Source organism: Nocardioides sp. NPDC057772 (assembly GCF_042798075.1).
Taxonomy (GTDB): domain Bacteria; phylum Actinomycetota; class Actinomycetes; order Propionibacteriales; family Nocardioidaceae; genus Nocardioides.
This window is the reverse complement of the sequence record NZ_JBHVKN010000017.1, coordinates 1-44,956: the sequence shown is the minus strand read 5'-3', so window position 1 is coordinate 44,956 and position 44,956 is coordinate 1. Positions and strand designations below refer to the sequence as shown.

At 68.6% G+C, this 44,956-nt stretch carries 44 protein-coding genes and 1 tRNA gene; 32 read left to right on the top strand and 13 right to left on the bottom strand.

Translation table 11 applies throughout. The annotated features are described in order from the left end of the window. The first annotated feature begins 5 nt into the window (after positions 1–5). The 3 genes from ACFVJS_RS05520 to ACFVJS_RS05510 are packed head-to-tail and all read left to right on the top strand — an operon-like array spanning position 6 to position 1,823. Positions 6–422 (top strand): signal peptidase II, encoded by a 417-nt coding sequence (locus ACFVJS_RS05520; protein WP_378877931.1) that lies wholly within the window; start codon positions 6–8, stop codon positions 420–422. Then, on the top strand, positions 419–1,360 hold the full coding sequence (locus ACFVJS_RS05515) for an RluA family pseudouridine synthase (protein WP_378877930.1): 942 nt from the start codon (positions 419–421) through the stop codon (positions 1,358–1,360). Before ACFVJS_RS05520 ends, ACFVJS_RS05515 begins: the two co-directional genes overlap by 4 nt. Further along, on the top strand, positions 1,347–1,823 hold the full coding sequence (locus tag ACFVJS_RS05510) for a GNAT family N-acetyltransferase (protein WP_378877929.1): 477 nt from the start codon (positions 1,347–1,349) through the stop codon (positions 1,821–1,823). The genes ACFVJS_RS05515 and ACFVJS_RS05510 overlap by 14 nt, the downstream gene beginning before the upstream one ends. A gap of 7 nt (positions 1,824–1,830) precedes the next feature. Here the strand turns inward: ACFVJS_RS05510 and mmuM are convergent, their stop codons facing one another. Next, positions 1,831–2,694, bottom strand: a complete 864-nt coding sequence (gene mmuM / locus ACFVJS_RS05505) for a homocysteine S-methyltransferase (protein ID WP_378877928.1) — start codon at positions 2,692–2,694, stop codon at positions 1,831–1,833. A 141-nt stretch (positions 2,695–2,835) separates the two neighbouring features. Between mmuM and dnaE the strand changes: the two genes are divergently transcribed. Further along, positions 2,836–6,420 (top strand): DNA polymerase III subunit alpha, encoded by a 3,585-nt coding sequence (gene dnaE, locus ACFVJS_RS05500; RefSeq protein WP_378877927.1) that lies wholly within the window; start codon positions 2,836–2,838, stop codon positions 6,418–6,420. After that, positions 6,405–7,019 carry a hypothetical protein gene (locus tag ACFVJS_RS05495; RefSeq protein WP_378877926.1) on the top strand — a complete coding sequence of 205 codons (615 nt, stop codon included), beginning with the start codon at positions 6,405–6,407 and terminating at the stop codon, positions 7,017–7,019. The genes dnaE and ACFVJS_RS05495 overlap by 16 nt, the downstream gene beginning before the upstream one ends. 46 nt (positions 7,020–7,065) lie before the next feature. On the opposite strand, the gene ybaK is transcribed toward ACFVJS_RS05495, so the two are convergent. From ybaK to ACFVJS_RS05480, 3 genes are all read right to left on the bottom strand, one after another. Beyond that, positions 7,066–7,566: a Cys-tRNA(Pro) deacylase gene (gene ybaK / locus ACFVJS_RS05490; protein ID WP_378877925.1), complete on the bottom strand. Its 501-nt coding sequence runs from the start codon at positions 7,564–7,566 to the stop codon at positions 7,066–7,068. Then, on the bottom strand, positions 7,566–8,228 hold the full coding sequence (locus ACFVJS_RS05485) for an LON peptidase substrate-binding domain-containing protein (protein ID WP_378877924.1): 663 nt from the start codon (positions 8,226–8,228) through the stop codon (positions 7,566–7,568). Before ACFVJS_RS05485 ends, ybaK begins: the two co-directional genes overlap by 1 nt. Positions 8,229–8,400: 172 nt before the next feature. After that, the gene (locus ACFVJS_RS05480; RefSeq protein WP_378877923.1) at positions 8,401–9,156 is read right to left on the bottom strand and encodes a hypothetical protein; all 756 of its coding nucleotides are present in this window, start codon (positions 9,154–9,156) and stop codon (positions 8,401–8,403) included. A 125-nt stretch (positions 9,157–9,281) separates the two neighbouring features. On the opposite strand from ACFVJS_RS05480, the gene hisD reads away from it, so the two are divergent. From hisD to hisF, 8 genes are all read left to right on the top strand, one after another. After that, positions 9,282–10,595 (top strand): histidinol dehydrogenase, encoded by a 1,314-nt coding sequence (gene hisD / locus ACFVJS_RS05475; RefSeq protein WP_378877922.1) that lies wholly within the window; start codon positions 9,282–9,284, stop codon positions 10,593–10,595. Beyond that, positions 10,592–11,689, top strand: coding sequence for a histidinol-phosphate transaminase (locus ACFVJS_RS05470; RefSeq protein ID WP_378877921.1), 1,098 nt, complete (start codon positions 10,592–10,594; stop codon positions 11,687–11,689). The genes hisD and ACFVJS_RS05470 overlap by 4 nt, the downstream gene beginning before the upstream one ends. Next, on the top strand, positions 11,686–12,300 hold the full coding sequence (hisB, locus tag ACFVJS_RS05465) for an imidazoleglycerol-phosphate dehydratase HisB (protein ID WP_378877920.1): 615 nt from the start codon (positions 11,686–11,688) through the stop codon (positions 12,298–12,300). The genes ACFVJS_RS05470 and hisB overlap by 4 nt, the downstream gene beginning before the upstream one ends. Next, positions 12,297–12,941: an imidazole glycerol phosphate synthase subunit HisH gene (gene hisH / locus ACFVJS_RS05460; RefSeq protein ID WP_378877919.1), complete on the top strand. Its 645-nt coding sequence runs from the start codon at positions 12,297–12,299 to the stop codon at positions 12,939–12,941. Before hisB ends, hisH begins: the two co-directional genes overlap by 4 nt. Position 12,942: 1 nt before the next feature. Further along, positions 12,943–13,275 (top strand): hypothetical protein, encoded by a 333-nt coding sequence (locus ACFVJS_RS05455; RefSeq protein WP_378877918.1) that lies wholly within the window; start codon positions 12,943–12,945, stop codon positions 13,273–13,275. Positions 13,276–13,431: 156 nt separating this feature from the next. After that, positions 13,432–14,151, top strand: a complete 720-nt coding sequence (locus ACFVJS_RS05450; RefSeq protein ID WP_378877917.1) for a VOC family protein — start codon at positions 13,432–13,434, stop codon at positions 14,149–14,151. A gap of 67 nt (positions 14,152–14,218) precedes the next feature. After that, positions 14,219–14,968, top strand: coding sequence for a bifunctional 1-(5-phosphoribosyl)-5-((5-phosphoribosylamino)methylideneamino)imidazole-4-carboxamide isomerase/phosphoribosylanthranilate isomerase PriA (priA, locus tag ACFVJS_RS05445; protein WP_378877916.1), 750 nt, complete (start codon positions 14,219–14,221; stop codon positions 14,966–14,968). Further along, positions 14,965–15,726, top strand: a complete 762-nt coding sequence (gene hisF, locus ACFVJS_RS05440; protein ID WP_328531517.1) for an imidazole glycerol phosphate synthase subunit HisF — start codon at positions 14,965–14,967, stop codon at positions 15,724–15,726. Before priA ends, hisF begins: the two co-directional genes overlap by 4 nt. Before the next feature lie 61 nt (positions 15,727–15,787). Here hisF and ACFVJS_RS05435 read toward each other — a convergent pair whose 3' ends face one another. Next, the gene (locus tag ACFVJS_RS05435) at positions 15,788–17,209 is read right to left on the bottom strand and encodes a YncE family protein (protein ID WP_378877915.1); all 1,422 of its coding nucleotides are present in this window, start codon (positions 17,207–17,209) and stop codon (positions 15,788–15,790) included. A 332-nt stretch (positions 17,210–17,541) separates the two neighbouring features. On the opposite strand from ACFVJS_RS05435, the gene ACFVJS_RS05430 reads away from it, so the two are divergent. From ACFVJS_RS05430 to ACFVJS_RS05420, 3 genes are all read left to right on the top strand, one after another. Next, the gene (locus tag ACFVJS_RS05430) at positions 17,542–18,045 is read left to right on the top strand and encodes a Uma2 family endonuclease (RefSeq protein WP_378877914.1); all 504 of its coding nucleotides are present in this window, start codon (positions 17,542–17,544) and stop codon (positions 18,043–18,045) included. A gap of 182 nt (positions 18,046–18,227) precedes the next feature. After that, positions 18,228–20,012 (top strand): ABC transporter ATP-binding protein, encoded by a 1,785-nt coding sequence (locus tag ACFVJS_RS05425; protein ID WP_378877913.1) that lies wholly within the window; start codon positions 18,228–18,230, stop codon positions 20,010–20,012. Then, positions 20,009–21,826, top strand: a complete 1,818-nt coding sequence (locus ACFVJS_RS05420) for an ABC transporter ATP-binding protein (protein WP_378877912.1) — start codon at positions 20,009–20,011, stop codon at positions 21,824–21,826. Before ACFVJS_RS05425 ends, ACFVJS_RS05420 begins: the two co-directional genes overlap by 4 nt. 21 nt (positions 21,827–21,847) lie before the next feature. Here ACFVJS_RS05420 and ACFVJS_RS05415 read toward each other — a convergent pair whose 3' ends face one another. The 5 genes from ACFVJS_RS05415 to ACFVJS_RS05395 all read right to left on the bottom strand — a co-directional run bounded on the left by ACFVJS_RS05415 (position 21,848) and on the right by ACFVJS_RS05395 (position 25,344). Continuing rightward, complete coding sequence (locus ACFVJS_RS05415; protein WP_378877911.1) at positions 21,848–22,369, bottom strand: hypothetical protein; 522 nt, start codon at positions 22,367–22,369, stop codon at positions 21,848–21,850. Continuing rightward, a complete protein-coding gene (locus ACFVJS_RS05410) occupies positions 22,369–24,021 on the bottom strand; it encodes a putative T7SS-secreted protein (protein WP_378877910.1) in 1,653 nt (550 codons plus the stop codon). Before ACFVJS_RS05410 ends, ACFVJS_RS05415 begins: the two co-directional genes overlap by 1 nt. A gap of 11 nt (positions 24,022–24,032) precedes the next feature. Next, on the bottom strand, positions 24,033–24,473 hold the full coding sequence (locus ACFVJS_RS05405) for a hypothetical protein (RefSeq protein WP_378877909.1): 441 nt from the start codon (positions 24,471–24,473) through the stop codon (positions 24,033–24,035). Between the two features lie 194 nt (positions 24,474–24,667). After that, positions 24,668–25,075 carry a DUF2752 domain-containing protein gene (locus ACFVJS_RS05400; protein WP_378877908.1) on the bottom strand — a complete coding sequence of 136 codons (408 nt, stop codon included), beginning with the start codon at positions 25,073–25,075 and terminating at the stop codon, positions 24,668–24,670. A gap of 17 nt (positions 25,076–25,092) precedes the next feature. Next, entirely contained in the window at positions 25,093–25,344 is a 252-nt protein-coding gene (locus tag ACFVJS_RS05395) for a CD225/dispanin family protein (RefSeq protein WP_165109054.1), read from the bottom strand. 193 nt (positions 25,345–25,537) lie between these two features. Here ACFVJS_RS05395 and hisI point away from each other — a divergent pair, with 193 nt between their 5' ends. The 3 genes from hisI to ACFVJS_RS05380 are packed head-to-tail and all read left to right on the top strand — an operon-like array spanning position 25,538 to position 26,665. After that, positions 25,538–25,876 carry a phosphoribosyl-AMP cyclohydrolase gene (hisI, locus tag ACFVJS_RS05390; protein WP_378877907.1) on the top strand — a complete coding sequence of 113 codons (339 nt, stop codon included), beginning with the start codon at positions 25,538–25,540 and terminating at the stop codon, positions 25,874–25,876. Further along, the gene (locus tag ACFVJS_RS05385; RefSeq protein ID WP_378877906.1) at positions 25,873–26,421 is read left to right on the top strand and encodes a Trp biosynthesis-associated membrane protein; all 549 of its coding nucleotides are present in this window, start codon (positions 25,873–25,875) and stop codon (positions 26,419–26,421) included. Before hisI ends, ACFVJS_RS05385 begins: the two co-directional genes overlap by 4 nt. Positions 26,422–26,464: 43 nt before the next feature. Next, positions 26,465–26,665 carry an HGxxPAAW family protein gene (locus tag ACFVJS_RS05380; RefSeq protein ID WP_008362966.1) on the top strand — a complete coding sequence of 67 codons (201 nt, stop codon included), beginning with the start codon at positions 26,465–26,467 and terminating at the stop codon, positions 26,663–26,665. A gap of 59 nt (positions 26,666–26,724) precedes the next feature. On the opposite strand, the gene ACFVJS_RS05375 is transcribed toward ACFVJS_RS05380, so the two are convergent. Next, on the bottom strand, positions 26,725–27,072 hold the full coding sequence (locus ACFVJS_RS05375; RefSeq protein ID WP_378877905.1) for a DUF4190 domain-containing protein: 348 nt from the start codon (positions 27,070–27,072) through the stop codon (positions 26,725–26,727). A 146-nt stretch (positions 27,073–27,218) separates the two neighbouring features. Here ACFVJS_RS05375 and trpC point away from each other — a divergent pair, with 146 nt between their 5' ends. From trpC to pyk, 8 genes are all read left to right on the top strand, one after another. Further along, positions 27,219–28,001, top strand: coding sequence for an indole-3-glycerol phosphate synthase TrpC (gene trpC, locus ACFVJS_RS05370; protein ID WP_378877904.1), 783 nt, complete (start codon positions 27,219–27,221; stop codon positions 27,999–28,001). Positions 28,002–28,033: 32 nt separating this feature from the next. Next, positions 28,034–29,323: a tryptophan synthase subunit beta gene (gene trpB, locus ACFVJS_RS05365; RefSeq protein ID WP_378877903.1), complete on the top strand. Its 1,290-nt coding sequence runs from the start codon at positions 28,034–28,036 to the stop codon at positions 29,321–29,323. After that, positions 29,320–30,117, top strand: a complete 798-nt coding sequence (gene trpA, locus ACFVJS_RS05360) for a tryptophan synthase subunit alpha (protein WP_378877902.1) — start codon at positions 29,320–29,322, stop codon at positions 30,115–30,117. Before trpB ends, trpA begins: the two co-directional genes overlap by 4 nt. Next, the gene (locus ACFVJS_RS05355) at positions 30,114–30,731 is read left to right on the top strand and encodes an SCO family protein (RefSeq protein WP_378877901.1); all 618 of its coding nucleotides are present in this window, start codon (positions 30,114–30,116) and stop codon (positions 30,729–30,731) included. Before trpA ends, ACFVJS_RS05355 begins: the two co-directional genes overlap by 4 nt. 8 nt (positions 30,732–30,739) lie before the next feature. Beyond that, positions 30,740–31,639 carry a prolipoprotein diacylglyceryl transferase gene (gene lgt / locus ACFVJS_RS05350; protein WP_378877900.1) on the top strand — a complete coding sequence of 300 codons (900 nt, stop codon included), beginning with the start codon at positions 30,740–30,742 and terminating at the stop codon, positions 31,637–31,639. A 280-nt stretch (positions 31,640–31,919) separates the two neighbouring features. Continuing rightward, positions 31,920–36,476, top strand: a complete 4,557-nt coding sequence (gene gltB / locus ACFVJS_RS05345; protein ID WP_378877899.1) for a glutamate synthase large subunit — start codon at positions 31,920–31,922, stop codon at positions 36,474–36,476. Further along, positions 36,469–37,935 carry a glutamate synthase subunit beta gene (locus tag ACFVJS_RS05340; RefSeq protein ID WP_378877898.1) on the top strand — a complete coding sequence of 489 codons (1,467 nt, stop codon included), beginning with the start codon at positions 36,469–36,471 and terminating at the stop codon, positions 37,933–37,935. Before gltB ends, ACFVJS_RS05340 begins: the two co-directional genes overlap by 8 nt. 248 nt (positions 37,936–38,183) lie before the next feature. Beyond that, the gene (gene pyk, locus ACFVJS_RS05335) at positions 38,184–39,653 is read left to right on the top strand and encodes a pyruvate kinase (protein WP_378877897.1); all 1,470 of its coding nucleotides are present in this window, start codon (positions 38,184–38,186) and stop codon (positions 39,651–39,653) included. Here the strand turns inward: pyk and ACFVJS_RS05330 are convergent. After that, positions 39,650–40,369, bottom strand: coding sequence for a transcriptional regulator (locus ACFVJS_RS05330; protein WP_378877896.1), 720 nt, complete (start codon positions 40,367–40,369; stop codon positions 39,650–39,652). The two genes, pyk and ACFVJS_RS05330, sit on opposite strands and share 4 nt — an antisense overlap. A 93-nt stretch (positions 40,370–40,462) precedes the next feature. Further along, positions 40,463–40,548 (bottom strand) — tRNA-Leu (locus ACFVJS_RS05325). 72 nt (positions 40,549–40,620) lie between these two features. Between ACFVJS_RS05325 and ACFVJS_RS05320 the strand changes: the two genes are divergently transcribed. From ACFVJS_RS05320 to ACFVJS_RS05300, 5 genes are all read left to right on the top strand, one after another. After that, positions 40,621–41,250 (top strand): ANTAR domain-containing response regulator, encoded by a 630-nt coding sequence (locus ACFVJS_RS05320; RefSeq protein WP_378877895.1) that lies wholly within the window; start codon positions 40,621–40,623, stop codon positions 41,248–41,250. Positions 41,251–41,417: 167 nt separating this feature from the next. Continuing rightward, the gene (locus ACFVJS_RS05315; RefSeq protein WP_378877894.1) at positions 41,418–42,758 is read left to right on the top strand and encodes a hypothetical protein; all 1,341 of its coding nucleotides are present in this window, start codon (positions 41,418–41,420) and stop codon (positions 42,756–42,758) included. A gap of 8 nt (positions 42,759–42,766) precedes the next feature. Next, positions 42,767–43,759 carry a branched-chain amino acid ABC transporter permease gene (locus ACFVJS_RS05310; RefSeq protein ID WP_378877893.1) on the top strand — a complete coding sequence of 331 codons (993 nt, stop codon included), beginning with the start codon at positions 42,767–42,769 and terminating at the stop codon, positions 43,757–43,759. A 1-nt stretch (position 43,760) separates the two neighbouring features. Then, the gene (locus tag ACFVJS_RS05305) at positions 43,761–44,696 is read left to right on the top strand and encodes an ABC transporter ATP-binding protein (RefSeq protein WP_378877892.1); all 936 of its coding nucleotides are present in this window, start codon (positions 43,761–43,763) and stop codon (positions 44,694–44,696) included. After that, positions 44,693–44,956 (top strand): ATP-binding cassette domain-containing protein (locus tag ACFVJS_RS05300; RefSeq protein WP_378877891.1); only part of this gene is annotated, 264 nt, incomplete at its 3' end. The genes ACFVJS_RS05305 and ACFVJS_RS05300, both read left to right, overlap by 4 nt.

The window sequence follows — 44,956 nt, the reverse complement described above, 5'->3', positions numbered from 1 at the left end:
GCTAGGTGCTGCAGCTCAACATCATCCGCAACCCGGGAGCGGCGTTCTCGACGGGGACCGGCTACACCTGGGTCTTCACGACGCTCTCGATCGCGGCCACGATCGGCGTGCTCTGGTTCGCGCGCCGGGTGCGGCACCGCGGCTGGGCGTTCGCGCTCGGCATCCTCATCGCGGGTGTCAGCGGCAACCTGGTCGACCGGCTGCTGCGCGAGCCCGGGTTCTACGTCGGGCACGTCGTCGACTTCTTGCAGCTGCCCAACTGGCCGATCTTCAACGTCGCCGACATGTGCATCAACGTCGCGGCGGTGCTGATCGTGATCCTCTCGTTCAAGGGGATCGGGCTCGACGGTTCCATCGACGGCGGCGCCGATGACGAGGCCGAGGAGAAGTCCGCGGACGCCTCCGAGGGCGAGGCGAAGTGAACTTCGGCCACGCCGACCAGCGCACGTTGCTCGTCCCCGACGGTCTGGAGGGGGAGCGCGTCGATGCCGCCATGGCGCGGCTGTTCGGCCTCTCCCGCACCCGGGCCGCTGAGCTGATCGCCGAGGGGCTGGTGACCCTGGACGGCTCGGTCGTGGCCAAGAGCGACCGGGTCAGCGCCGGGTCGATGCTCGATGCCACGATCCCGTCCCAGGCCGACCCGCTCGAGATCAAGCCCGAGATCGTCGAGGGCATCAAGATCATCTACGACGACGACGCCTTCGTGGTGATCGACAAGCCCGTCGGCGTGGCCGTGCACCCCTCGCCGGGCTGGCAAGGGCAGACCGTCGTCGGCCACCTCGCCGCGGCGGGGTTCCGGATCTCCACCTCGGGGGCCAAGGAGCGCGAGGGCATCGTCCAGCGCCTCGACGTCGGCACCTCTGGCGTGATGGTGATCGCCAAGTCCGAGCACGCCTACTCCGTCCTCAAGAACGCCTTCCGGCAGCGTACGGTCGACAAGACCTACCACGCGCTGGTCCAGGGTCACCCGGACCCGCTCGAGGGGACGATCGACGCCCCGATCGGGCGGAACCCGAAGTACGACTACAAGTTCGCGGTCCGGGCCGACGGGCGCCACTCGGTGACCCACTACGAGACGCTCGAGGCACACCGCTTCGCCTCGTTGCTGAAGATCCACCTCGAGACCGGTCGCACCCACCAGATCCGCGTCCACATGTCGGCGCTGAAGCATCCATGCGTCGGCGACCTGACCTATGGCGCCGACCCCGCCCTGGCGCGGCGTGTCGGGATCGAGCGGCAGTGGCTGCACGCGGTGCAGCTCGGCTTCGAGCACCCGGAGACCGGTGAGTACGTCACCTTCGAGTCGACCTACCCCGACGACCTCCAGCACGCGCTTGCCTGGATCCGTGAACAGCACTGAATCCGCGACTCCCACTGAGGCGGTGCTCCGCCCCGCGCAGCGGGAGGACATCGCCGAGATCGTCGACACCTACGTCGAGGCCCGTGCCGCTGCGCCGATGCCTCCACCCATCTATCCGGTCGCGGACATCCGGGAGTGGCTCGCGGTCAAGGTGCTGGCGCCCCAGAAGGGGTCGCAGGTCTGGGTCGCAGAGGTCGCCGGCGAGGTCTCCGCGTTCGTCGCGTTCACCCCGACCTGGCTCGACGACCTCTTCGTCCATCCCCGTGCCCAGGGCACCGGCCTCGGCACCATGCTGCTCGAGCTGGTGAAGTCGCTGACCCCCGACGGCTTCGGCCTGTGGGTCTTCGAGATGAACACCCCCGCGCGGGCCTTCTACGCCCGCCACGGTCTGCGCGAGGTCGAGCGCACCGACGGCTCCGCCAACCAGGAGAAGACCCCCGACGTACGGATGTCCTGGCCCTGACCTGGGACTATGCGTCCTGCAGGTGGGACATCTCGGAGGCGATGAGAGCGATCTCGGCGGGGCCGACGCGGCAGCAGCCGCCGATGTAGGTAGCCCCGGCGCGGGCCCAGGACAGCGCCTCGCCCGGGCGGAAGTGGGGGGTGCCTGACCAGGCGCCGTCGGCGTAGGTCTCGCCGGTGTTGGGGTAGACGACCGCTGGCTCGCCGGTGGCGGTGGCCAGCTGGACGGCGGCGGGGACGTCGGCCGGGTCGCAGCAGTTGACGCCGACGGCGACCACGGAGCGGATCCCGGCGGCGAGCGCCAGGGCGTCGGCCAGCGGCTGGCCGGCCCGTGTCTGGGCGCCGGCGCAGGAGTAGGAGAACCAGACCGGAAGGCCGATGTCGTCGAGGAGGTCGACGAGCACCTCGGCCTCCTCGATGTCGGGGATCGTCTCGACCGCGATGAGATCGGGGTCCTCGATCTCGAGCAGGGCCAGCCGGGGTGCGTGGAAGTCGCGCAGCGTCTTGGCAGAGACGCCGTAGCGGCCGCGGTACTCCGAGCCGTCGGCCAGGTAGGCGCCATAGGGTCCGACCGAGGCGGCGACCAGGCGGCCGGGAACCTCGGCGGCCACCTCGCGCGCGACCCGGACGCTGCGGCGCAGCAGCTCGGTGGCGTACGTCTCGGTCATCCCGGCCTCGACGAAACCGGGCACGCTGGCCTGGTAGCTGGCGGTGGTCGCGACGTCGGCCCCGGCGGCGTAGTAGGCGCGGTGGACGGCGGCGATCTCCGCGGGCGACTCGTCCAGCAGCCGGGCCGTCCACAGGGCGCCGGACACGTCGTGACCGCGTGCTTCCAGCGCGTTGGACAGGCCGCCGTCGAGGATCGTCACCACAACCCCGATGCTACGGCCTGCCGCTGTGAAAACTGTCGGTGGCGCCAGATACTCTGTAGTCCTTCCCCCAGGTCGTCCGTTGTTGAGCACGGGCTCCTGCGCCCGCTCCATCCGTACGACCTCGAGGAGGGCTCCACGCCAATGGCGGCCGGCTCCAAGGACTCATTCGTCCACCTGCACGTCCACACCGAATACTCGATGCTGGACGGTGCCTCGCTCCTCGACGGTCTCTTCAAGCGGACCAGCGAGCTCGAGATGCCGGCGATCGCGATGACCGACCACGGCAACATGCACGGGGCCTACGACTTCTGGAAGAAGGCGAAGGCCCACGACGTCAAGCCGATCATCGGCATCGAGGCCTACATCACCCCCAACACCCCGCGCTCGGAGCGCAAGCGGGTGCGGTGGGGCAAGGGTGACGCTGCCCAGGAGGGCGGCGACGACGTCTCGGGTGGTGGCGCCTACACCCACATGACGATGTGGGCGGAGAACACCGAGGGGATGCACAACCTCTTCCGGCTCTCGAGCCGGTCCAGCCTCGAGGGCTATTACTTCAAGCCCCGGATGGACAAGGAGATCCTCGCCGAGCACTCCAAGGGGATCATCGTCTCCACCGGCTGCCCCTCGGGCGCGATCCAGACGCGACTGCGGCTGGGCCAGTGGGAGGAGGCGCTCAAGGAGGCCGGGGAGCTGCAGGACATCTTCGGGAAGGACAACGTCTTCCTGGAGCTGATGGATCACGGCATCTCCATCGAGAAGCGGGTGCGCGACGACCTGCTCAAGCTCGGCAAGACCATGGGCATCCGCCCGGTCGCCACCAACGACTCCCACTACAACAACCCCGAGGACGCCGCCGCCCACGAGGCGCTGCTGTGCGTCCAGTCGGGCAGCCGGATGACCGAGCCGCCCTACTCCAAGGGCGGCAAGCGGTTCGCGTTCGAGGGCAGCGGCTACTACATCAAGTCGGCCGCCGAGATGCGCGAGCTGTGGGGGCAGCAGGACCTGATCGAGGCTTGCGACAACACCCTGCTGATCGCCGAGCGCTGCGACGTCGAGTTCACCGAGTCGACCGGTGGCTACATGGCGCGCGCCGACATCCCCGAGGGCGAGACCGAGGAGTCCTGGCTGCGCAAGGAGACCTGGCGCGGGATCGAGCTCCGCTACCCGGGCGAGAAGCTGACCCAGGAGGTCAAGGACCGCGTCGAGTTCGAGATCGACGTCATCTTGCAGAAGGGCTACCCGGGCTACTTCCTCGTGGTCGCCGACTTCATCCAGTGGTCGAAGAACAACGGCATCCGGATCGGTCCGGGCCGTGGTTCCGGTGCGGGGTCGATCGTGGCGTACGCGTTGAAGATCACCGACCTCGACCCGCTCGAGCACGGCCTGTTCTTCGAGCGGTTCCTCAACCCCGAGCGACCCTCGATGCCCGACTTCGACATCGACTTCGACGACCACCGCCGCGGCGAGACGATCAAGTACGTCACCGAGAAGTACGGAGCGGAGAAGGTCGCCCAGATCGCCACCTTCGGAAGGATCAAGGCGAAGCAGGCGATCAAGGACGCCGCCCGCATCCTCGACCACGGCTTCGCGATCGGCGACCGGATCACCAAGGCGCTGCCGCCTGACGTGATGGGCAAGGGAGTGCCGCTCAAGGAGCTGTTCAACCCCGACCACAAGCGCTACGGCGAGGGTGGCGACTTCCGCGCCCTGCACGACTCCGACCCCGACGTCCGCAAGATCTACGAGACCGCCCTCGGTCTCGAGGGGCAGATCCGGCAGACGGGCATCCACGCCGCCGGCGTGATCATGGCCTCGGAGCCGATCATCGACATCGTCCCGCTGATGGAGCCCAAGCAGGACGGCCAGGTCGTCACCCAGTTCGAATATCCGACCTGTGAGGCGCTCGGCCTGGTCAAGATGGACTTCCTGGGCCTCTCCAACCTGCACACCCTCGAGGACGCGCTCGCCAACATCCGCGCCAACCGTGACATCGACCTGGTGCTCGAGGACGTCCCCTTCGACGACAAGCCGACCTACGAGCTGATGCAGCGCGGCGACACGCTCGGCGTCTTCCAGCTCGATGGTGGCGGCATGCGCGCCCTGCTGCGGTCGATGCTTCCCGACCGCTTCGCCGACATCACCGCGGTCTCCGCGCTCTACCGGCCCGGCCCGATGGGTGCCGACTCCCACAACAAGTACGCCCACCGCAAGAACGGTCGCGAGCCGATCGTGCCGATCCACCCCGAGCTCGAGGAGCCGCTCGCGGAGGTGCTGGGGGAGACCTACGGCCTGATCGTCTACCAGGAGCAGGTGATGTCGATCGCGCAGGTCCTGGCGGGGTTCTCGCTGGGACAGGCGGACAACCTCCGCCGCGCGATGGGTAAGAAGAAGAAGGCCGAGCTCGACAAGCAGTACGCCGGGTTCCAGGCCGGCATGATCGAGCGCGGTTACTCCCAGGATGCGATCGACACCATCTGGGAGATCCTGCTGCCGTTCTCCGACTACGCGTTCAACAAGTCGCACTCGGCGGCCTACGGTGTGGTCACCTACTGGACCGCCTACCTGAAGGCCAACTACCCGACCGAATACATGGCCGCGCTGTTGACCTCGGTCAAGAACGACAAGGACAAGATGGCGATCTACCTCAACGAGTGTCGCCGGATGAAGATCGCGGTGCTGCCGCCCGACGTCAACGAGTCCTCCCACGACTTCACCGCGGTCGGTAACGACATCCGTTTCGGTATGACCGCGGTCCGCAACGTCGGCGCCCAGGTGGTCGACGGGATCGTCGAGGCACGAGAGTCGAAGGGGCGGTTCACCGACTTCAACGACTTCCTCTCCAAGGTGCCCGACCGAGCATGCAACAAGCGCGTGATCGAGTCGCTGATCAAGGCGGGCGCCTTCGACGACATGAAGCACCGACGCCGGGCGCTGGTGGCGATCCACGAGACTGCGGTGGACCAGTACGTGGACATCAAGCGCAACGAGGCGATCGGCCAGGACTCGCTCTTCGGCGGGCTCGACGACGGCGACGGGGTCGAGTTCGGGGTGTCGGTGACGATCCCCGACATGGACGAGTGGGACAAGATGACCCTGCTCGGCCACGAGCGCGAGATGCTCGGCCTCTACGTCTCCGACCACCCGCTGATGGGCCTGGAGCACGTGCTCGCCAACGGCACCGACTGCACCATCGGCCAGCTGATGACCGACGAGTCCCGGCCCCACAACGCCACGGTCACGGTCTCCGGGCTGGTCACCAACGTCAACCGGCGCATCACCAAGAAGGGCGACGCCTGGGCGACGGTGACCCTGGAGGATCTGGAGGGCTCGGTCGAGGTGCTGCTCTTCCCGTCGTCCTACCAGCTGGCGGCGCCCCACCTGGTCGAGGACTCGATCATCCGGGTCAAGGGCCAGCTCTCCCGCGACAAGGACCAGCCCGAGCTGCGCGGGCAGGAGGTCACCGTCCCCGACCTGACCGGTGGACCGGGCGCGGCCGGGGGACCGGTGGTGATCACGCTGCCCTCCACGCGGTGCACGCCGCCGGTGATCGCATCGCTGCGTGACGTACTGACCACCTATCCCGGAGTAGCCGAGGTCAGGCTACGGTTGATGACACGGGATGCGACCCGGGTCATGAAGCTCGATGACCGGCTGCGGGTGACACCGACTCCCGAGCTGTTCGCCGACCTCAAACACCTCCTCGGACCAGGATGCCTGACAATCTGATCGTGCCGCCGCCGCCCAGTCTCCACGCGCCCGGTGGCCGCTCTGCCCGCCCTGACCTGTCCCGTCCGGTGCTGGTGCAGGTGGCCATCATCGTCGTCGCCTTCGTCGTCGGCGGTCTCGTGGCCGGCTTGGCCGCGGCGACGCTGTGGACCCCGCCGACCGGGATGGTGCTCGACGACAAGTGGTACCGCGGGCTCATCTCGATCGATCCGCCCACCGTCGCGCAGAACATCGACCAGGGCGTCTTCGCCGCGACCGCCTGGTTCTCGGTGTGCGCGATCGTGCTGGGCCTGCTGGTCGGCATCGCGGCGGCGGTCTGGCTCAACCGGTCCGAGCTCGTCACGCTCGCCGCGCTGGTGGTCGCAGGCGCGGCCGGTGGCGGTCTGATGCTGCTGGTGACCTCGCTGCTCTCACCCGAGGACCCCAACGGTCTGGCCAGGGGCGCCGCCGACGGCACCGTGCTCCAGGACAGCTTCCAGCTGGCCTCACCCTGGCTGGTCCTGCTCGTCCCCGGCTCGGCGATGCTGGCGCTGATGGTGATCTTCCTGATGTGGACGCCGCACGAGGACGTCGACCCGGAGGGTCTGCCCCGCTCTTGAGCGCCGAGTCGGCCCGTCATGACGAGCCGACTCGACGTCGCTCGGACTATCTGGCGATCGGGGCGACGGTGGCTCCGGTGACCGCGACCAGGTCGGCCGGGGCCAGCTCGAGATCGAGACCGCGGCGGCCACCGGAGACATAGACGGTCTCGTACGCCGTCGCGGACTCGTCCACGACGGTCGGGTGCGGACGCTTCTGGCCGACGGGGGAGATCCCGCCGGCGACGTACCCGGTGGCGCGCTCGGCCGCGGCGACCTCGGCCATCTGTGCCTTGGCGCCGCCCAGCGCGCGGGCCAGCGCCTTGAGGTCGAGCTGGCCGGTGACGGGGACGATGCCGACGACGAGCTTCCCGTCGAGGGACGCCATCAGCGTCTTGAAGATTCGCGCGGGCTCGACGCCGAGTGCCTCGGCGGCCTCCAGGCCGTAGGACTCGGCGCGTGGGTCGTGCTCGTAGGGATGGAGGGTGTAGTCGATGCCGGCCTTGGTGAGGGCGACGGTCGCCGGGGTGCCTCCGCCGGCTCGTTTCCCGGTCTGCTTCTTCGCCATCAGTTGGGTGACCACTTCGTGCGAGCGACCTCGGTGGCAGGCAGCGAGGGGATGACGTTCATCGCCCGGAGCTCGGCGCGGAGCAGGTCGGTGGCCATGCCGAGGCGTACGGCGGCGTCGGGTGCCTCCAGGAGGGCCTGCCGGTCGGGCATGGGCAGGGGAGTGGTGGCCGAGATGGTCCAGGAGAGGAACTCCGGGTCCTTGGGGAGCGATCCGGTGAACGGGTCCTCGCGGAACTCCAGCAGCGCGGCCCGGTAGGCGGTGAAGGTCGCCCGCGCGGTGTCGACGACCGTTTGGGGAACCGCGACGTGATCCTCGGGGAGGTCCTCGACGTCGGCGACGGGGAAGTCGCCCGAGCTGACCAGGCTGTCCATCCGGATGCGATCGACGGCCAGCACCTCGAGGTCGAAGGAGCCGTCCTTGTGCTGCTCCACCTCCGTGATCAGCAGCTTCACCCCGACGCGGTAGAGCGACTGGGCGCCGGTCTCACCGACCTCGTAGCCCTCGCGGATCGCCACCGAGCCGAAGTGGCGCTCCTGCTCGTCCTGGCGGAGGAGGTGGTGCACCATGGCGCGGTAGCGGTCCTCGAAGACCCGCAGCGGCAGCGTCACACCGGGGAAGAGGACCGCATTGAGCGGGAACATCGGAAGTCGCTCATTCACGCCGCCACCTCCGTTGCGCGAGCGCCATGATACGGAGGCGGCGGCGCGATGTTTGCATGGATCACTCGCTGGCGCTCATTCACGGGACCAACCTATGGGTGCCGCGGGGGTGTTCGCCCGCGAACCCCGTCCCGTGTCTCCCTCTGTTCCCGCTCCGGCCTGTTCCGGGCCGTCAGTCCTCGTACGCCGCGCGGTCGATCTTGCTGTGGTAGCGCTGGCCCGTGGCGGCGCCGAGGAGCGCCCCGACGAGCATGATGACCAGGAGTACGACGCCGGTGATCAGCGCGCCCCAGCCGAGCTGGTCGGTGCTGACCCCCACGTTGGGCAGGTCGAGGCGCTGCATGATGTTGTAGCTGGAGCCGAACAGCGCGCCGGCGACGGCGGCGATGATCATCACCGCGATGGCGACGATCCACACGCCCAGGCCCTGCCTGCGGGCGTCGAAGCGGGACATCCGGGCGGCTACGTACCCGCCGGCGTAGTAGCCGACGAACATCACCACGGCGAGCGTGATCGCGGCCGCGATCCCGACGGAGTCGGCCATCGACTCCAGGTCGGTCTGCGTCCAGTTCTGATCGGTGCCGATCGCGGAGGCGACGGCGCTGATGATCGCTCCGAGAAGGACGGTGACGCCGACCGCGACGAGCCAGCCGAAGAAGCAGGCACCCCAGTTGATGCCGCCGTAGGTGTCGTGGAGAGCGGCACGCCGGCTGTCCTCGGCGTGACGGTAGTGCTCGACGCGGTCACCCTCGCGCAGGGGGCTGACCTCGTCACTGGCCCGGTGCGGCCGGTCGACGTTGTCGTCGTGGCCGACGACCGCGGGGCCACCCGGATAGGGGTCACGAGTCTCGGCGTGGTTCACGTCGGCCTCGGGGTAGCTCTGGTCGGCATGCTTGTCGTGTCGGTGGAAAAGTCCAGGGCGTGCCATGGCGATCCTCCTTTGGTGGGTCAGTCCTCCGGGTACCCAGATCGGGGCGGCGTATGCGTTCCCCGCCCCGTCCACGTGGCGTCGGCAGATCGGCTCCGAGGCCCGCCGGCTCGTAGACTTGAGGCATGATCCGCCGCATCGACCTGAGGGGTGCCGACCGAGGCACCGTCGACTACCGCGCCGCCGTGCCGCGCGCCGAGTTCGACATCGAGGCGGCCACCCATGCGGTGCAGCCGATCATCGACGCCGTCCGCGAGCGGGGACAGGAGGCGATCGCCGAGTTCTCCGAGAAGTTCGACGGCGTACGTGTCGACGACATCCGGGTCCCGGCAGCCGCGCTGACCCAGGCTCTCGACCAGCTGGACCCCGACATCCGTGCCGGGCTGGAGGAGTCGATCGCCCGTCTCCGGGCGACCTGCACCGCCGAGCTCGAGGAGGACGCGGTCACCGACCTGGCGCCCGGCGCCCGGGTGACCCACCGCAAGGTGCCGGTGGGGCGCGTGGGGCTCTACGTGCCCGGCGGTCTGGCTCCGTTGGTCTCCTCGGTGCTGATGAACGTCGTTCCGGCCCAGGTCGCCGGGGTGCCGTCGATCGCGCTGGCCTCGCCGCCGCAGAAGGCCAATCCTGATGGGTTCGGTGGGCTGCCGCAGCCGACGATCCTCGCGGCGTGCGCACTGCTGGGCATCGATGAGGTCTATGCCGTCGGCGGCGCCCAGGCGATCGCGATGTTCGCCTACGGGGTCGACCCGTGCGAGCGCGTCGACATGGTCACCGGTCCCGGCAACATCTACGTCGTCACCGCGAAGCGCCTGCTCAAGGGCCAGGTCGGGATCGACTCCGAGGCCGGGCCGACCGAGATCGCGATCCTCGCCGACGAGACCGCCGAGGCCGCCTACGTCGCCGCCGACCTGATCTCGCAGGCCGAGCACGACCCCCTCGCAGCCTCGGTGCTGGTCACCGACTCCGAGACGCTCGCCGCCGACGTCGAGGCCGAGCTCGACAAGCAGGTCGCCGCGACCAAGCACGTCGAGCGGATCCGCACGTCGCTGAGCGGCGCCCAGTCGGGCATCGTGCTCGTCGACGACGTCGACCAGGGCGTCGACGTGGTGAACGCCTACGCTGCCGAGCACCTCGAGATCCACACCGCCGACGCGCTGACGGTGGCCGGGCGGATCCGCAACGCGGGGGCGATCTTCGTCGGCCCGTTCGCGCCGGTGTCGCTGGGCGACTACTGCGCCGGGTCCAACCACGTGCTGCCCACCGGCGGCTGCGCCTGCCACTCCTCGGGTCTCTCCGTGCGGGCCTTTACCAAGTCGGTGCACGTCGTCGACTACTCCCGCGAGGGGCTCGCGGCGGTCAAGGACCACGTCGTCACGCTCGCCGAGGCCGAGGATCTGCCGGGCCACGGGGCGGCCGTGTCGGTGAGGTTCTCCTCATGAGCTGGCCGCCGATCCGGGAAGAGCTCGCCGGGATCGAGCCCTACGGCGCGCCGCAGCTGGACGTCCCGGTCCAGCTCAACGTCAACGAGAACCCCTACCAGCCCTCCGCGGAGACGGTCGCCGACATCGCGGCGAGCGTCGGCGCGGCGGCGCGCAACCTCAACCGCTATCCCGACCGCGAGTTCGTCGCGCTGCGGGAAGGGTTGGCCGCGTACCTGCGCGCTGATGTGCCGAAGGCACAGATCACGCCCGACCAGGTGTGGGCCGCCAACGGGTCCAACGAGGTGATGCTGCAGCTGCTGCAGGCCTTCGGTGGTCCGGGCCGCACCGCGATCAGCTTCGCGCCGACCTACTCGATGTATCCGGAGTACGCCCGCGACACCAACACCGAGTGGGTCGTCGGCCACCGCGAGAGCGACTTCGCGATCGACCTGGAGAAGGCGCGGGCGCTGGTCGAGGAGACCCAGCCCCACGTCGTGCTGCTGCCCTCGCCCAACAACCCGACCGGCACCGCGCTGCCGCCCGAGGCGGTCACCGCGCTGTGCGAGGCCGTGGGCGACGCGGGTGTCGTCGTGGTCGACGAGGCCTACGGCGAGTTCCGGCGCACCGGCGTGCCCTCGGCGTTGGAGCTGCTCTCGGCGCACCGCAACCTGGTGGTCACCCGCACGATGTCGAAGGCGTTCGCGGGGGCCGGGCTGCGGCTCGGCTACCTCGCGGCCGATCCGGCGATCTGTGACGCGATCCGCGTCGTACGTCTGCCCTACCACCTCTCCGCGGTGACCCAGGCGGCAGCGAGCGCCGCGCTGCGGCACGCTCCGGAGCTGCTGGGCTACGTCGCCTCGCTTCGCGAGGAGCGGGACGCGCTGGTCGAGTGGCTGCGCGGCGAAGGCCTGGAGGTGGCCGACTCGGACGCCAACTTCGTCCTCTTCGGGCGCTACGCCGACCGGCACGCCGTGTGGCAGGGGCTGCTCGACCACGGGGTGCTGATCCGCGAGACCGGGCCCGAGGGGTGGCTGCGGGTCTCGGTCGGCACGCCCCGCGAGATGAACGCATTCAGACAAGCTTTGACCGATGTGAACGGAGCACGCGCATGAGTTCGGCAAGGACTGCCCGCATCGAGCGGGAGACCTCGGAGTCGAAGGTCGTCGTCGAGGTCGACCTCGACGGCACCGGACGGGTGGACGTCTCGACGGGAGTCGGATTCTACGACCACATGCTGACCGCGTTCGGGCGTCACTCGCTGGTCGACCTGACCGTCCACTCCGAGGGTGACGTGCACATCGACGCCCACCACACCGTGGAGGACACCGCGATCGTGCTCGGCCAGGCGCTGCGTCAAGCGCTCGGTGACAAGAAGGGCATCCGTCGCTACGGCGACGCCACCGTCCCGCTCGACGAGGCGCTCGTACGCTGCGTCGTGGACGTCTCCGGCCGGCCCTACTCGGTCCACACCGGTGAGCCGGAGGGGCAGGCTTACGTGCTCCTCGGCGGCTCCGGGGTGCCCTACCTCGGCTCGCTGACCCAGCACGTCTTCGACTCCATCGCCCACCACGCCCACCTGACGATGCACGTCAACGTGCTCGCCGGCCGGGAGCCGCACCACATCGTGGAGACCCAGTTCAAGGCGTTCGCGCGGGCTTTCCGCGACGCGATCGCCTACGACCCGCGCGAGACCGGGATCCCCTCGACCAAGGGTGCACTGTGAATGCGCCGTCGGTGGTGGTGCTCGACTACGGCTCCGGGAACGTACGCTCCGCCGTCCGCGCGGTCGAGCGTGCCGGTGCCTCGGTCGAGCTGACCGGTGACCTCGACGCCGCGATGGCGGCCGACGGCCTGCTGGTGCCCGGCGTGGGCGCGTTCGAGGCGTGCATGAAGGGCCTGCGGGCGATCCGCGGCGAGCGGATCATCGCGCGGCGGCTCGCCGGCGGGCGTCCGGTCATGGGCATCTGTGTCGGCATGCAGATCCTCTTCGAGACCGGTATCGAGCACGGCGTCGAGACCGAGGGCTGCGGGGAGTGGCCGGGCGTCGTGGAGCGCATCCAGGCGCCGATCGTGCCCCACATGGGGTGGAACACGGTGGACGTCCCTGCGGGGACCTCGTTGTTCGCGGGCGTCGAGAAGGAGCGGTTCTACTTCGTGCACTCCTACGGCGTGCGCGACTGGACCCTGGTCACCAACGACCGCACCGTCGCCCCGCTGGTCACCTGGGCCGAGCACGGCGGCGACCGGTTCGTCGCGGCCGTCGAGAACGGGCCGCTGAGCGCCACCCAGTTCCACCCGGAGAAGTCCGGTGACGCCGGCGCCGCGGTCCTGCGCAACTGGGTGCAGTCGCTGAAGGCTGCCTGAGGTGGCCCAGACCGGAGCCCGCGCGAAGGCCCGCGCCGAGCGCGAGCGGCAGGCCGCGGCCGCCGCCGAGGCCCGGGCCGCGCGCGAGGCCAAGGAGGCCGCGCGCCGGGCTCGGCGGAAACGGCTCCTGGGGTGGGTTCCGGCTCGCCGGCCCCGGCCCGCCAGCGCGCTCGCGGAGCGCCGGCGGCGCAACGTACGGATCCTGGTCGTCGTCCTGCTTCTCCTCAACGCGCTGGTCTACCTGGTCACCGAGGACGTCGGCACGACGGTCTTCGCGGCCATCGCCTCGGTGCTGGTCGCGCCGGTGGTCTACACGCTGTTGTTCCGCCGCTGACCTTTCCGGAGCGAGGCAGGATGGCACGCGCCGGTTCTACTTGATGGAGAAGGCGATCGCTCCGGACATGGAGAAGGGCTGGCCAAGCTCGCGACCGTGGCGGCACGACCCTAATCCGATTGCGTCGCCGACACGGCGCGACCTACGTTGCCGGTCATGACACCTCGGCGGTTCGGGATCTGCATCGACGCCAACGACCCGGAGCGGGTCGCGGAGTTCTGGGCGGCGGTGCTGGACCGGCAGACCGAGACCAGCGGCGAGGAGATCAGGCTGCTGCCGCGGACGGACGATGACCTCCGGATCCGGTTCCTGCCCACGGATGAACCGAAGACGCTCGCGAATCCGCACCATCTCCATCTGACCAGCAGACTGCCCGACGACCAGCAACGGACCGTGGACCGGCTGGTCGGCCTCGGCGCCACCCATCTCGATGTCGGGCAGCTGCCGGAGGAGGACCACATCGTGCTCGGCGACCCCGAGGGCAACGAGCTGTGCGTGATCCCGGCCGGCAACAAGTGGTTGGCCGGGACCGGGTTCCTGGGCGAGGTTGCCGCCGATGGATCGCGGGAGGCGGGGGTGTTCTGGAGCGCCGCCCTGGGCTGGCCGTTGGTCTGGGACCAAGACGGCGAGACCGCCGTCGCGACCCCGTCGGGCACCGCCAAGGTCGCCTGGGGTGGACCGCCACCGGTGCCGCGCGGTCCGCGTGACCGGTTCCGCTTCGACGTGATCGCACCCGAGGACACCGACCCTGCCGCTGAGATCCGCCGCCTCGCAGAGCTCGGCGCCACGCTGATCGCCGGCGGCGACGGCGAGCGGCGGTGGGCGCGGATGACCGACCCCGCTGCGTACGAATTCGAGGTGTTGGCGGCTCGCTGACGGTGAACCGTCTCGCAACCGGACGGCGGGGCAGGGCCGGCGGCGTGCAGAACATAGGATCGTCCCCATGGGTGACTACCTCGAGCTCCTGCCGGCCGTCGATGTGAAGGGCGGGCAGGCGGTGCAGCTGGTCCAGGGCGTGGACGGGTCGGAGAAGCGGTTCGGCGACCCCTTCGAAGCCGCGCTGAGGTGGCAGGAGACCGGCGCCGAGTGGATCCATCTGGTCGACCTGGACGCCGCGTTCGGTCACGGCAACAACCGCGAGATCCTCGCCGGCATCGTCGGCAAGCTCGACATCAAGGTCGAGATGAGCGGTGGCATCCGCGACGACGAGTCGCTCGAGGCCGCGATGGCGACCGGCTGCCGCCGCGTCAACATCGGCACCGCCGCGCTGGAGAACCCGGAGTGGACCCGGCAGGCGATCGCGACTTACGGCGACCGGGTCGCGGTGGGCCTGGACGTACGCGGCCGCACCCTCGCCGCGCGCGGCTGGACCAAGGAGGGCGGCGACCTCTACGAGACCCTCGCCCGCCTGGACCAGGAGGGCTGCGCGCGCTACGTCGTCACCGACGTCAACAAGGACGGCATGCTCCAGGGCCCCAACCTCGACCTGCTCCGCGCGGTCTGCGAGGCCACCGACCGGCCGGTCGTGGCGAGCGGGGGAGTGACTACGATCGACGACATCGAGGCGCTGATGGGCCTGGTGGAGATCGGCGTGGAGGGTGCGATCGCGGGCACGGCTCTCTACACCGGCTCCCTCGACCTCGCCGAGGCGCTCGACCTGACCCTCGGCCGGCAGCGTGGGGACCAGTCGTGAGTCTCGCCGTACGCGTCATCCCGTGCCTCGACGTCGACGCCGGTCGCGTCGTCAAGGGGATCAACTTCAAGGAGCTGCGCGACGCCGGTGACCCGGTGGAGCTGGCCGCGACCTACGACAAGGAAGGCGCCGACGAGCTCACCTTCCTCGACATCTCCGCCTCCCACGAGGGGCGGGCGACGACGCTCGAGATCGTCACCCGTACGGCCGAGCAGGTCTTCATCCCGCTCACGGTCGGCGGCGGGATCCGCAGCGTCGACGACGTGGACCGGATGCTCCGCGCCGGCGCGGACAAGATCGCGGTCAACACCGCGGCCATCGTGCGTCCCGAGCTGATCGCCGAGATCGCCGACCGGTTCGGCAACCAGGTGCTCGTGCTGTCGGTCGACGCCCGCCGGGCGCCGGGGACCGACTCCGGCTTCGAGGTCACCACCCATGGCGGGCGCAAGTCGGCCGGGATCGACGCGATCGAGTGGGCGGCGAAGGCCGTCGAGCTCGGGGCCGGCGAGATCCTGCTCAACGCCATGGACGCCGACGGCACCGAGGACGGCTTCGACATCGACCTGATCAAGGCCGTACGCAGCGAGGTGACCGTCCCGGTCATCGCCTCCGGCGGCGCCGGGAGGTCCGAGCACTTCCCGCCCGCGGTCGAGGCCGGTGCCGACGCCGTCCTCGCGGCCACCATCTTCCACTTCGGCAAGGTGCGGATCGGCGAGGTCAAGCAGGCGCTCTCCGGCGCCGGCGCGCCGGTTCGCTGACGGCTCGTCGCGGCAGAATCCCGCCGTGGCGGGAGAATGCCGCCGCCCGGAGCCCGACCGACTAATCCAGCAGCGAGCCAGGGATCTGCCCATGGCGTACGCGCTGGGGGTGGTTGCCGACGTCGAGGTAGGCGAGCTCCTTGCCGGTGCGGAAGTCGATCACGGCGACCGCGTCGGCGTCCGAGAGCGACGCCCAGCAGGTGTGGCCGAGGCCCTCGGTGGTCCAGTAGGGCTTGCCGTAGTAGTGGCCGGTGGTCTCCTTGTCGAGGGTCCTGAAGTCACCCGTCGCGCGGTCGACCATCGCGACGTAGTCGTCCATGGTGCCCGCGGCACACAGGGTCTCGCCCTTGGAATCCATCGAAAGACCGTGGTGGGCGGAGTCGTTGACATAGAGCTCGCGCGGCAGCTGGGTGCGCTTGGGGAGCGGGATGACGCGCGTGACGGCGCCGGTGCGGGGCTCGGCGACGGAGCCGGTCGAGTAGCCGACCTTCCCGTCGATGTCGGCTGCCTGGGTGTCGAACTCGACCAGGCCGTGCAGGAACGACATCTGGAAGTAGATGAACCGCTCGCCGGGAGCGATCGCCATGGGACGTACGGCTGAGGAGATCGAGGGGTAGCCGGCCTCCTCCAGCTCCTTGCCCATCTCCCAGCGCTGGGAGATCTCGAAGGTGGACTCGTCGACGATCTCGAACCAGCGGTCGCCCTTGATCGCGTCGTGGACCGGCCCGATCTTGATCGGCGGAAGCAGGTCGGTGCCGGGGATGGTGCCGAGGCCGAGCTGGTCGAGATTGATCAGCGGCAGCGAGTCGAGCGAGATCTCCTTCTGGTCGCCGGGGAGGTAGACGCGGCCGATGGAGGCGTGGAAGATGCGCGAGCCGTCCTCGGAGTAGTTGTTCTCGTGGGGCGTCTCGCCCGACTCGAACGTACGCAGCCGCTCACCGGTCCGCGGGTCGCCGGCGCCGCCCATCCAGTACTCGTGCACCGACCGCGACGTCGAGTCCGAGACCAGCAAGCGGGTGCCGTCGGGGGAGAGGCCCATGTGGTCGGTGCGGTGGCCGTCCATCTGCTGCTCGACCACGACGGAGTCGGGTGAGCCCGCGAGCGCCTTCTCGATGTCGATCCAGACGACGTCGGCGAGGCTGGGTCGAGAGACCGCCAGCAGCTTGCCGTCCCGAGTGGTGAACATGTCGTCCACCAGCTGGTCGTTGCCCTCACCGGGGCCGTAACGGACGAGGTAGTAGTAGGCCAGCCGCTCAGGATCCTTGTGGATCTCGGCGATCTCCTCGTCCTTGTCCGGCACCAGGTCCACGCCCTTGCGCAGCACCTCGAGGCTGCGCGCGTCGACGATCGAGGCCGTCCCGTCCCAGTTGTTGCCCACGACCATCACGTCCCGCAGGTCCGGGCTCGCGCTCATCGCTGGGGCGGCAGCGGTGAGCGAGAAGATGAAGAGCATGGCGACGGTGACTGCTGCCGCACGACGCATCGCGGGACCTCCTGGGGGATTCGGTCATCTGTGACCCAACGTCTCCGCGGGCCGGAAGGTTACGGTCGTCACACCCGGAGCGGGTCGTTCCGTGGAGCGGCACCCAGGCGCCGTACGTGCGTCTCTTCTTTCACTGGCGTCGCAAACGTTGCCGCTGTTCACCTCAGTTGCGCGACGATGTCCGAACTGCGCTGGAGCCTTGTGACCAAGAGCCTTTCCCGATCGGGGCGGGGAGGTCACAATGGAGGTGTAGTCCTGGTGTCGAGGTCCGATGGGGTGGTGTGCCGGTGCAAGCCGACACGGGGGTGGGAGACAGAGTGCAGCGGCGCCGCATGTCGCTCGCGGAGTTCGAGTCCCTCCCCGACACCCTTCACGCTGAATGGGTCAACGGCGAGGTCATCGTGAGTCCGCCGGGCGAGATCCCGCACCAGGCCGCGGGCAGCCGCATCCTCGTGCTGCTCGCCAACACCTTCCCGGACCTCACCGTCATCGCGGAGGGCGGCGTCCGCACCGGCATGAGCCGCCGGATCCCCGACGTACTCGTCCTCCGATCCGAGGAGAAGGGGCAGTGGGCCGAGCAGCCCCCGCTCATCGTCGTCGAGGTGCTCTCTCCCTCGACCCGCTCCGAGGACCTCTTCCGCAAGCCGGAGGAATACCGCATCGCCGGCGCGGAGCAATACTGGATCGTCGACCGCGAGCTCCGCTCGCTCACCGTCCTCAGCAACGCCGAGTCAGGCTGGGACGTCACGCTCGAGCTGCACGACTCCAACCCCGTGGGGTCGGTGCTCGTCGAGGGGTACGGCACGGTTCGGATCGATCTCGACAAGATCCTCTGAGGCCTTCTTCGTACGCCCGGAGAAGCTGCGGGCGCGTGGTCGGCGGTCGGGGGTGGGGCAGCGGATACTGGCGGTCGGCTGATCGCGAGAGCGGGGGCGCGCACCCCGCTGAGCCGCTCCCACCATGGACGGGTCAAAAAAATTCGTCGCATTCGGGGCGCTGACCTAGGCTTTACCTCGAGATGAGTGACGATGAACCGACACCCCAGAGGGCCACGACGACCGACGGGTTCAAGGTTCTCGGAGTCGCCATCCGGCGCGAGTGGGCGGTCTTCACGCTCTCGACCCTCGGCTCCGCGCTCTTCGGCGCGCTGACGGTCGCCGACGCCTGGGTGCTCGGCTGGTCCACCGACCACGTCCTGGTGCCTGCGCTGCGCGACGGCGAGATCGGTGCCGGATGGCTGTGGGCGGTGGTCGGGCTCTTCGTCGCCGTCGCGATCCTGCGTGCGGTCGGGGTGGTGGCGCGGAGGCTGGGTGCCGGGGTGATGCAGTACCGGATGCAGGCCCACTCGCGGCGCGCGGTCACCCGGCAGTATCTGGCGCTCCCGCTCGCCTGGCACCACCGGCACCCGACCGGTCAGCTCCTGTCCAACGCCAACTCCGACGTCGAGGCCTCATGGGCGCCGATCGCGCCGTTGCCGATGGCCGTCGGCACCCTCGCGATGATGGTGATCGCGGTCGGGCAGATGTTCTGGACCGACGTCGTCCTCGCCTCGGTCGCGATCCTGGTCTTCCCGGCCGTCGTGGTCGCCAACCTCGTCTTCCAGCGCTTCTCCTCACCCCTGATGACCCGCGCCCAGCAGCTGCGCGCGGAGCTCTCCGGGATCGCCCACGAGTCCTTCGACGGCGCCCTCGTCGTCAAGACCCTGGGACGCGAGGCCGAGGAGACCACCCGCTTCCACCAGAAAGCCCAGGAGCTGCGCGACGTCAACATCCGTGCCGGCCGGCTCCGTGCTGCCTTCGACCCGGTCCTGGCCGCGTTGCCCAGCATCGGGGTCCTGGCCGTGCTGGCCGTCGGCGTCGGGCGCGTCTCCAGTGGCGGCGCCGCACCCGGTGACGTGGTCCAGATCGGCTTCCTGCTCACCATCGTCGCCTTCCCGATCCGCTCCTTCGGGTGGCTGCTGGGGGAGTTCCCGCGCAGCGTCGTCGGCTATCGACGGGTGCGGCGGGTGCTCGACGCGACCGGCCGCCTTGCCTACGGGACCGCGACGACCAAGCGCGAGCCGACCGGTGCGCGGGTGCGGGTCGACGGTATCTCCTACGCCTACGCAGACGGTCCGACGCTGCTCGACGGCGTCGACTTCGAGGTCGAGCCGGGACGTACGGTCGCGATCGTCGGCGAGACCGCCTCGGGCAAGAGCACCTTGACGATGCTCCTGGCCCGGCTGGTCGACCCAGCGACGGGCCGGATCACGCTCGACGGCACCGACCTGCGCGACCTGGCGGCGGGGGAGTGGGCCCGGGTGGCGGCGCTGGTGCCGCAGACCGCCTTCGTCTTCGACGACTCCGTGCGCGGCAACGTCACCCTGGGCGCCGACCTCACCGACGACGAGGTCTGGTCGGCGCTCAAGGCGGCCCAGGCCGACGGCTTCGTCGCCGCGCTGCCGAACGGCCTCGACACCACCCTCGGTGAGCGCGGGGCGAGCCTCTCCGGCGGGCAGCGTCAGCGGCTCGCGCTCGCGAGAGCCCTCGTCCGACGCCCACGGCTGCTCATCCTCGACGACGCCACCTCGGCGGTCGACCCCGAGGTCGAGCAGCGCATCCTCGCCGCCCTGCGTGACGGCGCCGGCGACACCAGTCTGGTCGTGGTCGCCTACCGCAAGGCCACGATCGCGCTCGCCGACGAGGTCGTGCACCTCGAGAACGGCCGCGTCCGCGACCGCGGCACCCACACCGAGCTGCTCGCCCGCGACGAGTCCTACGCCCGCCTCGTCAACGCCTACGAGACCCCGGAGACCGCGGCATGACCGCCACCCTGGAGCCCGAGACCCGAGTCGGCAGCGGCGAAGACCTCGGCGCCATCGAGACCATCCGCCGAGGCATCAAGCACTCCCCGGAGCTGGTCGAGGGCATCCGCGGCACCTTCGCGCTGGCCGTGATCGCGAGCGTCGGCCAGGTCGTCGTCCCGGTCGTCGTCCAGCAGACCCTCGACAACGGCCTGAGCGGCCCCGACGGCCCTGACCTCGGCTACGTCCTGCGCGCCGGCCTGGTCGCGCTCGTCGCCATCGCCGTCACGGGCGTGGCCTCCTACCTGATGACCAGCCGGCTGTTCACCGCCGCCGAGCGGGGCCTGGCGACGCTGCGTACGAAGGCCTTCCGGCATGTCCACGACCTGCCGATGCTCACCCAGTCGACCGAACACCGCGGGGCACTGGTCTCGCGGGTCACCAGCGACGTCGACCAGGTCAGCCAGTTCATCGTCTTCGGTGGTCTGCTCTTCATCGTCAGCGTCGGGCAGATGCTCATCGCGACCGTCGTGATGGTGGTCTACTCCTGGCAGCTCGCGATCCTGGTGTGGCTCTGCTTCGGCCCGCTCTTCCTGAGCCTGCGGTTCTTCCAGCGCAAGCTCTCCGCGGCCTACACGCTCTCCCGCCGCCAGGTCGCGAAGATGCTCTCGGCCGTCTCCGAGCCGGTCGTCGGGGCGGCCGTGGTGAAGGCGTACGCCGTCGAGGACCGCACCCAGCAGCGCATCGACCGCGAGATCGACGCCACCAGCGCGGCCCAGACCAGGGCGCAGGCCTACACCTCGATCTTCTTCAGCCTCGGCGGTCTCTCCGGCGGCCTCGCCAATGCGGGCGTGATCGTCGGCGGTGTGCTGCTGGCGCTCGCCTACCGGGGCACCGGCGGCGAGCTGAGCGTCGGCGAGATCCTGGCGTTCGCGTTCCTGGTGACGCTTTTCGTCGGCCCCGTCCAGATGGGTACGCAGATCCTGACCGACGCGCAGAACGCGATCGCCTCCTGGCGGCGCACGATCGGGATCCTGGACACGCCCGCCGACCTCGTCGACCCGGGTGCCGCCGGCGCGGTCCTGCCCCGCGGCCCCCTCTCGATCGAGTTCGACGACGTCACCTTCGCCTACCCCGGCGGCCGCCCGGTCCTCCACGACATCTCCTTCGACATCGCCCCCGGCAGCCGGGTGGCGGTGGTCGGCGAGACCGGCTCGGGGAAGTCGACGATCGCCAAGCTGCTCACCCGGGTGATGGACGTGACCTCGGGGAAGGTGAGCCTCGACGGCGTCGACGTGCGCGACATCGGCAACGCCTCGCTGCGCACCAGCGTCGTGCTCGTCCCGCAGGAGGGCTTCCTCTTCGACTCCACGCTCGCCGAGAACGTCCGCTACGGGCGGTTGGACGCGACCGACGAGGAGATCGAGGAGGCCGCCCGCGTCCTCGGCCTCGGCGACTGGCTCGCCGGTCTCCCCGACGGCGTCCGCACGAGCGTCGGACAACGCGGGGAGTCGCTCTCGGCCGGCGAGCGCCAGCTCGTGGCGCTGCTGCGCGCCCAGCTCGCCGACCCCGACCTGCTGGTCCTCGACGAGGCCACCTCGGCCGTCGACCCGCGTCTGGAGATGCGGATCAACCGGGCCCTGGACCGGCTGATGAGCGGCCGCACCTCGGTCACCATCGCCCACCGACTCTCCACCGCGGAGGCCGCCGACGAGGTGATCGTCGTCGACGCCGGTCGTCTCGCCCAGCGCGGACCGCACAGCGAGCTGGTGGCCCAGCCAGGCTCCACGTACGCGCGCCTGCACGCCTCATGGGTCGCCCAGCAGGGTGCATAGATCGGCCCTCGCTCCGGTTGCTCAGACCTGGATGGCGTCATGGCCGGAGATGCGACCTCCGAGGACGACGGACCCCATGAATGACTCGAACTCCGGGCCGACGACCGCGAATTGCCCATACTTACAGGTCACGGTGAACGAAAGCATCACGCGCTTCCTTCTGTCCGTCGCATCGATGAGGGTTTCGATCACTTGGGCTTGATAGAGATCGAACCGGGACCCATCGATGCGAGCGTCGACCTCGGTGAGTTGCACGATCGCAGGCATTTGTTCGGATTCGACACGTGTTCTCTTGATCAGGTCGGCGCTCGCCCCGTTGGACCGCAACGACTCCACCGACGAGTCGGCCGCGTCCTCGAGACTCGGCAGATCCACTCCGTACGTGCCCCGAACGGTCAGGATCGGAACAAAGCCGTCGGCCACGGACCCCCAGCGAAGTGCGACTGCGAACGCGTCTGCTTGTTCAAGACTGTCAGGATCAGCGCCGCGCCAATGCGTGTTGGGTAGATCGAACTCGATCGGAATTGGGAATGCGGAGGCCATCAGAAGAGGCCGCCAACTGCATGGACCACGCCTTTGGCAGCGTTCTTTGCTTCACTGGCGTCGATAGTGATCTTGTCAACTGCGTCGGGGCCAATAGCTTTCTTGATGTTGTTGATCTGCTCAACAGGATTCGTGGTCATGCCATCGGCGATCTCGGCGGCTTCTGCAGGATTCGCCATCGCCAGCCTGCCGATGTCGTAATAGGTCTTAGGTAGCGCCAAGGCTCCCTTGACCACACCCTCGGCTGATTCGCCCGGATGTTCCGCGGCCCACCCGACTCCGCGGCCCACAGCTCCGCTGAGATCATTCGCGGTGTCGGCCAAGTCGCGCGCAGCGACGCCCGGGTTCTCTATGATCTCCTGGGCCGTGCGCCCCATCTCGGGGAAGTCCAGTTCTACCGATGGCTTGATCGTCCCCCCGATCCCGGGCGTCAGGCCGAACTCGCTGCCAAAGCTGAACTTCCCGTCCTTCCAGCCGTAATTCACGCCGCCAGTGGCGCCGCTCCCGGTCTGCCCCTCTGCATTGAATCCAATCCCGATGCCGCCGTAGTTGACCGAGCCGCCGAGTCCGGCTTTCGCGCCATTGGATACGTCAACTCCCGCCTCGACACCGTCTCGACCGACCCTGAGCTTTGCCTCCGCATCACTGCCAACGTATGCATACCCACTAGCGCCCATCGTCAGGAACCCATCTTTGATGCTGAGATTTCCTTCGACGTCGACGATGTGTTTATGGACGCCGATGCCGAGATGGAGTCCATCCTTGTCGATCTTCCCGATCACTTCGCCGGAATAGCTGTTCAGGGTGAGGCTTCCATCCGACTCCAGTTTCACATCGCCTGCTTGAGCCCCAACCTTGCCATCGATCTGAAACTGATGCGCTTTGCCACTGGCGTCGATGAACTGAATCTGCTTGCCGTCTGGGCTTATCTCGAAACCCTTGAGTTGGCCGGAGTTCCCGCCGTCAGCGGCGGGATCGTCGGCAGCAATGTCGAAGAACCCGCCCAAGATCCTGCCGAACGCCCCCAAGGCACCGCCGCGACCAGTGGCCTCGGTGTCTGCGCCTGCCTTGTCGTCGTTGTCCCGAGTTGCCGGCATGACGGCTATGTTCCCGGCGTCGTTCAACCTTTCGCGGGCATCGGTCAGAATCTCTTCCGCTTCCTTGCGCAGAGACTCACCTGGGTCGACGAACGGGCCAGGGTGAACGTACCCGATCAGCGGAACCGGTCTGCCGCTTCTGAGCGCTGCATTGTGCGCCTCGACCTGGCGGTTGTAGCCGTCGACAGCCGCGTTGTGGTCGGCCAACGCCGCCTTGGTCGCGGCTTCGCCCTCATTCCATTTGTCGATGGCCTCCTGGGCGCGGTCTTGCGCGGTCGCCAACGCGTCCGCATACCCGCTCAAGCTCGTGCCGGCTTCCTTGAGGGCGTCCCGGTAGGCCTCGAACTTCGCCGTCTCCTGCCCTGCCTTGAGGATGTACCCGAGCTTCCCGAGACCACCTTCCCACGTCGGAACAGCAAGGCCAGCGATCGTGTCGAGCAGGTTGTCGATGCGCCTCTGCTCGTCGAGGATCGCCGTGGCTTGCTCAGCCACCGCCGCCTTGTCTCCGACGATCAACGCCTTCGGGTCATCAGACGCGCCGAGCTCGGCGCCCATGGGAAGCGTCATCAGTTGGCCGTCGACCCGTCGGACAGTGGAGGCGTCAATGGCGAGAACTGGGCGCCGTCTCGGCCATAGATGTGGGGCAACGGCTGCTGTTGCCCAGACAGCCGCGGGGTGTCAGGCAAAGGCGTCAACTTGCTGCTACCGCCTTCTGCGACGAGGCCGGGACGCATCCGATGAGCACTGTCGAGGTCTGCTTGCTCATAGTCTCGCGCCTTGTCGCGGAGATACTCGGACAGCGACTCCAGTCCCTTCCCCAGTTGGCGGTGGGCGTCTCTCGACTGCGACAGCACATCTTTCAACCAGGCGGCGACCTGGACGTGGCCGACCCGATCAGACCCGGCAGCCGACTCCGGCATCTTCGACGAACCGAGATCCTCGAGCAAGGCGTCGTACTTTCCTGCCGTGCGTCGTAGATCTTCGATCGTTACTTCGTACCCGTTCATCGGCCCTCCGTGCAGTTGTGGATCTCCACTCCTCTTCTTCCTCAGAAGTCGGCAGTTCAACCACATCCAGCACGAAGATTTCTACCCGAGGAAAAGAGCTTCTGGCTTCAAAGCAAAGTTGGCACGCCCGAAGCGGCGAGTCAACGCCAATCGCGGGCCACTGCAGGGAAACCGCCGAACGTGCGGCAACATCACTAGGCGGCCAGGGCTGCGAACGGGGGCCATGGGAGGTTGCGGACGACCGTGAACACCACGGTCAGTGCCAGCCAGGCGTAGAGCGCGGCAGGGGAGCGCGCCCAGGCGGGCGCGGGACGGCCGCCGACTCGGTCCCGGAGCCAGAAGAACCAGAGCAGCGCGAGCAGCGGCAGCCCCAGCAGGAACATCAACGCGTTGTGGCCGATCGCGCCGGCGACGTCACCCGAGAGCAGCAACATCGTGCCGCGTGTCATCCCGCACCCAGGACAGTCGATGCCGGTGAGTGCGTGGATCGGGCACGGCGGCACGTAGGCGACGAGCCCGGGAGCTGTGACGAAGACGGCCGCGAGGCCCGCCCCGCCGGCCACGACGGCCAGTGGGACGAGCCCCGCACGCACTCGTGTCATTGCTTGCGAACGAGAGTTCAGTAGGTGGTGGTCGAACCACCCATGCTGACCGCGCCGACCGCGATCAGGATGATGTACAGAACGATGAGCACAACACCGACGGCCGCACCGATGCCGGCCCACTTCTTGGCGCCTGCGCCATCGCCCTGAACGGCCTTGACGATCGCGACGATGCCGAACGGCAGGCAGCAGAACAGGGTGACCAGGATTCCGAGAACGAGACCAGTGGTGTCGGTTCCGGGCTTCTCGGACGGGGTGTAACCAGACATGCGCTATACCTCTAGTGTGTGTTGACCGCGACGGTCATAGTGTGGAACTCGGCCCGATGTGTGGTGGGTCGAGTTTTGCGTGCGCATCCTTGCATGGGTCTTGCATGCCGCGACAGGTGAATCGCCGTGCCCGTGCAACCTCGTTACAGAGACGGATGTGCGGAGGGTCGGGTGCCGCGGGGATACTGGACGTGTGAGCTCTCTTGACCCCACCATCGCCGACCGGCTCAAGCGCGACCCCGACGGGCTGGTGCCCGCGGTGGTGCAGCAGCACGACACCGGTGAGGTGCTGATGCTCGGCTACATGGACGACGAGGCCCTGGCGCGCACGCTCGCGACCGGTCGGGCGACGTACTGGTCCCGCAGCCGGCAGGAGTACTGGGTCAAGGGGGAGACCTCCGGCCACCGGCAGTACGTCAAGGAGGTCCGCCTCGACTGCGACGGCGACACGATCCTGCTCAAGGTCGACCAGGAGGGCCCTGCCTGTCACACCGGTGACCACACCTGCTTCGACGCCGGCCTGATCTCGTGAGGTCGTTCGGTCCCACCGTCACCGCCGGTCTCGCCGGCGCGGCCCTGGCTGCCTGGGCGGGCTCCAACGAGTGGGTGAAGGTCACCGCACCGGCCCAGATGCCGACCGACCTCAACGACTCCCCGGCCACCACCGGCCTGGCGTTGGTCGCCCTCGCGGCCTGGGGCGTGGTCCTGGTCACCCGAGGCGTCGTACGCCGCCTGGTGGCCGTCCTCGCCGGTCTGGCCGGGATCGGCGTGATCGTCACCTTCTTCGGCCACGCCGGGATCGACGCGCTCGGCCGGGCGATCGACTCCGAGGTCGTCTGGGGCGAGACCGAGCACACCACCACCCCGTGGCCCTACCTCGCGCTCCTCGGGGCCGTCCTGACCATCGTGGCGGCCGTCGCGGCCGTACTCCTGGCTCGTTCGTGGCCCGAGATGGGCCGCCGCTACGACGCCCCCGCCGACGCGAAGCCGGAGCGGAAACCGCTGGAGGAGCAGTCCACGATCGACGTCTGGAAGTCGTTGGACGAGGGTCGGGACCCGACATCCGGCGATCAATGAATACACTGCAGCCAAGCAAAGAGAACTCGTAGAGGAGTCACGCATGTCCGCCAGCCACGGCAACACCCCGGCAGCCTGGATCGCAGTCGCGGTCGGCCTCCTCGGCTTCCTCATCGGCAGCGTCGCCATGATGCTCGACCCGATCAGCTGGTTCGTCTTCTGGATCGGCGTGGCCGTCACCGTCGGCGGTGGTCTGCTCTTCATCGTGCTCGCCAAGCTCGGCTTCAACGTCGAGTCACACTGAGCCTGTGAGACAGCAAGGCCCCCGGCGGAATCCGCCGGGGGCCTCGTTCTCGTCTTGGCTCAGTTCATGTTCCCACTCGAATACTCGAACTGTGACGGAATGACCCCGCTGGCTACGAGGACCCAGTAGATGACAGCGAAGAGCAGGAAGACGGCGCCCAGGATGAGACCTGTCATCGCCATGCCCTTCCCGGTCTTCTCGCCGCGATTGATCTCCTTGAGCGCAAGGAGACCCGTGACGACGGCGACGATGTTGAACACGAAGATCGAGCAGCAGAGGACGCTGATGATTCCGCTGACGAGGGAGATGATCGCCAAAACGGACGTGCCCTGTGGTTGAGCGCCGCCAGGTGGAGTCGGCGCGCCGTACTGTGGCGGCGGCGGAGGGGGCGGTGTTCCGTAGCTCATGTCCTGACCTCCAAAGTCAGCCGAGTGTTGATGAGTTGAAAGCAAAGTAGCCGTTGTTGCCCGCACTGTGGCGCCAAATCGGGCGTGTCACGGTTCGGGTGAGAGGCTTTGCACGTGGGTCATACCCAGAAACGAGAGGTTTAAACATGTCGGTGCTCGAAAAGATCATCGACGGCGTACGTCTGGACCTGGCCAAGCGCCAGGAGACGGTGTCGGAGGCGGACCTGCGGGCCCGGCTGGCCGACGTCGACGCGCCGCGCGACCCGATGCCGCACTTCCGTGCGCCGGGCAGCAGCGTGATCGCCGAGGTGAAGCGGAAGAGCCCCTCCAAGGGCGCTCTGGCCGACATCCCCGACCCGGCCGAGCTGGCCCGGAAGTACGCCGCCGGCGGCGCCGCCGCGATCTCGGTGCTCACCGAGGAACGCCGCTTCGGCGGGTCCCTCGACGACCTGCGCGTGGTCCGTGCCGCGGTCGAGACGCCGATCCTGCGCAAGGACTTCATCGTCGAGCACTACCAGCTGCTGGAGGCGCGGGCCGCCGGTGCCGACCTGGCGCTGCTGATCGTGGCCGCGCTGGACGACGACACCCTGCGTCGCCTCTACGACCAGGCTCGTGAGCTGGGGCTGACCGTGCTGGTCGAGACTCACGACGAGGAGGAGGTCGCCCGGGCGGTCGACCTCGGCGCCGAGCTGATCGGCGTCAACGCGCGCAACCTGAAGACCCTGGAGATCGACCAGGACGTCTTCGGACGGCTCGCGCCGCTCATCCCCGAGGACCGGGTGAAGGTCGCCGAGTCGGGCATCTTCACCGCCACCGACGTGAAGCGCCACGTCGCCGAAGGGGCCCGCGCGGTCCTGGTCGGCGAGGCGCTGGTCAAGCATGGCGACCCGCAAGGCACGGTCGCCGAGTTCACCGGAATCCAAGGCTAAGGCCAAGAGTAGATCCGAGAGCAGATACAGCCATGACAACTCACATTCACGAGACCACCTCCTACGACGCCGACGAGCTCGGCTGGTTCGGCGGCGAGGCCGAGGGGTTCGGCGGCCGCTTCATGCCCGAGGCGCTGATGAAGGCGCTCACCGAGCTCGACGAGGCCTGGCAGCAGGCCAAGGCCGACCCGGAGTTCGTGAAGGAGTTCGACGCGATCCTGCGTGACTACGCCAACCTGCCGAGCCCGCTCTACCACGCGACCCGGCTCTCTTCGCAGCTCGGCGTACGGGTCCTCCTCAAGCGCGAGGACCTCAACCACACCGGCGCTCACAAGATCCGCAACGTGCTCGGCCAGGCCCTGCTCACCAAGCGGATGGGCAAGACCCGGGTGATCGCCGAGACCGGTGCCGGCCAGCACGGCGTGGCCTCCGCGACCGCGGCCGCCTACTTCGGCCTGGACTGCACCGTCTACATGGGCAAGGTCGACACCGACCGTCAGGCGCTCAACGTGGCCCGGATGCGGCTGCTCGGGGCCGAGGTCGTCCCGGTTCCCTCCGGCAGCGGCACTCTCAAGGACGCCATCAACGAGGCGCTGCGTGACTGGGTCGCGAGCGTCGACCACACCGCCTACCTGTTCGGCACCGCGGCCGGGCCCCACCCGTTCCCGACGCTGGTCCGCGACATCGTGCGCGGCATCGGCGACGAGGCCCGGGCGCAGTCGCTCGAGCAGTTCGGCGGTCTCCCGAACGCCGTCGTCGCCGCGGTCGGCGGCGGCTCCAACGCGATCGGCCTCTTCACCGCGTTCCTCGACGACGAGGATGTCGAGATCCACGGCTTCGAGGCAGGGGGAGAGGGCTTCGATACCGGCCGCCACGCCGCCACCATCCAGGCCAACGACCCGGGCGTGCTCCACGGCGCCCGCACCTATGTGCTCCAGGACGAGGACGGCCAGACCATCGAGTCCCACTCGATCTCCGCCGGGCTCGACTACCCGGGGGTCGGTCCGCAGCACGCCTGGCTGGCCAAGTCCGGCCGGGCGAGCTACACGAGCATCACCGACAAGGAGGCGATGGACGCCTTCGCGCTGCTCTCGCGCTCCGAGGGCATCATCCCGGCGATCGAGTCGGCCCACGCGATCGCCGGCGCCATCAAGATCGCCCCGGAGATCAAGGAGCGCCACGGCGAGGGTGCCACGATCCTGATCAACCTGTCCGGTCGCGGCGACAAGGACATGGGCACGGCCATCGACTACTTCGGGTTGGGCGACGAAGGAGCCCAGGCCCGAAGCGACAAGCACAGCGGTTTGGGAGAGAGCAAGTGAGCACGTCGGTAGCGTTCGAGAAGGCGAAGGCCGAGGACCGTGCCGCCCTGGTCGGCTACCTGCCGGCAGGTTTCCCGTCGGTGGAGGGCTCGATCGAGGCGCTGGCCACGATGGTCGAGGCCGGCTGCGACATCATCGAGATCGGCCTGCCCTACTCCGACCCGGTCATGGACGGCCCCACGATCCAGGACGCCGTCCAGCAGGCCCTCGACGGCGGCGTACGCGTCGACGACGTGTTCCGCGTCGTCGAGGCCGTGGCCGCGACCGGGGTGCCGACCCTGGTGATGACCAGCTGGAACCCGATCGAGCGTCGCGGCGTCGACCGTTTCGCCCAGCAGCTCCAGGACGCCGGCGGCGCCGGCCTGATCACGCCCGACATCACCCCCGACTTCGCGCCGGAGTGGATCGAGGCCGCCGACGCCCGTGACCTCGACAAGGTCTTCCTGGTCGCGCCGAGCAGCACCGACGAGCGGATCGCGATGACCACGGCCCAGTGCCGCGGCTTCGTCTACGCCACCGCGGTCATGGGGGTCACCGGCGCCCGCGCCAAGACCTCCGAGCTGGCCGCCCCGCTCGTCGCCCGCACCCGGCAGACCACCGACCTGCCGGTCGGCGTCGGCCTCGGGGTCAGCAACGGCGCCCAGGCGGCGGAGATGGCCGCGTACGCCGACGGGGTCATCGTCGGCTCCGCCTTCGTGCGTACGCTGCTGGACAACCGCTCCGACGAGCAGGCGGCGCTCAAGGCGCTGGCGCACCTGACCGAGGACCTGGCCGCGGGAGTCCGCGCGCGTTGAGGATCCTCGTATCGATCGTCCTGCTCGTCCTCGTCGGGGTCGTCAGCGGCTGCGGCGCGGCCGGCACCGGTCAGAAGCCGGCCTCGGCGATGACCGGGCAGGAGCACACTCCCTACCAGCTCGCCGACACCGCGCTGACCGACACCGACGGCGAGCCGTACTCGCTGGCGACCGACGCCGACAAGCCGCTGACGCTGGTGTTCTACGGCTACACCCAGTGCCCCGACGAGTGCCCGCTGGTCATGTCGAGCCTGACCGCCGCGCTGACCCGGCTCGACGACGCCGAGCGGAAGCAGGTCGACGTCGTCTTCATCACCACCGACCCGGCGCGAGACACGACGGAGGTGCTCGAGAAGTACCTCGAGCGCTACGACGACGACTTCATCGGCCTCACCGGCGACCTGAAGGACATCGTCACGCTGGCCGAGTCGATGCGGCTCTACGTCGGGGAGGCCGACCGGCTACCGAGCGGGGGCTACGATCTCGGGGTCCACGACACCCACGTCTCCGCAGTCACCGGGGGAGAGGCGCGGGTCGTGTGGTCGATGAACACCTCGCCCAAGCAGTTCGCCGACGACATCCACCACCTTCTTGAGGAAGAAACCGCCGCATGATGCTCCCGATGTCCATCCCCAGCCCGGCCGAAGGCGTGCTCTGGCTCGGGCCGATCCCGCTGCGCGGCTACGCGTTCGCGATCATCCTCGGCATCATCGTCGCCGTCTGGGTCTCGGAGAAGCGCTGGCAGGCACGCGGCGGCCGCGCCGGTGACATCCAGGACATCGCCCTGTGGGCGGTGCCGTTCGGCCTGGTCGGTGGCCGGCTCTACCACGTGATGACGGACTGGCAGCTCTACTTCGGCGACGGCGCCAACCCGGTCGAGGCGCTCTACATCTGGCGCGGTGGCCTCGGCGTGTGGGGCGCGATCGCGCTTGGCGCCGTCGGCGCCATCATCGGCGCCCGGACCAAGGGCATCAAGATCGTCCCGCTGCTGGACACCATCGCCCCCACCTGTCTGCTCGCGATGGGCATCGGCCGCTGGGGCAACTGGTTCAACCAGGAGCTCTTCGGCCGCCCGACCGACCTGCCGTGGGGCCTGGAGATCGACCCGTCGCACTACCCTGACGGCCCCGGCCAGTTCCCGGCCGGCACCACGTTCCACCCGACCTTCCTCTACGAGTTCTGCTGGGACATCCTCGCCTTCTTCGTCATCGTCTACCTGCAGAAGAAGCTGCGCCTGGGCGGCGGCCGCGTGGTCGCGCTCTACGTGATGGCCTACTGCCTCGGCCGCGGCATGATCGAGACCCTGCGCATCGACAACGTCCAGCTGGTCGACGTGCTCGGCCTGCGCTGGAGCGAGTGGATGTCGATCATCCTGTTCGTGCTGGCCGCCGCATGGTGGGCCTACGCCACCTTCACCGGCCGGGGTAAGGTCGAGGAGGAGGTCTACAGCGATCCTGCCAAGGCCCCCGCACACGACACTGACAGCAAGGGCGACACCGAGGAATCCTCGACCACGGCCTGATCAGACGCAGAAGTTGGGCGCAAAGTCGCGCCTCGCGGGAGGGTGTCCGTCCCTTGACCCTCGTTCGCAACGTACGCGTGACACAGTGGTAACCTAGCCGCACTCGCGCGGGCCAACGCTGTCCCCTGCAGATTGCCAGTTTCATCCCCGCAAGGGGCGCGCGCACCTGTCGCAGAACATCCCCACGCTCCGGACCCGACTCGAAGCAGAGTCGGAAACCCGGGGCTATTGGGCTGCGTCGGATCGCGCGTTCCCGAGCCCGGACAGACGGGAGATCCCGGTGCCGTACGAGCACTCGTATCCATCCCCCCAGGGCCTCTACGACCCTCGGTTCGAGAAGGACGCCTGCGGCGTCGCCATGGTTGCGACGCTGACCGGCGTCGCCAGCCACGACATCGTGAAGCAGGGCATCCGTGCCCTGGTGAATCTCGACCACCGCGGCGCCGCCGGCGCCGAGACCAACTCTGGCGACGGCGCCGGGATCCTGCTGCAGGTCCCCGACGCGTTCCTGCGCGAGGTCGTCGACTTCGACCTCCCGGCCGAGCGTGCCTACGCCGTCGGCACCGCCTTCATCCCCGGCGATGTCGACCAGGTCGAGCGCACCGTCAAGCTGGTCGAGGACATCGCGACCGAGGAGGGCCTCGAGGTCCTCGGCTGGCGTGACGTACCCGTCAACCCGGACTCCCTCGGTGCCACCGCGAAGGCGGTCATGCCGACCTTCCGTCAGCTCTTCGTCGCCGGCGCCAAGCAGCGCGTGACCGGCCTGGCCCTGGAGCGCCTCGCCTTCTGCCTGCGCAAGCGCGCGGAGAAGGAGACCGACGTCTACTTCCCGTCGCTGTCGAGCCGCACCATCGTCTACAAGGGCATGCTCACCACGCCCCAGCTGGCCCAGGTGTTCCCCGACCTGGTCGACGAGCGGGTCGCCTCCGCGATCGCCGTCGTCCACAGCCGGTTCTCGACCAACACCTTCCCGAGCTGGCCGCTGAGCCACCCGTTCCGGTTCATCGCCCACAACGGCGAGATCAACACCGTGATGGGCAACCGCAACTGGATGAAGGCGCGCGAGGCGCTGCTGGAGTCCGAGCTGATCCCGGGCGACCTCGAGCGGCTCTTCCCGATCTGCACCGAGGGCGCCTCCGACTCGGCCTCGTTCGACGAGGTCCTCGAGCTGCTCCACCTGGCCGGCCGCAGCCTGCCTCACGCCATGCTGATGATGATCCCGGAGGCATGGGAGAAGCACGAGGAGATGGACCCCGCCCGCAGGGCGTTCTACGAGTTCCACTCCTCGCTGATGGAGCCGTGGGACGGCCCCGCCTCGGTCGTGTTCACCGACGGCACCCAGATCGGCGCGGTGCTCGACCGCAACGGCCTGCGTCCCTCGCGTTACTGGGTCACCGAGGACGGCCTGGTCGTGCTCGGCTCCGAGGCCGGCGTGCTCGACGACATCGACCCGGCGACCGTGGTCCGCAAGGGCCGCGTCCAGCCGGGCAAGATGTTCCTGGTCGACACCGCCGAGCACCGCATCATCGAGGACGACGAGATCAAGTCCGAGCTCGCCGCGGAGCACCCCTACGACGAGTGGCTCCACGCCGGTCTCGTACGCCTCGAGGACATCCCCGAGCGCGAGCACATCGTCCACACCCACGCCTCGGTGACCCGCCGCCAGCAGGTCTTCGGCTACACCGAGGAGGAGCTCCGGATCCTGCTCGCGCCGATGGCCAACACCGGTGCCGAGCCGATCGGCTCGATGGGCACCGACAGCCCGATCGCGGCGCTGAGCGACAAGCCCCGGATGCTGTTCGACTACTTCGCCCAGCTTTTCGCGCAGGTCACCAACCCGCCGCTGGACGCGATCCGCGAGGAGCTCGTCACCAGCCTCGCCGGCACCATCGGCGCCGAGTCCAACCTGCTCAATCCCGGCCCGGCCTCGTGTCGCCAGATCGTGCTGCCGTTCCCGGTCATCTCCAACGACGACCTGGCCAAGATCCGTCACATCAACCGTGACGGCGACATGCCGGGCTTCCAGGTCCACATCGTCCGCGGCCTCTACGAGGTCGACGGCGGTGCCGAGGCGCTCCGCACCCGCCTCGACGAGATCGCCGCAGAGGTCTCCCAGGCGATCGAGGACGGCGCCCGGATCATCGTGCTGTCCGACCGCCACTCCACCCAGGAGATGGCGCCGATCCCGTCGCTGCTGCTCACCGGCGCCGTCCACCACCACCTGGTCCGCGAGCGCACCCGCTCGCAGGTCGGCCTGCTGGTCGAGGCCGGCGACGTACGCGAGGTCCACCACGTCGCCCTGCTGATCGGCTACGGCGCGGCCGCGGTCAACCCCTACCTGGCAGTCGAGTCCGTCGAGGACCTCGCCTACGAGGGCTACTACGTGAAGGCCGACGCCGAGAAGGCGATGGCCAACACGATCAAGGCGCTCGGCAAGGGTGTCCTCAAGGTGATGTCGAAGATCGGCGTCTCCACGGTCGCCTCCTACACCGGCGCGCAGATCTTCGAGGCCGTCGGCCTCTCGAAGGAGGTCGTGGACCGCTACTTCACCGGCACCACCTCCAAGCTCGGCGGCGTCGGCCTCGACGTGATCGCCGAGGAGGTCGCCAAGCGCCACGCCACCGCCTACCCGCGCGACGGCGTCGCCAACGCCCACCGCGCGCTGCCCATCGGCGGCGAGTACCAGTGGCGTCGTGAGGGCGAGCCGCACCTGTTCGACCCGGAGACCGTCTTCCGGCTCCAGCACGCGACCCGCACCGGCCGCTACGACGTGTTCAAGCAGTACACCGACCGTGTCAACGAGCAGTCCGAGCGGCTGATGACCCTGCGCGGCCTCTTCAGGCTCAAGAGCGCCGAGGAACTGGGCCGCCAGAAGGTCTCGATCGACGAGGTCGAGCCCGTCGAGGCGATCGTCAAGCGCTTCTCGACCGGCGCGATGTCGTACGGCTCGATCTCCAAGGAGGCTCACGAGACGCTCGCCATCGCGATGAACATCCTCGGCGGCAAGTCCAACACCGGCGAGGGCGGCGAGGACCCGGAGCGTCTCTACGACCCCGAGCGTCGTTCGTCGATCAAGCAGGTGGCGTCGGGTCGCTTCGGTGTCACGAGCGAATACCTCACCAACGCCGACGACATCCAGATCAAGATGGCCCAGGGCGCCAAGCCCGGTGAGGGCGGTCAGCTGCCCGGCCACAAGGTCTACCCGTGGGTCGCCAAGACGCGTCACTCGACGCCGGGCGTGGGGCTCATCTCCCCGCCGCCTCACCACGACATCTACTCGATCGAGGATCTCGCCCAGCTGATCCACGACCTCAAGAACGCCAACCCGAGCGCTCGCGTCCACGTCAAGCTCGTGGCCGAGGTCGGTGTCGGCACCGTCGCCGCAGGTGTCTCCAAGGCCCATGCCGATGTGGTCCTGATCTCCGGTCACGACGGCGGCACCGGCGCCTCCCCGCTGACCTCGCTCAAGCACGCGGGCGGTCCCTGGGAGCTCGGCCTCGCCGAGGCGCAGCAGACGCTGCTCCTCAACGGTCTGCGCGACCGGATCGTGGTACAGACCGACGGTCAGCTCAAGACCGGCCGCGACGTGGTCATCGCCGCGCTGCTCGGTGCCGAGGAGTTCGGCTTCGCCACCGCGCCGCTGGTCGTCTCCGGCTGCGTGATGATGCGGGTCTGCCACCTCGACACCTGCCCGGTCGGCGTCGCCACCCAGAACCCGGTCCTGCGCGAGCGGTTCACCGGCAAGGCGGAGTACGTCGTCAACTTCATGCGCTACGTCGCCGAAGAGGTCCGCGAGCTCCTCGCCGAGCTCGGCTTCCGGAGCATCGACGAGGCCGTCGGCCACGCCGAGGCGCTCGACGCGCGCGACGCGATCGACCACTGGAAGGCCTCCGGGCTCGACCTGTCGCCGATCTTCGCCCGGGTGGAGTCGCCGGAGCAGTTCGCCGACCAGGACCTCTACAACACCAAGGGCCAGGACCACGGCCTGGAGAAGTCCCTGGACGTCAACGAGCTGGTGCCGCTCGCGGCTCCGGCGCTCGAGCGCGGCGAGCCCGTGCGCGCCCAGCTGCCGATCCGCAACGTCAACCGCACCGTCGGCACGATCCTCGGCCACGAGATCACCAAGCGCTACCGCGGTGAGGGGCTGCCCGAGGGCACCATCGACATCACCTTCACCGGCTCCGCGGGCCAGTCCTTCGGCGCCTTCATCCCGCGCGGGCTCACGCTCCGCCTCGAGGGCGACGCCAACGACTACGTCGGCAAGGGTCTCTCCGGCGGTCGCGTGGTGATCCGTCCGGAGCGTACGGCCGGGTTCAAGGCCGAGGAGCACATCATCGCCGGCAACACGCTGGCCTACGGCGCCACCAGCGGGCGGATCCACATCCGCGGTGGTGTGGGGGAGCGGGCCGCGGTCCGCAACTCCGGTGCCAGCATCGTCACCGAGGGTGTCGGCGACCACGGCTGCGAATACATGACCGGTGGTCGTGTCGTCGTGCTCGGCCCGACCGGGCGCAACTTCGCGGCCGGTATGTCCGGCGGTATCGCCTGGGTCCTCGACTTCGCGGAGCAGCGGCTCAACGGCGAGCTGGTCGACGCCACCGGCGTCGAGGAGAAGTACGCCGGCGAGCTCGAGCAGCTCGTCCGCGACCACCTCGAGGAGACCGGCTCGGCCGTCGCCGAGGCGCTCCTGGCCGACTGGCCGAACTCTCTGACCCGCTTCACGCAGGTCATGCCCAGTGACTACAAGCGCGTGCTCGAAGCCCAGGAGGAGGCCCTCGAGGAGGGCCTCGACGAGGACGAGGCCGCGCAGCGAATTATGGAGGTCCTCCATGGCTGACCCGAAGGGTTTTCTGAAGAACGGCCGTGAGGTCGCGACCCGTCGTCCCGTCGAGGAGCGGGTCAAGGACTGGCACGAGGTCTACCCGGGCAAGATCGGCAAGACCCTGCTGCCGATCATCAACACCCAGGCCTCACGCTGCATGGACTGCGGCATCCCGTTCTGCCACCAGGGCTGCCCGCTCGGCAACATCATCCCGGAGTGGAACGACCTGGTCTGGCGCAACGACTGGGAGGGTGCCTCGGAGCGTCTGCACGCGACCAACAACTTCCCCGAGTTCACCGGTCGTCTCTGCCCGGCCCCGTGCGAGGCCGCCTGCGTGCTGGGGATCAACCAGCCCGCGGTGACCATCAAGAACATCGAGGTCTCGATCATCGACAAGGCCTGGGACGCCGGCCACGTCAAGCCGCAGCCGCCTGAGTGGCTCTCCGGCAAGGCGGTCGCCGTCATCGGCTCCGGCCCCGCAGGCCTGGCCGCCGCCCAGCAGCTCACCCGAGCCGGCCACACCGTGGCCGTCTACGAGCGGGCCGACAAGATCGGCGGGCTGCTGCGCTACGGCATCCCGGAGTTCAAGATGGAGAAGTCGCAGGTCGACCAGCGCCTGGCGCAGATGCGCCGCGAGGGCACGGTCTTCCGCGCGGGCGTCGACGTCGGCACCGACATCACCGGCGCCCAGCTCCGCGACCGCTACGACGCCATCGTGCTGGCCAACGGCTCCACCGTCGGCCGCGACCTGCCGGTTCCCGGGCGCGAGCTCGACGGGATCCACCAGGCGATGGAATACCTGCCGCAGTCCAACCGGGCCTCGCTCGGCGAGGCGGTCCCCGACCAGATCCTGGCCGAGGGCAAGCACGTCGTGATCATCGGTGGCGGTGACACCGGCGCCGACTGCCTCGGCACCGCGATCCGCCAGGGCGCGGAGTCGATCACGCAGCTCGAGATCATGCCGCGTCCGCCGGAGGACCGCCCCGACGGTCAGCCGTGGCCGACCTACCCGATGACCTATCGGGTCGCGTCCGCGCACGAGGAGGGTGGCGAGCGGGTCTACTCCGTGTCCACCAAGGAGTTCCTCGGCACCGAGGACGGCCGCGTACGCGCGCTGAGGCTCGTCGAGGTCGAGTTCGTCGACGGCAAGCTGGTCGAGAAGGAGGGGACCGAGAAGGAGATCCCGGCCGACCTGGTGCTGCTGGCCATGGGCTTCACCGGCCCGGAGAAGGACGGCCTCCTGACCCAGCTGGGTGTCGAGTTCGACGCTCGCGGCAACGTCGCCCGCGACGACTCCTTCGCCACCTCCGTCCCCGGCGTCTACGTCGCCGGCGACGCGGGTCGCGGCCAGTCGCTGATCGTGTGGGCGATCGCCGAGGGCCGCGCCGCCGCGGCCGCGGTCGACACCTACCTCACCGGCTCGACGAACCTGCCGGCGCCGATCCGTCCGACGGACCGGCAGCTGATGGTCTGAGTCAGACCTACCGAGGCACAACGGCGTGCCGACCACTGGCCCGGCACCCCCACTTCGGGGGTGTCGGGCCAGTCGGTTCTCAGCCCTCGGATCGGAGGATCCGACAGAGTTCGTACACGCATGTGGCGAGGAGTTTGTGGCACCTGTCCATTGACCCGGCGCTCCGGTGTGAATGCTCGATGAATCTCCGCAGAGAGACGCCCCGCGGGTGCTGGTTTGAACGATCCAGAGGGGTAGTCTGGGCTCCCGTGAGAAGAGCGAAGATCGTCTGCACCCTGGGACCCGCCGTCGGGACGGAGCGTCGCATCCGCGAGCTCGTCTACGCAGGCATGGACGTGGCCCGGATGAACATGAGCCATGGGTCCCACGACGATCACTCCAGCAACTACGCGCTGGTGCGGGAAGCGGCTGCGGCGAGCGGACACAGCGTCGGCATCTTCGCCGACCTGCAGGGGCCCAAGATCCGCCTCGAGCGCTTCGAGGAGGGGTCGGCCATCCTCCACCGGGGTCAGCCCTGGACCATCACCACGCGCGAGGTGACCGGCAACGACAAGATCTGCGGCACGACCTACAAGGGCCTGCCGGGCGACGTGAAGGTCGGCGACCCGATCCTGATCGACGACGGCAAGCTGCGCCTGCGGGTCACCGCGGTCGACGACACCGACGTCCACACCGAGGTCCTGGTCGGCGGACCGGTCTCCAACAACAAGGGCATCAATCTCCCCGGCGTCGCGGTCTCCGTCCCGGCCCTGTCCGAGAAGGACGAGGAGGACCTGCGCTTCGCTCTCAAGCTCGGCGTCGACATGGTCGCGCTCAGCTTCGTGCGCAACGCGAAGGACTACGAGGACGTCCGCAAGATCATGGACGAGGAGGGGCGTGTCGTCCCGGTCATCGCCAAGATCGAGAAGCCGCAGGCGATCGACAACCTCGACGAGGTCATCGCCGCCTTCGACATGTTCATGGTCGCCCGCGGTGACCTCGGCGTGGAGTGTCCGCTCGAGGAGGTCCCTTTCCTGCAGAAGCGGATCATCGAGCTGGCCCGCCTCAACGCCAAGCCGGTCATCGTCGCCACCCAGATGCTCGACTCGATGATCGCCAACCCGGCACCGACCCGCGCCGAGGCCAACGACGTCGCCAACGCCGTCCTCGACGGCGCCGATGCCGTGATGCTCTCCGCCGAGACGAGCGTGGGGGACTATCCGATCCACACCGTGGAGACCATGGCCCGCATCATCGCCGCCACCGAGCGGCACGCCTTCTCCCGCGACGGCTCCGCCGCTGCCGAGCTCAGCCGCATCGAGTGGGACCCGCACACCCGCTCCGGGGTCATCGCCAAGGCCGCCGCCGAGGTCGCCGACCGGGTCGATGCGAAGTATCTGGTCGCCTTCACCACCTCCGGCGACTCCGCCCGCCGTCTCTCCCGGCTGCGCAACCCGATCCCGTTGCTCGCCTTCACCCCCTCCGATGCCGTACGCAGCCAGCTCGCGCTCAGCTGGGGCACCGAGACCTTCCGCACCGACGAGGTCGAGCACACCGACGAGATGGTCCGTCAGGTCGACGAGAACCTGCTCAAGCTCGGCCGCGTCGAGGAGGGCGAGCTCGTCGTCATCATCGCCGGCTCGCCTCCCGGCATCCCCGGCTCCACCAACGCCCTGCGCATCCACCGCATCGGCGACGCGATCAACGAGGTCGCGCCCGCCTACGAGCGCAAAGGCTAGCTCTTCGGGCCGATCAACGCGTCGAGCGCCGCGACCGCCTCGCGGCGCGAGACGCTGATCGTCTTCCAAGAGGACTGGCGCCACGGGATGTCGACCAGATCGAGCGCCCAGGTGCACAGGTCGCGGATGTCGTCGGAGTGATTGACGCACTGCCAGCGGCCGTACTCGTAGCGCTTCTTCTCTCCTGCGACGACTCGGGTCGCCCAGTTGTTCACCCGACAGCCGTCCGAGTGGAACAGTCCCCGTAGGAACGGGCCGGGGTGAGCGGTCACGATCTCCTTCTGCCAGTCCTCCAAGGCGATCGTGCGCTCGTGTTTGTGGCCGGGACCGAGTTGAGGAAACAGGCAGGGGAGGTGTTTCCACGAGATCGTGGTGATCACAGCTCCCGGGACCAGACGAGTATGTGGACGACCGCCAGGTTCGACCCGAGCCATCAGAGCGATGAGGTGCTGGTTGATATCGGGGTGCTTCAGGTCGTTGATGATGTGCAGGTTGAACACGCCGCGGCGGCACTCGCTGATGTGTCCGTCCCCGAGATACCAGCCAAGAATCTCGGCGTACGCCTCGTCGTCGAGGTCGGCACCGTCGCATCGTGGGCATGGTGGCGCGAGATGGGTCTGGCCACGGACGACCCCACCACGTTGGTAGAGCCTTCGCCATCGACGGATCGTCTTGATCGCAACGCCGTGCTTCGCCGCGTTGTCCGCGTCGCGCATCCCGTCATCAGAGCAGCGCAATGCACTGTCGACGACAAACTGGGGGCGGACGTGTGGCACACAGTCATCATGCGTGTGACCACCGACATTTCGTGGTGCCGGATGTGGGATTCGAACCCACAAGCCCTTTCGGGCAACGGTGTTTGAGACCGCAGCGTATGCCGTTCCGCCAATCCGGCTGGATCAGGAGAAAATCTACCGGACCGTGGGCGGAATCACTGCACCGGGACGTGCCCGTGATGGCCTAGTCTGTGCTCGTGACGGAGAGCAACCCCAGCAGCACCCCGGAGAGCCAGGCGCGGCGTACGGTCGTCATCGCGGAGGACGAGGTCCTGATCCGGATGGACCTCAAGGAGATGCTCACCGAAGAGGGCTACGAGGTCGTCGGTGAGGCCGGTGACGGCAAGGCCGCGATCGAGCTCGCCACCGAGCACCGACCCGATCTGGTGATCCTCGACGTGAAGATGCCGGTGCTCGACGGGATCGCGGCCGCGGAGGCGATCGCGCGCGACCGGATCGCCCCGGTCGTCATGCTGACCGCGTTCTCCCAGCGTGACCTGGTGGAACGGGCCCGCGATGCGGGGGCGATGGCCTACCTCGTCAAGCCGTTCAACATCACCGACCTGGTGCCTGCGATCGAGCTGGCGGTGAGCCGCTTCCAGGAGCTCGCCCAGCTCGAGAAGGAGGTCGCCGGCCTGACCGACAGGCTGGAGACCCGCAAGGCGGTCGACCGGGCCAAGGGGATCCTGCAGGAGGGGCTCACGCTGAGCGAGCCCGAGGCGTTCCGGTGGATCCAGAAGACCGCGATGGACCTGCGTCTGTCGATGCGCCAGGTCGCCGAGGGCGTCATCGAGCACGGGGTCAGCGGGCCACGTACCTGAATCCGTGTAAACAGCACGTCACAGATCGGTTGCGGTCCTGGATGGGGGACAACCTGTGGCTTGTTCGTGGGTGACGTCGGCCTAGACTGCCCGCGCGGATCCGGCTGACCAGCGTGTTCAGCTGGTGCCAGGATCCGTCCTCAGGACACACAGGCAGGAGTACCCACGTGCGCAAGCGGCTCTACAGAGTCCTCGTCGCGCTCATCGGTGCGCTGATGGTGCTGTTGGTGGGGAGCGCGGGTGCCGCACAGGCAACCGCCACCCCACCGCCGGACGCCACCGCGATCCAGGTGACGCTTCAGGACGAGGCCAACAAGGATGCCCAAGGCAATCCGAAACCGATCTCGGGAGTGACCCTCGAGGTCAGCAAGGATGGCGAGAAGGCCGGCGAGGGCGTCACCGACGCCAAGGGCGTGGCGATCATCGTCGTCGAGGAGCTCGGCAAGTACACCGTGACCCTCGACGAGAAGACCCTGCCTGAGGGGACGGTCCTCGATGAGGACACCAAGAACGAGGCCACCGTCCAAGTACGCTTCCAGGGCCCCAACAACCGGGCGATCTTCCCGATCGGCGTCACTGCCGGTGAGCAGTCGAACTTCGCCAAGGACCTCGCCCAGAACCTCCGGGCGGGCATCGTCTTCGCTCTGGTCCTGTGTCTGGCCGGTCTCGGCTTCTCGCTGATCTTCGGCACGACCGGCCTGTCCAACTTCGCCCACGGTGAGCTGCTCACCTTCGGCGCGGTGATGGCCTGGACCTTCGACCAGATCTTCAAGACCGGTGGCCTGGCCACGGTGTCGGTGATCCTGTCCGGCGTCATCGCGGTCGCCCTCGGTGGCCTCGGTGGCTACGTCCAGGACAAGGTGCTGTGGGGCCCGCTGCGCCGGCGCGGCACCGGTCTGATCGCGATGATGATCGTCTCGATCGGCCTGGCGATCTTCCTGCGCTACCTGTTCCAGTACTTCTACGGCTCCTCGACCCGCTCGCTGTCGCAGTACAGCGGCCAGCAGCGCGAGCAGCACTGGTACTACCTCGGCCTCTCGCTCTCCGACCGCGAGGCGATCATCGTCGTCATCTCGATCGTCACGATCACCGCGGTGTGCGTGTGGATGGCCAAGAGCCGGATGGGCAAGGCGATGCGCGCGGTCTCGGACAACCCTGCGCTGGCCGCGTCCTCGGGCCTCCGGGTCGACAGCGTCATCACCAACGCGTGGGTGATCGGTGGGGCGCTGACCGCACTGTCGGGTGTGCTCTACGCGATGCAGCTTCAGGTCAACAGCTTCATGGGCATGCGGATCCTGCTGGTCATCTTCGCCGCGGTCACCCTCGGTGGCCTCGGCACGATCTGGGGCGCCCTGGTCGGCTCGATGGTGATCGGGCTCGTCTACGAGCTCGGACCGCTGTTCGGCGTACCCACCTCGATCAAGGAGGTCGGCCCGCTGCTGATCATGATCGTGATCTTGCTGGTGCGGCCCCAGGGCATCCTGGGTCGTAAAGAGCGGCTCGGGTAGGAGAGACAATGGATATTCTCGACATTCTCCGGGCAGGGCTGCAGCAGGCGCTGGGCCCGCAGGCGATCGTCTTCGCCCTGGCCGCGATCGGCCTCAACATCCACTTCGGCTACACCGGGCTGCTCAACTTCGGCCAGGCCGGGTTCGTCGCGGTCGGTGCGTACGGTCTGGCCGTCTCCGTGGTCACCTTCGACGCCCCGTTCTGGCTCGGCATCATCATGGCGCTGGTGGCGCCGCTGGTGCTCGCCGTGATCCTGGGTGTGCCGACCCTGCGTCTGCGCGCCGACTATCTGGCCATCGTCACGATCGCCGCGGCCGAGGTGCTGCGGTTCGTCTTCGGTGCGGTGGAGACCAAGGACACCTTCGGTGGCTCCAACGGGCTCAACGGCTTCGCCCGGCCCTTCCAGCAGGCCAACCCCTACGACAGCGGCATCGACCTGGGCATCATCTCGTTCGGCCGCAACGACCTGTGGTCCCTGACCGTGGGCTGGATCCTGGTCGCGCTGTGCTGCGTGCTCGTGTGGGCGCTCATGCGCAGCCCGTGGGGCCGCGTGCTCCGCTCGATCCGCGAGGACGAGGACGCGGTGCGCTCGCTGGGCAAGAACGTCTTCGCCTACAAGATGCAGGCCCTGGCGCTCGGTGGCGTCATCGGTGGTCTGGGCGGCATGTTCCTGGCGCTCAAGCAGGCCTCGGTCGTGCCGAGCGACTACTCGACCCTGATGACCTTCTACGCCTTCGCCGCGCTGCTCCTCGGTGGCGCTGCTCGGGTGATGGGTCCCGTCATCGGCTCGATCCTGTTCTGGTTCCTGATCGCGGGGCTAGGCTCGTTCTTCAGCCAGTCGGCTGGTGAAGGTGGCTGGATCCCGTCGGTGATCATGACCGACACCCAGGCCAGCGTGATCCGCTACATCGTGCTGGGTCTGGCCATCATGCTGCTGATGATCTTCCGACCGCAGGGGATCTTCGGCGACCGTAGGGAGATCGCGATCGATGGACGCTGACATGACTGACCAGACGAACGCAGAGAAGAACTCGGAGAGCAAGACCGGGCCCGCGGGCCTGGTCGGCGTGAGCACCGAGCCGGGCGCCAAGAAGCCCGACCCGATCCTGGTCGCCGACAACATCACGCGTACGTTCGGAGGACTCACCGCCGTCGACGTCGACCACGTCGAGATCCAGCGAGGCGCGATCACCGCGCTGATCGGCCCCAACGGTGCCGGCAAGACGACGTTCTTCAACCTGCTGACCGGCTTCGACCAGCCGAACACCGGCTCGTGGAGCCTCGAAGGCAGGTCGCTCAAGGGCGTCGCTCCCTACAAGGTCGCCCGGCTCGGGATGGTGCGCACCTTCCAGCTCACCAAGGTGCTGGCCAAGCTCACCGTGATCGAGAACATGCGGCTGGGAGCCACCGGACAGAAGGGCGAGCGGTTCTGGGCCGCGCCGTTCAAGTTCCTGTGGGGCAAGCAGGAGGACGACGTCACCAAGAAGGCCGACGAGCTGCTCGCCCGCTTCCTGCTCGACAAGAAGCGCGAGGACTTCGCGGGGTCGCTCTCCGGTGGCCAGCGCAAGCTGTTGGAGATGGCCCGGGCACTCATGGTCGACCCGGAGCTGGTCATGCTCGACGAGCCGATGGCGGGTGTGAACCCGGCCCTGAAGCAGTCGTTGCTCGGCCACGTGAAGTCGCTGCGCGACGAGGGCCGTACGGTCCTCTTCGTCGAGCACGACATGGACATGGTCCGCGACATCTCCGACTGGGTCATCGTGATGGCCCAGGGCAAGATCGTCGCGGAGGGCACGCCGGAATCGGTCATGGCCGACCAGCGTGTCATCGACGCCTATCTCGGGGCCCACCACGACACCGACCTGAGCGAGCTCGACGAGGAGCGGCTCGAGGCCGAGGTCGAGGCAGAGATCGCCCAAGAGGAGGACGCGAAGTGACTTCCACCGATGCGGAGAAGTTCCGCGAGAAGCACCTGAGCGAGGCCGAGGGTGCGGTGCTGCGGGCCGACGGCCTCATCGCCGGTTACCTTCCCGGGGTCAACATCCTCAACGACACCGACCTCTACTGCCAGCCCGGCGAGCTGGTCGGCATCATCGGCCCCAACGGCGCCGGCAAGTCGACGCTGCTCAAGGCGGTCGCCGGCCTGCTGCCCGCGGAGAGCGGCAAGGTCTACACCGACGGCCAGCCCTCGCTCCTC

Coding starts and splice junctions, on each gene's coding strand:
- dnaE (WP_378877927.1), top strand. CDS start 2,836: ATGGCGGCCGGCTCCAAGGACTCATTCGTCCACCTGCACGTCCACACC.
- ACFVJS_RS05495 (WP_378877926.1), top strand. CDS start 6,405: ATGCCTGACAATCTGATCGTGCCGCCGCCGCCCAGTCTCCACGCGCCC.
- ybaK (WP_378877925.1), bottom strand. CDS start 7,566: ATGGCGAAGAAGCAGACCGGGAAACGAGCCGGCGGAGGCACCCCGGCG.
- ACFVJS_RS05480 (WP_378877923.1), bottom strand. CDS start 9,156: ATGGCACGCCCTGGACTTTTCCACCGACACGACAAGCATGCCGACCAG.
- hisD (WP_378877922.1), top strand. CDS start 9,282: ATGATCCGCCGCATCGACCTGAGGGGTGCCGACCGAGGCACCGTCGAC.
- ACFVJS_RS05470 (WP_378877921.1), top strand. CDS start 10,592: ATGAGCTGGCCGCCGATCCGGGAAGAGCTCGCCGGGATCGAGCCCTAC.
- hisB (WP_378877920.1), top strand. CDS start 11,686: ATGAGTTCGGCAAGGACTGCCCGCATCGAGCGGGAGACCTCGGAGTCG.
- ACFVJS_RS05450 (WP_378877917.1), top strand. CDS start 13,432: ATGACACCTCGGCGGTTCGGGATCTGCATCGACGCCAACGACCCGGAG.
- priA (WP_378877916.1), top strand. CDS start 14,219: ATGGGTGACTACCTCGAGCTCCTGCCGGCCGTCGATGTGAAGGGCGGG.
- ACFVJS_RS05435 (WP_378877915.1), bottom strand. CDS start 17,209: ATGCGTCGTGCGGCAGCAGTCACCGTCGCCATGCTCTTCATCTTCTCG.
- ACFVJS_RS05430 (WP_378877914.1), top strand. CDS start 17,542: ATGTCGCTCGCGGAGTTCGAGTCCCTCCCCGACACCCTTCACGCTGAA.
- ACFVJS_RS05425 (WP_378877913.1), top strand. CDS start 18,228: ATGAGTGACGATGAACCGACACCCCAGAGGGCCACGACGACCGACGGG.
- ACFVJS_RS05420 (WP_378877912.1), top strand. CDS start 20,009: ATGACCGCCACCCTGGAGCCCGAGACCCGAGTCGGCAGCGGCGAAGAC.
- ACFVJS_RS05415 (WP_378877911.1), bottom strand. CDS start 22,369: ATGGCCTCCGCATTCCCAATTCCGATCGAGTTCGATCTACCCAACACG.
- ACFVJS_RS05410 (WP_378877910.1), bottom strand. CDS start 24,021: ATGGGCGCCGAGCTCGGCGCGTCTGATGACCCGAAGGCGTTGATCGTC.
- ACFVJS_RS05405 (WP_378877909.1), bottom strand. CDS start 24,473: ATGAACGGGTACGAAGTAACGATCGAAGATCTACGACGCACGGCAGGA.
- ACFVJS_RS05400 (WP_378877908.1), bottom strand. CDS start 25,075: ATGACACGAGTGCGTGCGGGGCTCGTCCCACTGGCCGTCGTGGCCGGC.
- ACFVJS_RS05395 (WP_165109054.1), bottom strand. CDS start 25,344: ATGTCTGGTTACACCCCGTCCGAGAAGCCCGGAACCGACACCACTGGT.
- ACFVJS_RS05380 (WP_008362966.1), top strand. CDS start 26,465: ATGTCCGCCAGCCACGGCAACACCCCGGCAGCCTGGATCGCAGTCGCG.
- ACFVJS_RS05375 (WP_378877905.1), bottom strand. CDS start 27,072: ATGAGCTACGGAACACCGCCCCCTCCGCCGCCGCCACAGTACGGCGCG.
- trpC (WP_378877904.1), top strand. CDS start 27,219: ATGTCGGTGCTCGAAAAGATCATCGACGGCGTACGTCTGGACCTGGCC.
- trpB (WP_378877903.1), top strand. CDS start 28,034: ATGACAACTCACATTCACGAGACCACCTCCTACGACGCCGACGAGCTC.
- lgt (WP_378877900.1), top strand. CDS start 30,740: ATGTCCATCCCCAGCCCGGCCGAAGGCGTGCTCTGGCTCGGGCCGATC.
- ACFVJS_RS05340 (WP_378877898.1), top strand. CDS start 36,469: ATGGCTGACCCGAAGGGTTTTCTGAAGAACGGCCGTGAGGTCGCGACC.
- ACFVJS_RS05330 (WP_378877896.1), bottom strand. CDS start 40,369: ATGCGCGACGCGGACAACGCGGCGAAGCACGGCGTTGCGATCAAGACG.
- ACFVJS_RS05310 (WP_378877893.1), top strand. CDS start 42,767: ATGGATATTCTCGACATTCTCCGGGCAGGGCTGCAGCAGGCGCTGGGC.
- ACFVJS_RS05305 (WP_378877892.1), top strand. CDS start 43,761: ATGACTGACCAGACGAACGCAGAGAAGAACTCGGAGAGCAAGACCGGG.